Origin of the sequence: Serratia sp. BW106 (genome assembly GCF_002607755.1) — a bacterium.
GTDB classification, from domain to species: Bacteria; Pseudomonadota; Gammaproteobacteria; order Enterobacterales; family Enterobacteriaceae; genus Serratia; species Serratia proteamaculans.
The window spans coordinates 173,014-230,684 of sequence record NZ_MCGS01000010.1 but is presented as its reverse complement, the minus strand read 5'-3'; the positions used below and the strand labels follow the sequence as shown (position 1 = coordinate 230,684).

General features: G+C 55.7%; 49 protein-coding genes, 1 pseudogene and 1 riboswitch (2 of these 51 only partly in view). Of the genes and pseudogenes, 18 read left to right on the top strand and 32 right to left on the bottom strand.

The features are described from left to right. The 5 genes in view from BEI65_RS08820 to BEI65_RS08800 are tightly spaced (at most 40 nt apart) and all read left to right on the top strand, a layout consistent with a single transcriptional unit that may run on beyond the window. On the top strand, positions 1-975 hold the 3' portion of the coding sequence (locus BEI65_RS08820) for a mechanosensitive ion channel family protein (RefSeq protein WP_099063004.1). Its footprint begins 639 nt before the window's first position; only the last 975 of its 1,614 coding nucleotides appear in the window; its start codon lies beyond the left edge, outside the window; its stop codon occupies positions 973-975. After that, positions 972-2,114 (top strand): BamA/TamA family outer membrane protein, encoded by a 1,143-nt coding sequence (locus tag BEI65_RS08815; RefSeq protein ID WP_232519035.1) that lies wholly within the window; start codon positions 972-974, stop codon positions 2,112-2,114. The genes BEI65_RS08820 and BEI65_RS08815 overlap by 4 nt, the downstream gene beginning before the upstream one ends. Positions 2,115-2,154: 40 nt before the next feature. Next, positions 2,155-3,156 carry a hypothetical protein gene (locus BEI65_RS08810; protein WP_232519044.1) on the top strand — a complete coding sequence of 334 codons (1,002 nt, stop codon included), beginning with the start codon at positions 2,155-2,157 and terminating at the stop codon, positions 3,154-3,156. Next, positions 3,156-4,286, top strand: coding sequence for a BamA/TamA family outer membrane protein (locus BEI65_RS08805; RefSeq protein WP_099063003.1), 1,131 nt, complete (start codon positions 3,156-3,158; stop codon positions 4,284-4,286). Before BEI65_RS08810 ends, BEI65_RS08805 begins: the two co-directional genes overlap by 1 nt. Beyond that, positions 4,286-5,404, top strand: coding sequence for a DUF4056 domain-containing protein (locus BEI65_RS08800; RefSeq protein WP_099063002.1), 1,119 nt, complete (start codon positions 4,286-4,288; stop codon positions 5,402-5,404). Before BEI65_RS08805 ends, BEI65_RS08800 begins: the two co-directional genes overlap by 1 nt. A gap of 2 nt (positions 5,405-5,406) precedes the next feature. On the opposite strand, the gene BEI65_RS08795 is transcribed toward BEI65_RS08800, so the two are convergent. Then, positions 5,407-6,768 carry an MFS transporter gene (locus tag BEI65_RS08795; RefSeq protein ID WP_369804754.1) on the bottom strand — a complete coding sequence of 454 codons (1,362 nt, stop codon included), beginning with the start codon at positions 6,766-6,768 and terminating at the stop codon, positions 5,407-5,409. A 414-nt stretch (positions 6,769-7,182) separates the two neighbouring features. Here BEI65_RS08795 and BEI65_RS08790 point away from each other — a divergent pair, with 414 nt between their 5' ends. Beyond that, positions 7,183-7,839 (top strand): TetR family transcriptional regulator, encoded by a 657-nt coding sequence (locus tag BEI65_RS08790; RefSeq protein WP_369804753.1) that lies wholly within the window; start codon positions 7,183-7,185, stop codon positions 7,837-7,839. A gap of 22 nt (positions 7,840-7,861) precedes the next feature. After that, positions 7,862-8,695, top strand: coding sequence for an IclR family transcriptional regulator C-terminal domain-containing protein (locus tag BEI65_RS08785; RefSeq protein WP_099062999.1), 834 nt, complete (start codon positions 7,862-7,864; stop codon positions 8,693-8,695). On the opposite strand, the gene BEI65_RS08780 is transcribed toward BEI65_RS08785, so the two are convergent. From BEI65_RS08780 to BEI65_RS08725, 12 genes are all read right to left on the bottom strand, one after another. After that, complete coding sequence (locus BEI65_RS08780) at positions 8,692-10,029, bottom strand: D-serine ammonia-lyase (protein ID WP_099062998.1); 1,338 nt, start codon at positions 10,027-10,029, stop codon at positions 8,692-8,694. The two genes, BEI65_RS08785 and BEI65_RS08780, sit on opposite strands and share 4 nt — an antisense overlap. Before the next feature lie 212 nt (positions 10,030-10,241). Further along, positions 10,242-10,712 (bottom strand): VOC family protein, encoded by a 471-nt coding sequence (locus tag BEI65_RS08775; protein ID WP_099062997.1) that lies wholly within the window; start codon positions 10,710-10,712, stop codon positions 10,242-10,244. Positions 10,713-10,724: 12 nt separating this feature from the next. After that, positions 10,725-11,078, bottom strand: a complete 354-nt coding sequence (locus tag BEI65_RS08770; protein WP_099062996.1) for a DUF1428 domain-containing protein — start codon at positions 11,076-11,078, stop codon at positions 10,725-10,727. A 113-nt stretch (positions 11,079-11,191) separates the two neighbouring features. After that, positions 11,192-12,634, bottom strand: coding sequence for a sensor domain-containing diguanylate cyclase (locus tag BEI65_RS08765; protein ID WP_099062995.1), 1,443 nt, complete (start codon positions 12,632-12,634; stop codon positions 11,192-11,194). Positions 12,635-12,996: 362 nt separating this feature from the next. Beyond that, complete coding sequence (locus BEI65_RS08760) at positions 12,997-13,875, bottom strand: ATP-grasp fold amidoligase family protein (RefSeq protein WP_099062994.1); 879 nt, start codon at positions 13,873-13,875, stop codon at positions 12,997-12,999. 77 nt (positions 13,876-13,952) lie between these two features. Beyond that, the gene (locus BEI65_RS08755) at positions 13,953-15,230 is read right to left on the bottom strand and encodes a lysine N(6)-hydroxylase/L-ornithine N(5)-oxygenase family protein (RefSeq protein ID WP_099062993.1); all 1,278 of its coding nucleotides are present in this window, start codon (positions 15,228-15,230) and stop codon (positions 13,953-13,955) included. A gap of 816 nt (positions 15,231-16,046) precedes the next feature. Further along, positions 16,047-17,717, bottom strand: coding sequence for an alpha-glucosidase (locus BEI65_RS08750; RefSeq protein ID WP_099062992.1), 1,671 nt, complete (start codon positions 17,715-17,717; stop codon positions 16,047-16,049). A gap of 21 nt (positions 17,718-17,738) precedes the next feature. Further along, positions 17,739-18,854, bottom strand: a complete 1,116-nt coding sequence (locus BEI65_RS08745) for an ABC transporter ATP-binding protein (RefSeq protein ID WP_085116895.1) — start codon at positions 18,852-18,854, stop codon at positions 17,739-17,741. A gap of 64 nt (positions 18,855-18,918) precedes the next feature. Next, a complete protein-coding gene (locus tag BEI65_RS08740) occupies positions 18,919-20,280 on the bottom strand; it encodes an alpha-glucosidase (protein ID WP_099062991.1) in 1,362 nt (453 codons plus the stop codon). Positions 20,281-20,311: 31 nt separating this feature from the next. Next, complete coding sequence (locus tag BEI65_RS08735) at positions 20,312-21,157, bottom strand: carbohydrate ABC transporter permease (RefSeq protein ID WP_085116897.1); 846 nt, start codon at positions 21,155-21,157, stop codon at positions 20,312-20,314. Next, positions 21,154-22,146: a carbohydrate ABC transporter permease gene (locus tag BEI65_RS08730; RefSeq protein ID WP_099062990.1), complete on the bottom strand. Its 993-nt coding sequence runs from the start codon at positions 22,144-22,146 to the stop codon at positions 21,154-21,156. The genes BEI65_RS08735 and BEI65_RS08730 overlap by 4 nt, the downstream gene beginning before the upstream one ends. Positions 22,147-22,185: 39 nt before the next feature. Further along, entirely contained in the window at positions 22,186-23,451 is a 1,266-nt protein-coding gene (locus BEI65_RS08725) for an ABC transporter substrate-binding protein (protein ID WP_099062989.1), read from the bottom strand. A 123-nt stretch (positions 23,452-23,574) separates the two neighbouring features. Here BEI65_RS08725 and BEI65_RS08720 point away from each other — a divergent pair, with 123 nt between their 5' ends. Next, positions 23,575-24,507 carry a LysR family transcriptional regulator gene (locus BEI65_RS08720; protein WP_099062988.1) on the top strand — a complete coding sequence of 311 codons (933 nt, stop codon included), beginning with the start codon at positions 23,575-23,577 and terminating at the stop codon, positions 24,505-24,507. On the opposite strand, the gene BEI65_RS08715 is transcribed toward BEI65_RS08720, so the two are convergent. Further along, on the bottom strand, positions 24,508-24,777 hold the full coding sequence (locus BEI65_RS08715; RefSeq protein WP_099062987.1) for a PTS transporter subunit EIIB: 270 nt from the start codon (positions 24,775-24,777) through the stop codon (positions 24,508-24,510). Positions 24,778-24,952: 175 nt separating this feature from the next. Between BEI65_RS08715 and BEI65_RS26970 the strand changes: the two genes are divergently transcribed. Then, positions 24,953-25,126, top strand: a complete 174-nt coding sequence (locus tag BEI65_RS26970; RefSeq protein ID WP_165366349.1) for a hypothetical protein — start codon at positions 24,953-24,955, stop codon at positions 25,124-25,126. Between the two features lie 49 nt (positions 25,127-25,175). On the opposite strand, the gene BEI65_RS08710 is transcribed toward BEI65_RS26970, so the two are convergent. Then, positions 25,176-27,602, bottom strand: coding sequence for a DUF3772 domain-containing protein (locus tag BEI65_RS08710; RefSeq protein WP_198404418.1), 2,427 nt, complete (start codon positions 27,600-27,602; stop codon positions 25,176-25,178). A 491-nt stretch (positions 27,603-28,093) separates the two neighbouring features. On the opposite strand from BEI65_RS08710, the gene BEI65_RS08705 reads away from it, so the two are divergent. Next, a complete protein-coding gene (locus BEI65_RS08705) occupies positions 28,094-29,821 on the top strand; it encodes an ABC-F family ATP-binding cassette domain-containing protein (protein WP_099062985.1) in 1,728 nt (575 codons plus the stop codon). Between the two features lie 26 nt (positions 29,822-29,847). On the opposite strand, the gene BEI65_RS08700 is transcribed toward BEI65_RS08705, so the two are convergent. The 9 genes and pseudogenes from BEI65_RS08700 to BEI65_RS08665 form a co-directional block, all read right to left on the bottom strand. Further along, positions 29,848-30,480, bottom strand: a complete 633-nt coding sequence (locus BEI65_RS08700) for a TetR/AcrR family transcriptional regulator (protein ID WP_099062984.1) — start codon at positions 30,478-30,480, stop codon at positions 29,848-29,850. 41 nt (positions 30,481-30,521) lie between these two features. Further along, complete coding sequence (locus tag BEI65_RS08695; RefSeq protein ID WP_099062983.1) at positions 30,522-33,626, bottom strand: efflux RND transporter permease subunit; 3,105 nt, start codon at positions 33,624-33,626, stop codon at positions 30,522-30,524. Positions 33,627-33,838: 212 nt separating this feature from the next. Continuing rightward, on the bottom strand, positions 33,839-35,221 hold the full coding sequence (locus BEI65_RS08690) for a cation diffusion facilitator family transporter (protein ID WP_099062982.1): 1,383 nt from the start codon (positions 35,219-35,221) through the stop codon (positions 33,839-33,841). 27 nt (positions 35,222-35,248) lie between these two features. Beyond that, a complete protein-coding gene (locus tag BEI65_RS08685) occupies positions 35,249-35,428 on the bottom strand; it encodes a hypothetical protein (protein ID WP_099062981.1) in 180 nt (59 codons plus the stop codon). 111 nt (positions 35,429-35,539) lie between these two features. Next, a complete protein-coding gene (gene mgtS / locus BEI65_RS26765; RefSeq protein ID WP_013813036.1) occupies positions 35,540-35,632 on the bottom strand; it encodes a protein MgtS in 93 nt (30 codons plus the stop codon). Between the two features lie 142 nt (positions 35,633-35,774). Further along, positions 35,775-36,794, bottom strand: coding sequence for a magnesium transporter (locus tag BEI65_RS08680; RefSeq protein WP_198404417.1), 1,020 nt, complete (start codon positions 36,792-36,794; stop codon positions 35,775-35,777). A 75-nt stretch (positions 36,795-36,869) separates the two neighbouring features. Then, positions 36,870-37,044: riboswitch (M-box (ykoK) riboswitch) on the bottom strand. A gap of 128 nt (positions 37,045-37,172) precedes the next feature. Next, positions 37,173-37,358, bottom strand: a pseudogene (locus tag BEI65_RS08675) (transposase); the annotation flags it as partial. A gap of 122 nt (positions 37,359-37,480) precedes the next feature. Next, positions 37,481-39,145: an ABC transporter substrate-binding protein gene (locus BEI65_RS08670; protein WP_099062979.1), complete on the bottom strand. Its 1,665-nt coding sequence runs from the start codon at positions 39,143-39,145 to the stop codon at positions 37,481-37,483. A 121-nt stretch (positions 39,146-39,266) separates the two neighbouring features. Continuing rightward, complete coding sequence (locus tag BEI65_RS08665; protein ID WP_099062978.1) at positions 39,267-39,662, bottom strand: VOC family protein; 396 nt, start codon at positions 39,660-39,662, stop codon at positions 39,267-39,269. Positions 39,663-39,783: 121 nt separating this feature from the next. Between BEI65_RS08665 and BEI65_RS08660 the strand changes: the two genes are divergently transcribed. The 5 genes from BEI65_RS08660 (at position 39,784) to fusA (ending at position 46,947) form a co-directional block, all read left to right on the top strand. Beyond that, on the top strand, positions 39,784-40,668 hold the full coding sequence (locus tag BEI65_RS08660; protein ID WP_099062977.1) for a LysR substrate-binding domain-containing protein: 885 nt from the start codon (positions 39,784-39,786) through the stop codon (positions 40,666-40,668). Positions 40,669-40,916: 248 nt separating this feature from the next. After that, positions 40,917-41,933 carry an iron ABC transporter substrate-binding protein gene (locus BEI65_RS08655; protein WP_099062976.1) on the top strand — a complete coding sequence of 339 codons (1,017 nt, stop codon included), beginning with the start codon at positions 40,917-40,919 and terminating at the stop codon, positions 41,931-41,933. A gap of 33 nt (positions 41,934-41,966) precedes the next feature. After that, a complete protein-coding gene (locus BEI65_RS08650) occupies positions 41,967-43,550 on the top strand; it encodes an iron ABC transporter permease (protein WP_099062975.1) in 1,584 nt (527 codons plus the stop codon). Then, positions 43,547-44,584, top strand: a complete 1,038-nt coding sequence (locus tag BEI65_RS08645; protein ID WP_099062974.1) for an ABC transporter ATP-binding protein — start codon at positions 43,547-43,549, stop codon at positions 44,582-44,584. Before BEI65_RS08650 ends, BEI65_RS08645 begins: the two co-directional genes overlap by 4 nt. A gap of 257 nt (positions 44,585-44,841) precedes the next feature. Further along, positions 44,842-46,947: an elongation factor G gene (gene fusA / locus BEI65_RS08640; RefSeq protein WP_099062973.1), complete on the top strand. Its 2,106-nt coding sequence runs from the start codon at positions 44,842-44,844 to the stop codon at positions 46,945-46,947. Between the two features lie 31 nt (positions 46,948-46,978). Here the strand turns inward: fusA and BEI65_RS08635 are convergent, their stop codons facing one another. Continuing rightward, a complete protein-coding gene (locus BEI65_RS08635; protein ID WP_099062972.1) occupies positions 46,979-47,944 on the bottom strand; it encodes a DMT family transporter in 966 nt (321 codons plus the stop codon). A gap of 83 nt (positions 47,945-48,027) precedes the next feature. Further along, positions 48,028-48,855: an AraC family transcriptional regulator gene (locus tag BEI65_RS08630; RefSeq protein WP_099062971.1), complete on the bottom strand. Its 828-nt coding sequence runs from the start codon at positions 48,853-48,855 to the stop codon at positions 48,028-48,030. 214 nt (positions 48,856-49,069) lie between these two features. On the opposite strand from BEI65_RS08630, the gene BEI65_RS08625 reads away from it, so the two are divergent. Then, complete coding sequence (locus tag BEI65_RS08625) at positions 49,070-50,503, top strand: NAD-dependent succinate-semialdehyde dehydrogenase (RefSeq protein ID WP_099062970.1); 1,434 nt, start codon at positions 49,070-49,072, stop codon at positions 50,501-50,503. A 47-nt stretch (positions 50,504-50,550) separates the two neighbouring features. Here the strand turns inward: BEI65_RS08625 and BEI65_RS08620 are convergent, their stop codons facing one another. The 3 genes from BEI65_RS08620 to BEI65_RS08610 are packed head-to-tail and all read right to left on the bottom strand — an operon-like array spanning position 50,551 to position 53,430. After that, positions 50,551-51,459, bottom strand: coding sequence for an alpha/beta hydrolase (locus BEI65_RS08620; RefSeq protein WP_099062969.1), 909 nt, complete (start codon positions 51,457-51,459; stop codon positions 50,551-50,553). Continuing rightward, complete coding sequence (locus BEI65_RS08615) at positions 51,449-52,345, bottom strand: alpha/beta fold hydrolase (RefSeq protein ID WP_099062968.1); 897 nt, start codon at positions 52,343-52,345, stop codon at positions 51,449-51,451. The genes BEI65_RS08620 and BEI65_RS08615 overlap by 11 nt, the downstream gene beginning before the upstream one ends. A 29-nt stretch (positions 52,346-52,374) precedes the next feature. Further along, entirely contained in the window at positions 52,375-53,430 is a 1,056-nt protein-coding gene (locus BEI65_RS08610) for a sugar phosphate isomerase/epimerase (protein WP_099062967.1), read from the bottom strand. A 141-nt stretch (positions 53,431-53,571) separates the two neighbouring features. Between BEI65_RS08610 and BEI65_RS08605 the strand changes: the two genes are divergently transcribed. Further along, on the top strand, positions 53,572-54,165 hold the full coding sequence (locus BEI65_RS08605; protein WP_099062966.1) for a TetR/AcrR family transcriptional regulator: 594 nt from the start codon (positions 53,572-53,574) through the stop codon (positions 54,163-54,165). Here BEI65_RS08605 and BEI65_RS08600 read toward each other — a convergent pair whose 3' ends face one another. The 3 genes from BEI65_RS08600 to BEI65_RS08590 all read right to left on the bottom strand — a co-directional run bounded on the left by BEI65_RS08600 (position 54,166) and on the right by BEI65_RS08590 (position 57,443). Then, positions 54,166-54,468 (bottom strand): cupin domain-containing protein, encoded by a 303-nt coding sequence (locus BEI65_RS08600; RefSeq protein ID WP_099062965.1) that lies wholly within the window; start codon positions 54,466-54,468, stop codon positions 54,166-54,168. A gap of 100 nt (positions 54,469-54,568) precedes the next feature. After that, positions 54,569-56,449, bottom strand: coding sequence for a potassium transporter Kup (locus BEI65_RS08595; protein ID WP_099062964.1), 1,881 nt, complete (start codon positions 56,447-56,449; stop codon positions 54,569-54,571). Positions 56,450-56,534: 85 nt separating this feature from the next. After that, positions 56,535-57,443 carry a LysR substrate-binding domain-containing protein gene (locus BEI65_RS08590; protein WP_369804752.1) on the bottom strand — a complete coding sequence of 303 codons (909 nt, stop codon included), beginning with the start codon at positions 57,441-57,443 and terminating at the stop codon, positions 56,535-56,537. A 171-nt stretch (positions 57,444-57,614) separates the two neighbouring features. On the opposite strand from BEI65_RS08590, the gene BEI65_RS08585 reads away from it, so the two are divergent. Beyond that, positions 57,615-57,671, top strand: partial view of a branched-chain amino acid ABC transporter permease gene (locus tag BEI65_RS08585; protein WP_085116918.1) — the start only. Its footprint extends 894 nt past the window's final position; the window shows 57 of its 951 coding nt (coding positions 1-57); the start codon lies at positions 57,615-57,617; its stop codon lies off the right edge, out of view.

The window sequence follows — 57,671 nt, the reverse complement described above, 5'->3', positions numbered from 1 at the left end:
AGCGCCTTTTATATCTGGCTGAGTTGGCTCTTCCGGTTATTTCCCTGGACGCGTGTTTGGGGCGAGTCTCTGGGGGACTGGTCTATCAGCGTTATCCAGAAAGTCACCCTATCCATTGTTTCCGCCTTCCCTGGGCTGGCGATTGTCGCCATTATCTTTTTGCTGACGGGTTTTATTCTCAAACTGCTCAAGGTGCTGTTAAAACGCGTCGAGAGCGGAAGACTGGTTGTGCCAGGTTTACATCCCGAAACGGTTGGCGCCACACGTAAACTGATTTCGGTGATGGTCTGGCTGTTTGCCTTGTCGGCCGCCTATCCTTTTCTACCCGGTGCCGACTCTTTGGCCTTTAAAGGCGTCAGCGTGTTCTTTGGCTTGATGTTAACGCTCGGCTCGGCGGGATTAATGAATCACGCCATGAGTGGATTGGTACTGACTTATTCGCGCGCGCTGCGCAAAGGCGACGTGATCAGGATAGGCGACAACGAAGGGCTGGTCAGCGAAGTCGGGATGCTGGCCACCAAAATCCTCACCCGCGAAAATTATGTTGTCACCGTCCCCAATGCGGTGGTGGTCAGCGGTAAAATCACCAATCTCAGCGCACTGAACCCCGGCGAGGGTGTGAATCTCACCACCAGCGTGACGATTGGTTACGACACCCCATGGCGGCAGGTTCACGCAATGCTGGAACTGGCGGCAAAAAGAACCCGGGGCATCGACAGTCAGGTCCCCCCGCTGGTTCGCCAGCTCAATTTAATGGACTGGTACATCGCCTATGAACTGCAGGTCAGGCTCGGTGCAGGCGAATCACTGGCAACCGTCAAAAGTGAATTACATAGCCACATTCAGGACGTGTTCAATGAATTTAACGTCCAGATCATGTCACCGAATTTCGTGCTGCAACCCGAAAATGCCGTGATGGTCACCCGAGAAAATTGGTATACCGCCCCTGCGGTGCGACCGGATCAGCAGCCATGACAAAATTGAGTGTCCTGCTGGCTCTGCTTCCCGGCTTAGCCTTCCCCGCAGCCCTTCAGGCGGCAGGACTGATTGATGCGGAAGATGGCATGCTGGATATGGGCGAGTACATGAGCGATAGCCGCTACGGTTTTCTGCCGGTGCCGGTGGTAATCACCGAACCGGCCGTGGGGTATGGCGGCGGCCTGTTTGGGCTTTTTTTACATGACACCGGCCAACCCAATGAAACACCTCGCTCAGGCAGGCGCAGCGCGCCACCCGCAATCAGCGCCTTTGGCGGCGGGGCTACGCAAAATGGCACCTGGTTTGTCGGTGGCGGGCATCGACACACCTGGAATAATGACAGCATTCGCTATCTTGTGGCCGTAGGTTACGCAGATATCAATCTGGATATTTACACCGGCGATGTTGCCGGCTTTGGCGGCGGTCATGGGGTCAGCACCCAAACGAAAGGCTACGGCGGAACGCAGAAACTGTTGTTCCGCCTTGCCGAAACGCCTTTTTTTGTCGGCGGTTCGCAGTTTTACGCCAATACCCAAATTTCTGCTGATAAACCCTTTATCAGCCAGGCACTGCAACAGGTGCTGGGGGGTTCCAGTACCAGTTCCGGACTGGGCCTGGTGATGGAATATGACACTACGGACAACCTTTTCTACCCGCGCCATGGGCTATCGGCCTCCGCTGAATATCAGTTTTACACCGGCTTCCTGGGTGGCGATTACCGCTATGACACGCTGACCCTGGACGGGAAATATTTCCATCCGCTTGGCCGAAACTTCACCCTGGCGCTCGCCGGTAACTACCAGTCACTGTCAGATCACGAAAGCCATTTACCCCCCATGGCGCGCCCCTATATCAAACTCCGTGGCATCCCGAGCTATCGCTATCAGGGTGATTACGTTGCGGTGGGCCAAAGCCAATTAGAGTGGCAGGTGACACCGCGTTGGGTGGTGCAAGGGTTTGTCGGGGCCGGTAGCGCCAGTCGTGACAGCCAAACGTTGTTCGATAAGACTGAAGTGGCCTGGGGCGGCGGATTCCGCTACCTGATCGCGCGAAAATTTGGATTGCATACCGGGATCGATGTCGCCTTCAGCAACAGCGATCAGGCGCTCTATTTCAATGTCGGCTCTGGGCTTTAAGCCGGTCTTCTCTCGCTTGCCTAACGTGGAGGATCCAATAATGACAAATCACAGGGATTGCCAAACCAGCATCAAAAACATCTCACTCCGATATGCGAAACGAGTGGTTTTTCCTTTGCTGTTTTTATCGGGTACCGCATGGGGGGCAGCAGCCCCCGCCCCGGCCCAGAGTGACAGTACCTTTCCTATTTGGGGAGATGAAGCCCGCGCCCGCGGCTATAACATCCCGCTGCCGTTCGGCGTCAATCTCAGTTATATGAATATGCGCCAGAATATTGATGTCGACAGCATTACCTTTTCCGGTCTGAAACTGGGCAATCACCCGATTCCCAGCGATCTGTTCAATATTGATGTCGGACACACTCGCGAACGCAGCAAAAGCGAGAACCTGCGGCTGGATATGTGGGTCTTCCCCTTTTTGAATATTTATGGCCTGGTCGGGCACACCCGGGGATCATCGGTTTCTAACGTTTCTGTCGATGCCGACCCATCACAATACACCGGTGTCGACCGAATTATCGCCTCGGCGGTTCATCGCCTTAACCAAAATGGCGATCTCAGGGACATCGAGTTTGCCCTGGATTTTAAAGGCACTACCTGGGGCACCGGGTTTACTCTGGCGGGCGGCTATGAGAAATGGTTCGCACTGGTGGATACCAACTATACCCGCACGGATTTTGACATTCTCGATGGCAAAATTTCAGCCATCACGGTCTCGCCGCGCGTGGGTTATCGCTTTGATATGCCCGCCATCTCTGGTCCTTCCCACCTGAGCCTGTGGATAGGCAGCATGTATCAGGATGTGGATCAGGAGTTTAAAGGCAACCTCTCGGATTTACATATGCCGGCAGAACTTCAGCCGCTTATTGACACCGTGAATAAAGACAACGCCGGACGCTTTGATGTCAAACAGCATCTCACATCGCCGTGGAATACGCTGATTGGGGCGCAGTACGAACTCACGCAGAACTTTAACCTACTGGCCGAAGTCGGTTTCAATGAGCGAAACAGTTTTTTCCTGGCGGGTGAATATCGATTCTAATGAAGCGACCTGTGCTGTGGTTAGGCGGACTCTGTAGCCTGTTGACCTTATCCGTTAATGCGGAGTTGCTGACGCGTGAGTCCATCGATCAGTTTCTTGGCACCATGGGGGCAGACGATCAATACCACGCCGCTAAAGGGGTGAACTGGACGGTGCTGCCAGGGCCCTTTTATACGCCCGAGTTAAAGCTGGGATTGGGAACGGCGGTGGCCGGGCTTTATCGCGTCGATCCTAACGATAAGGTGACACAAAACTCCTCCATTTCATTCACCGGTTTTATCAGTACCAGCGGTGCACTGGGGCTTGGGCTAAATAACTACACTTTTTTTAGTGACGACCTGTGGCGGCTGTTTGTTGAAGGCTCGGTGGCAAAGATCCCTACGGAGTTCTGGGGCGTGGGCTACGATGCCGCGCAGGGATCGGGCCAGAAATATACCCAGGATTCGTTTAGCGTTCATCCGCAGGTTTTTTATCGTCTGGTAGATAATCTTTATGCCGGTGTTGGCTGGGACTTTTCTACCCTGGAGGCCAAAGTTGATGATCCGCAGCCTGGTGATAGCTTCTCTCGTTATACCGAGTCAACGTCACCGCTGAGTTCCGGCGCGACTTTCGCCCTTAATTACGACTCCCGCGACGCTATCACGCAGCCGAAAAACGGGCAGTATGCCAGCGTCCAATACAGCCTGTTTGATCCGTCGCTGGGCTCGGATACGCATTTCACCGCCCTGCAGCTGCAATACAATTACTATTTTCCGCTTAACGAGAATGACGTATTGGCGTTCGATGCCTGGGGACGTTTTGCCCGAGGAGAAGTTCCCTGGGATCGGCTTTCACAAGCCGGTGATGATCGTCGGTTACGCGGCTACTACCAGGGGCGTTACCGGGATAAAGATGTGGTGAGCACCCAGATTGAATACCGCAAAAAGCTCAACTGGCGGCACGGTTACGTGCTCTGGCTAGGCGCAGGTTCACTGGGTGCCAGCCCGGATAAAATGGGACAACACCCTATTCTTCCAACCCTTGGCGCAGGGTATCGTTTTGAAATTAAACCAGATATGAATTTGCGTCTCGATCTCGGCGTTGGCCGGGACAGCGCAGGGTTTTATTTCCAGGTCGCGGAGGCCTTTTAATGCGTGGTTATTTTCTCGCAGTGCTGCTGGGTATTACCTGTTTTGCCCATGCGCAACCGGGTGAGGCCGACATTTTACCTTTTGAGCAGGCAACTCGCGTTTGGCCCGTCGCGCAGAACCTTTCGCCGCCAGAATCGCTGCGCCCTTGCTGTGCATTTGGCTATAACCTTCAGGTGCGCGCGGCAGGCATTCCCATTCCGGTTTACCAGATTGGTAACGTGCTGTCGCTCAGCACTCTGGGTCACCATCATTACAATGACACTGCGCTGGGTGCAGTGAAGAATATCGTGGGTCTGAGCGATGAAGCCAACGGCCTGATCTATACGCGGCGCGGCGGCTTTATTGATATCGCCCACGTTCGTGATACTGCCGATAACACCTTTTATCTGTTCACCCGACTGTACCCACGGCTGGGTCGGGAATGGCGGTTGTTTTACAGTGAGGAATTGGGGCTCAGACGCGTTCAGTTTTACCCCTTTACCCCGCCGGCATCGAAGGTGGACCGCTATAATCTGGCGGCGTGGCTGGCCGGGCATCTGGCTTTTCAACTGGCACAGTGGCATGAGATCGCACAGTGGTATGGCTTCCAGTCTGTCCCCGGGTTTTCTGAGGAAATCTCTGCATTTTCACCGGAAGATCTCTACGCCAATCTGCTGGGGGCCAGGCTGGCCATCAATGTGATTTTGCAGGGGCATGCCGGTTCGGTAGAGAACTACAATCTGGCGATGGATAAGGCGCTTTCTCAGGCTTTAATTGGCCTTGAGGCGGTGAATCAGGCCGAAACCGAACGTCAGTTCCGCGAAGTCGACGGCGACTGGTGGAATAGCCAACGTCGGGTACCGGATAAATTTTTAGTGCTTAAACGCAATTACCATCTTGGCGAAAACCGAATGCCCACCGCGGTACCTTTCGAACAAGCCCTGCCGTACCGCCTGGCTATGCCGGCGAAAATAGCAGGGATGACGTTGAGCCGCCTTGGTGAGCTGCAAATCCACAAAGGAAACGATATGCGTGGCCTGCCTGCACCCACCACATTCTATCGCCCTGCACAGTTTGCCGCACTGGCAGAGCAAGCGCGTCTAGCCGACCAGGTTCAATTGCAGCGACTCAGCCAGTGAGGTCAAAGGCTTTTGGCGGTAACCTGGCCGGCCAACTTCGCCTGACGGTTAAAGCCCTTGGCACCCTTGATAAAAATGGCGCAGGCGGTGATCAGCGCCGGAATGGCGATAAGGGTAAAAATGCGATCGAACCCCCAGCCCAGCGCCAGCATTTCCGCTCCGGCGAAGGCGCTCAGAATGGCGCCGATACGCCCAACGCCGTGCATCCAACTGGAGCCGGTGGCCCGCGCCTCAGTCGGGTAATAATGAGCCGACAGCGCATTCATGCCGGTATTGGCGCCGTTCAGGCAAAAGCCGCAGGCTAATGCCAACACACCGAGCATCAAACTGCTGTGGGACGCCAGGCCGATCGACAACGTAAACGCGGCACCCAACAGGTAAATCACGCCCAGCGCCCGGTGAGGATTGACCCTATCCATCAACCAACCGGCAAACAGTGAGCCGAAGGTGCCGCCAGCCTGATACAACGCGGTAATCACCGCCGCCTGCGCCACGCTCATGCCAATACCTTTTACCAGCGTCGGTAACCAACTGCCCAACAGATAGACCAGAAACAGCGCCATGAAATAGCCCAGCCACAACATCAGGCTGCCAAATCGGTACTGCCGGGAGATCACAATCTGCATCGAGCCTTTGCCGGGTGCCACCCGCGGCGGCAGTGTGTAGTGGGTATTGGCGTCGGTACTGCCCGGGGCCAGCTTTTCCACTATCTTGCCAATGCGTTGCTTGCTGGCACGTTTGGTGACCAAAAATCGTACCGACTCCGGCAGTTTGGCGATCAACAACGGTACGCTCAACAGCGGCAGTATGCCCCCCAGCAACAACAATGCATGCCAACCCATCTGCGGAATGATCCACGAGGCAGCGAACCCGCCCAGCGCGGCACCGAAAGTAAAACCGCAAAACACCACGGTGATAATAAAAGAACGTTTCTTTTCCGGCGCATATTCAGAGATCAGCGTGCCGACGTTCGGCATCGCCGCCCCCAGCCCCAGCCCGGTCATAAATCGGAAGAAAATCATTTGATCAATAGTGTGCGAAAACGCAGTGACCAGCGTCCAGACACCAAAAAAGAACACGCTGTTGATGATGATCACTTTACGGCCCAGCCAGTCCGCCAGTGGCCCGGAAAACAGTGCGCCGAGGGTCAGGCCGACCAGCGCGGCGCTCATCACCATACCCAGTTGCTGATTGCTGACGCTCCACTCGCTTTTCAGCTCCGGCGCGATAAATCCCATCAGGGTAATGTCGAAGCCGTCGAGCGCAACCACGATAAAACCCAGCAAAATAATCAGTTTTTGGTAACCACACAGCGGACGATCGTTGATCAGCGTACGAACATCAATTTCGTTTGAAGCCACAATTTTTCCTTGGACAGACGCCAATAAGTGCAGATGTTCGATAATCGAACTGACAGTAAATTTCCCGCTTCTAATGTATGAACTCCGGTGCGGGTCGGCAACGGGGATTATCGATAATCTGGCGCCTATCGAACCTGACGGTACATTTACCCTCAATTAAAAAAACTGCCGCATCCGATCAACTCAAAACAATATGCTAACAAGCAAACCCGTAAAGCCCTTTATCACCCGGCCGGCAGTCCGTTGCCGGTGGGAAATAATGTTGTCGAATTGTGAGAAGGATCGTCTCGCCCCTCAGGTTATCGCCGCACAGGTTTACCGGTGAGCAATATGACGTCGTTCACAAAAGCCCGGCTATGGCGGATTGTATTGCCGTGTGACCCCGGTTACTCTTAACCGGTGTTCCCCTAAAGATAAGTGACTGATGTTTTGAAGAATGATGAGATCACTGCCACCAAACGCAAAAACGACCCCGTTGGCCTGAAGCAGCGTATTTTCGCTGCGGCGCTGACCGAGTTCGCCGAGGCCGGCCTGAAAGGCGCCCGCATGGAAAACATTGCCGAGCACGCGGCCACCACCAAACGCATGGTGGTTTATCACTTCAAGACCAAGGAATCACTCTACCTGGAGGTACTGGAACACGTATATCAGCACATCCGAGCGCACGAAATGGGGTTGGATCTGCAGGCATTACCGCCGGTGGCGGCCATGACCAGGCTGGTCGAGGAAAGCTTTAACTACCATGCGGAGCACCCCGACTTCATCCGGGTTATTTGCATGGAAAACATGATGCGCGGTCAGTATATCCGCCAGTCGCCACGTATTAAGGCATTGAATCAGAGCGCCCTGACCCTGCTGGAAGATATTTTGCAGCGCGGCAAGCAAGGGCGAGAGTTCACCCCGGACGCCAGCGCCACAGATGTGCATCGTTTGATCAGCAGCCTGTGTTTCCACTACGTCGCCAACCAGTACACCTTTAATACGCTGTTTGAAAACCATGAGCCGCAGGAAGATCAGGCTCGTCACATCCGTCGGTTAGCCGTCGTGGCAACCCTGCGTTATTTGGCTCTGTAAGCACGGCCCCTGGGAGACTGTGATGACCAAGACCTCATCCGGCGAAGAGATCGCCGCGCCTGATAGTTCACTGTCCGCCGCCAGCGGCGATCCGTTCAAGGGCGATCCCAATTTTATGGCGTCTCTGGCCCGGGGGCTAGAGGTGATCCAGGCTTTTACCCCGCAACGCCGGTTGATGTCGATTTCGCAAATCAGCCAGAAAACCGGCATTCCGCGTGCTGCGGTACGCCGCTGCCTGTATACGCTGAACAAGCTGGGATTTGTCTACGCCCAGGACGGTAAGAATTTTGAGCTGCGCCCACGCATTCTGACGCTGGCCCATGCCTATCTTGGTGCCACGCCATTGGCGAAAGCCACCCAGCCGGTGCTGAAACACATCAGCCAGTTATTGAATGAATCCTGCTCTATCGCCACGCTGGACGGCGACAATATACTGTATATCGCCCGCGCCTCTGCCGAACGCATTATGACCATTGACCTGAACATTGGCAGCCGCCTGCCGGCATTCGCCACCTCGATGGGCCGGGTGTTATTGAGCCATTTGCCGCTAGATAAGCGTGAGGATTACCTGCAACGCATCACTCTGATGCGCTATACGCAATACACCATTGGGTCAGTCGACAAACTGCGTGACGAACTGGATAGGGTTCGTACGCAGGGTTATGCGATTAACGATCAGGAGTTGGAAATCGGCCTGCGCTCCATCGCAGTGCCGATTACCTCGGTCAACGGCGGCGTCACGGCCGCGTTAAACGTGGGGGTGCAGGCCGGTCATGTCCCGTTGAACGAACTGACCGAGCGTATCCTGCCGATCCTGCTGGAAGGTGCCGAGGAGCTTTCGCTACTCACTCATTAAATCGACTGGTGCGCGGTGGCCAAATACTTGGTCATCTCCACCTCAGGCACCATACCGCCGCCGGTGGCCCACACCAGGTGGGTGGCATTGTTCATCTGTTCCGCATTCAGCCCCTGGCTCGCCAACCATTCGACATCAGCCGTGACGCGCCATGGCCCCGGCATGCCTGCCAGCGCCGAAGGTTCTAGCTGAATGTGCTCATGGCTGTCCAGCAGCCCCAGCAGTGCAAACATCTCGCGGTCACTGAGAGTGTAAAAACCGGAAAGCAGCCGCTCCATGGCACGGCCGACAAAGCCGGATGCGCGCCCTACCGCCAGCCCATCCGCCGCGGTCTGATTATCGATACCCAGATCCTGCACCGCGATGCCATCGTGCAGGCCGGTATGCACCCCCAACAGCATGCAAGGTGAATGCGTCGGTTCGGCAAAGATGCAATGTATATGATCGCCAAAGGCCAGTTTCAGGCCAAACGCCACTCCGCCAGGGCCACCGCCGACGCCGCAAGGCAGGTAAACGAACAACGGGTGCTGAGCATCCACCTTGACGCCGCTGTCGGCAAACTGCCGCTTCAGACGGCCACCGGCCACGGCATAGCCCAGGAACAGCGTCTGCGAATTCTCGTCATCGATAAAGAAACAGCGCGGATCGCTCGCCGCCTGCAAGCGGCCCTGTTCCACGGCAACGCCATAATCTTGCGCGTACTCCACCACGTTGACGCCATTCTCACGCAGCTTTTGCTTTTTCCATTCGCGGGCGTCGGCCGACATGTGCACGCTGACGCTGAAACCCAACCGGGCGCTGATAATACCGATCGACATCCCCAGATTACCGGTCGACCCCACGGCAATGCGGTAGCCGCTGAAGAATTCGCGGAACTCCTCCGAGAACAAGCTGGCGTAGTTATCCGTCAGTTGCAGCAGGCCCGCGGCCAGCGCCAATTTTTCTGCATGCGCCAACACCTCGTAGATGCCGCCACGTGCCTTGATCGAGCCGGAAATCGGCAGATGGCTGTCTTTTTTCAGCAGTAAGCGGCCAGCCAGCGTCAGGCCATAGCGCTGATCGAGCGCAGTTTGCATGGCGTGAAGGGCGACCACTTCGGACTCGATCACTCCGTGGGTGACACGGGTTTCCGGGAAGGCGGCACTCAGATAAGGGGCAAAACGCGCCAGCCGTTGCTCTGCATCGCTCACGTCGCTGGCGTCGAGCCCTACAAACGGTAACCCGACCTGCAAAGTAGTCGCTCGCGGATTGAACCAGGTCACTGGTTTAAGCTCGATCAGTTCCTGCACCAGTGGGAATTGCGTAACCAACTGCTGAATCTGTGTCTTTTCCATGATTGTTCTCTGCGCTGCATAAAGGTTAGCCCTAGGGTGCAGCGATTTTCTCAGGCTGACAAATGATAAAATCTCAGCCTTGGGTGAGCAGTATTGATGCAAAAAGATGATTTGCGTCAATTTATCGCTCACATTGATTCCTTGAGTGACAGACAATCACCTTAATTACCCCGCAACGAAAAAGAGGCTGCGGGGCATTAACGCACCGACTCTTACCCGCGAGCCGCGGCTTCCAGTCCGGCGATATCCAGTTTGACCATCTGTAACATCGCTTCGGTGACCCTGCGCACCTTGACGCTGTCAGGATCACTCATCAGCTCTGACAGGCGTTTCGGGACAATCTGCCAGCTCAGTCCCCAGCGATCGCGCAGCCAACCACACTGCTCAACCCGGCCACCGTCACTCAATGCTTCCCATAAGCGGTCCACTTCGGCCTGATCGGCACATTCGACCATAATGGAAAAGCTGTGATTGAAAGGATCCAAAGGACCGGCTTCAATCGCCGCATAGCGCTGATCGCCAAGGGTAAATGACGCCAGCTTGACACTGCCGGCCGGCCCGCTGGGGGTATCGGCAGGCAAGGTGGACTGCCAGGTCAGGGAGGAACCGGGGATTAAAGCCACGTAGCAACGCAACGCCGCTTCCATGTCTTTCTCAAACCACAGGTGTTGGGTGATTTTCACGATACCCCTCCGCTACTGGTCCAGAATAGTTTCGAAGCCGCCGAAAATCATGCGTTTACCGTCAAACGGCATTTGGTCGCCGAATGCCTTCATCCTCGGGTCGGTCATCATTTTCTGACTTGCGGCATCGCGGACCTCTTTTGACGGATATTCGATCCAACTGAACACCACCACCTCGTCGGCTTCGGCCTTAACCGCGCCGCGAAAATCGGTGACTTTTCCATCGGGAACATCATTGCCCCAGCATTCGACGATCCGCGTAGCACCGAACTCTTTAAACAGCGGTGCCGTCGCGGCGGCCAGTTTTTTGTACGCCTCCTTATTGGCGGCCGGCACCGCCACAACAAAACCTTCTACATATTTCATCGGAGTGTCCTCTTGTCGGTTCGACAGTCGGGTTGGCGCCGGCGGAGCTGCCCGCGCCCTCTTCCATTTTAGACCCCATTAGCGGGGTCAACCATTAAGCACAGCGACGGGTTTCAAAGCTCGGAGTCAATACGTTGCAGCAGTTCTGGCGTAGCGACCCGGTTGCGACCGCTATTTTTGGCTTTGTAGACCGCCAGATCGGCGATTTTCAGCAGGTTGTCCAGATTTTGCCCGGCACCGCCGATGCAGGTAACCATGCCGATACTGACGGTGATCTGCAGCGGTGTACCGGCTGGCATGGTGATAGATTCGATTTCAACCCGGCGACGCAGACGCTCGGCCAACAACAGCGCGTCCTGTAGCTGTGCGATCGGTGAAACGATCGCAAACTCTTCCCCGCCCATGCGGCCAAACAGGTCGTTATCACGCAGATCGGCAGTAATGGCACGGGTAAAAGACAGTAAAGCCGTGTCGCCGCCAGCATGGCCAAAGCGATCATTGATCGATTTAAAGTAGTCGATGTCCAGCATCATGATGCAGATCCGCTCGCCCTTTTGGCTCACCAGCCTGGCACCGCGCTGCATAAAGGCGCTGCGAGTCAATACGTGGGTCAGCGCATCATGGTTCGCCACGTGCTCAAGTTTGCGCAGCAGTGCATTGCGGGCAAAGTTCATGCTGGCAACGGCAATCGGACCCAGTGCCAATAGCGCCACACCAAGACGCATCGACACCGTATTTTGCAGCATTTTCATGTCGAGGTTAGTGGTGATCAGGCCCAGATCGATCGCCAAATGGCACCATATCACATAGGCCAACACGGTGATCATGGTGGTGAACAGGGAGAAAGACATCGCCAACCACAGCAAGATTGGCATCGGGAAGATCACCGCGCCGGGGCCGCCAATCAGGATGCTACAGATGCAGGCCAACAGCAGCAGGATTAACACCGCCATTTTTCTGCAGGTGTTATACCACTGGCTACGCAGGGTGATCGCCTGGACGATACTGCGCAGATAGCTTTTCCCGTCTGTCGGGAAGGCCAGAATAAACGGCATCAGCGTGATGTAATTAGTGAATTCTGACGACAGCCACAACGCCAATGAGGGTAAGTACTGGCGATCAAACAGCAGCACTGAAGCCCCGGCCCCGAGGATCCCGGTAGCCATCGCGCTCACCAGGCAGATGGCGAACAGAAAAATACTGGATGAGGTGCGTTCCAGAGATCTTACCTGCGGCGATAAACGCATAAACAGATAAAACCCGACCGCCACGCCGGCGATATTGGCACCATTGAGCAATATGGCTTTGCCGGGGGGGCTGCCGGTGATCAAATCCGCCGCCAAATAGCCCAGCATCGCCATCACCCACCCCACACGGCTGGCAAGCACCGGATAACGCACCAATATCGCCAGCAATACCGCATTGGTTGGCCAGAATGCCGACAACAGGCCAGTCGGGCGGCTTTCAATGCCAAAGATGCAGGTGGCAAACACCAGCAGAAAGACGATCAGCGCAGGCTGTAATTTTGTGGCGACAGGTAACTCAGTGGTGTGCATCTTGCTTCCAGGGGCTTACGAAGAATACGGATAAAATCCTGCCTGCATGACGGTGGCCATGAGCCTGCCGGTCATGTCTGACCACGGGTGTAAATTGAGCAGCCAGCCTGACATTATTGCTACTTTTCTCAGACCTGGCATCCGTTAATTGATAATTTTAAAATATGATTATGTATCAATCTGTAGCCTCAGGCTTTGGGATGATTTACAGGCGGTGCTGCTCTGCTGAGCGGGAGTCGGCGGGATTATCTGCAAGCAAATTAAAAACACCCTGGAGGGTTCACAGGGTGTCGAGAGGTCAACTGTCATGCCAGAGTGAACCAGCAGGAAAGACAGTTACAAGCGTTGTCTGCGGCGTGCCACTATTTCAGTTTCAGCATCTTCCCGAGCAGAATATCGGTTGATTCGAGCATGTCCGTATCGATGCCGGCGGAAGGCGTGAAGGTCAATTCGCCAAAAATGGGTTTGCCGTTGTCGATATAAAAATCAACGCGGACAAATTCAAAGGGCTCAGACAATTTTTTGGCGTACTCAAACAGCGCGTCATAACCTTCGGGTTTCACAAAGGCCTCGATCTCTTGCTGGCTGAGCGCCAGACAATCCTGGCTGTAGCAAAGAAATTTAAAGTCTTTATCAAAAAAGTAATATTTCGGCATCCCGGTTTCTCTACCGACACAAAGTAATGTGCAGTAAGGAACACCATGGAAGCAGTATATTTTATAGTCATCAGGGCCATGACCACCCGGTGAGGCTATAAACTTCTCGCCTATTATTTTTTTAGTGATCTTCTTGTAGTTTAACTCTGCATAGACCTTCCAATAGTCCTCTTTCATCCAGCTTTCAATGGTTTTAGAGGCTTGTACGGTATCCAGTGACTTTTTATCCTGGCAAATCAGGTTGTAACCAGAACCGTGGTTGCCCTTAATCACAAACTTGTCAGGTAACGACTCCCACGGGATCTCATGAGCCGAATCACAGGCAAAGTAAAGCTCATTGAGTATTTCGTCACAGCCTTTCGCCTTCAAATACTCCCTGACGGCATATTTGTCTGCACATTGCGTCACCAGCGCATTGTTACTGTAATCGTTAAGCTTGAGATAATTTATCTTCTCGTTCCAGGTCATCGGCGGGTTTAGATTTAATTTTTTTCCGAATGCTTTTTGGTAGATAAATTTGGTCTTGAAGGTCGGCGCGAATGTAGCCAACTGATTCATGATAAATTTGTTAATGTGTTTTCTCATACAACCTGTCTTATCATTTGATAAAAGTAGTAAAACGGCTCCTGGCAGGAACCCAAGAAGGTTAAAGCGATTGGCTGTTATTGCTCACTGCGCCATTGAATCATCGCCGGGGCCGTACTCAGATCAAATTGGCTATTACCTAAAACCCGGTTGAGAATGCGGGCCGATCGCCAGGCCATCAGGCTGAGTTGAGGGTCAGCAATACCGTGGTGGTGCATGCTGGCGTTGACGGCAAACAAAGCATTCTCATGGACCCCTTCCCGTTCAAGGGTAAAATCCGAGGCAATGCGATATTGTCCATCCGCGTCGGTTAACACTCGGTCAGCCAGGGATTCAAGAAATGCCGGGCGGGCTTGCTCATAACCGGTAGCAAAGATCACCACGTCGGCATCAAGAGTCTCACGCCCTTGATCAAGATGATGCAGTGTCTCTAGCTGATATGAATTGTCTTTGGCATTAAGGGCCGTAACGGAACGGCTGGGCAGCAGTCGTACCCATCGTTTATCCCGAAGGACATCGAAGCGGTGATACATGGCGCGATAAATGGCCAAAAGCGACTCGCTGGTGATCCCATCCGAGGTCATTTTTTGTTCGCGCAGCATCTGCTGTTTGGCCGTGTTGCCAAGCGTGTAGAAGTCCTCGACATAATCGGGGGTGAAATACTCGTTGGCAAATGCAGCTTCATCAAGGGCGTTGTAGTTGTTACGCCGGGAGATCCAACCCAGCTGTTCCGGCTGGCCCCATTCCCCCTGGAAAACATTAAGGAACAGATCGGCCCCGCTTTGACCGCCGCCCACAATGGCCACACGTTTCCCGCTAAGGTTTGGCTGGCGAAACATCATTTCGCTGGCGTGAAAGCATCGATCGTTTTGTTCGGTCACACAGTCAGGCAGTTTGACTTGCTTGCCAATCCCCACGCAGACATGTTTGGCGCGAAACACCTCATTCTGGGTGGTGACAACAAACTGCCGCTGTTGGTCATCAAACTCCACGCGCTGAACGTCCTGGTTAAAAACCAGTGAATCCAGGCCCGTTGCCGCCCAGCCAAGATAATCGGCAAACTCTTCACGTGACACGGTGCGTTGTTCTGTCGTCAGGAAGCGGTAGAATTTTTTTCTTTTCACCAGATAGTTGAGAAAACTATAAGGGTTGGTTGGCGAGACGGCCGTCACCAGATCTTTCAAAAAGTTGGTCTGCATACTGCAATCTGCCAGGATCATGCCTGGGTGCCAGGAAAAATGCGGTTTGCGCTCGAGGAATTTACAATTAAAACCTTCGATTTCGCTACCAAGCGCAGCAATACTGAGGTTGGACGGACCGATGCCAATACCGATAAAGTCCAAACACTGGTTCATTGTGTGTGCTCCTGAATGTATATACTTACAGATATGTATTCTGTGTTTTGGAAAGTGACGACCAAAATTTAAAAGATCAAAATGGCCCCAACATCCCGTCATTTTATTTTCACAAAATTCCGAACATATCTTGCCTTTGAAAACTCATTTTTATTTAAATGAAAACTTCGCGGAGCCATAAACAAGGAGCGCTTTGGAAGCGAACCTCCAGGAAATGAAAATCAATGGGCAACAGATAAATGGGTAGCATATCCCTATGTTAATCTGCCTATTCCGCCCGACATCATCCTTGATTAGACACAGCCAAATCAGAGTAGCGCTAAAGCTGCAAGCTGGCATGTGAAAAAAAATAATATTAAAGGAATAGACCGATTTGTTAATATGAAATTAAAAGTGAAATCGTAAAAAATCATAAAATTTCACTTCGGTTTAGCTAGCGTTGTAGTCAGGGCACCACCAGAGAAATGCTTTCACCAAAACAAACTTAAAATAAAAATGTTAAATATCAATAAATTGAATTAAATGCATGGCTACAGAGTAAAAATCAAACAGAAGTCTGTATGGTTTTTGGTCATTTATGCCATCGCATACGCCAGTGTGTGAGATTTTAAATCCAGGGCGGGATTTTTCAGATATTTTTCTTATCGCAGTGCCTGTGTGGGGAATGTTCACCCTCACTCCCCAGCATTAAAACGGGGAAAGTCGTCTATTTAATGATTCGTAAGGGAAGTCATTAATGGGGAAAGCTGGAGAATTAAAATAGCTTTCCCACTAAATTAATTTAGGGTGGATATTAATCCATTCCGATATAAATCCCTACTGATAGATCTGCGCCTCATAAGGGCGAAGTGTTTGTCGCTCACCTTCTTGGGGATAATTACTCAGTAACAACGCTCTTTTTTCCAACGATAAATCCTGAGCGTCAATTTGCTGAGTTTCAGCGCTCAGGTTGCACAGTACCAATACTTGTCGCTCATCCTGGCTACGGGAATAGGCGTAAATATGCGGATGTGCTGCCAGTTGTAATTGGTAACGCCCGTAAACCCACAGCGGATCCTGCTGGCGCAGATGGATTAACGCCCGGTAAAAATTCAGTACCGAGTCGGGTTCTTCACGCTGGCGCGCCACGTTAATTTGCTGATAATTGGCATTCACCGCAAACCACGGCTTGGCAAGACTAAAACCGGCGTTGGGGCTGTCGTCCCACTGCATCGGCGTGCGTGAGTTATCGCGGCCGCTGCGACTGAGGAACGCCAGGATCTGCGCTTCCTCCATACCCTGCTCCTGCAGTTTGGCGAAGCGGTTTCTGGCAGCGATATCGTTAAAATCGGCCAGACAGTTGAAGCGGGTGTTGGTCATCCCCAGTTCCTGCCCCTGGTAGATAAACGGCGTTCCCTGCATCAGGAAATACATCGCCGCGATGGCGGTGGCACTTTCGCGCCAGTACCGCTTGTCGTCACCCCATTTCGATACCACACGCGGAATATCGTGGTTTTCAACATACAGCGCGTTCCAGCCTTTTCCCTCCAGCAAGGTCTGCCAGCAGGTAAAGATGTTTTTCAGGCCCAGAACGTCGACCCCGGCGTCTGGCGACTGCTGATGGCTGGTTTCCCACAGTTTGACGTGTTCAAACTGGAAGATCATATTCAGGCGGCCATGCTGTTCGCCCACCCAGTCTTCGCCCTGCTCTGCCGAGGCTCCGTTCATTTCCCCCACCGTCATGATGTCATAACGGTTAAACACCTGTTCGCACAGGTCATCGACGTAATCCAGCAGCCCTTCGTAGTTAAGGTGTCGTTCGAACGACGGCACGTAGCGCAGCCCCTGCGGGTTGGGCATGTCGGTCAGGCCCGGCTGTTTTTTCATATGGCAGATGGCGTCGATGCGAAAACCGTCAATGCCCTTATCCAGCCACCAGCGCATCATGTCGTACAGCGCCGCCCGCACCTGCGGGTTTTCCCAGTTCAGATCCGGCTGACGCTCAGAGAACAGGTGCAAAAAGTATTGCTCACTGCCGGCGTCATATTTCCAGGCCGAACCGTTAAAAATGCTTTCCCAGTTGTTGGGCTCTGCGCCGTTTTTCCCCTCGCGCCAGATATACCAGTCGCGCTTGGCGCTGGATTGAGATGACCGGGATTCAATAAACCACGGGTGCTCGTCCGAGGTATGATTAACCACCAGCTCCAGTATCAGCCGCATACCGCGGGCATGCACCTCGGCCAACAGGCGGTCAAAGTCCGCCATGGTACCGAACTCCGTCATAATGGCCTGATAATCACTGATATCGTAACCATTGTCGTCGTTCGGCGAGCGGTACATCGGACAGATCCAAAGCACGTCAATGCCCAGCCACTGCAAATAATCCAGCCGGGCGGTGATACCGTTCAAATCACCAATACCGTCGCCGTTAGAATCCATAAAGCTGCGCGGATAGATCTGATAAACCACCGCCTGTTTCCACCAACGCACCGTTTCTCCACCGCTCATGTCCCTGCTCCCTTAAATTGATTAATGCGCCTGATCCGACGCCAGAATGCGCTGGAATGCCCGTCCCTGACGGTCAAACAGGTAACAGCACTCAACCGGCAGGCGCACGCCCACCCTATCCCCGGCCTTGATGGTCGAACGTTCGGGATTGCGCAGCACCCAGGGTTCACCGGCATTACCGTTATCCAGATAGAGATAGGTTTCATTGCCCATGTGCTCCACGAACATCACTTCGCCCTGAAACTCACACTGTGCCTGTTCCCCTCCGCGAATATGCTCCGGGCGAATGCCGACGTTAACGCTTTGGCCTTCCGCCGCCGTCGGCGTGGCGATCGGCAGCACCAGCGCCTTGCCGTTGTCCAGCTCTACCACGCTTTGACGCTCACCGGCACGCCGCAAAATTGCCGGGATCAGGTTCATTTTGGGTGAGCCGATAAACTGAGCGACAAACTCATTGGCCGGCTGGTCATACAACTCCAGCGGTGTGCCTACCTGTTCAACATGCCCCTGGTTCAACACCACAATGCGGTCGGCCAGCGTCATGGCTTCAACCTGATCGTGGGTCACATATATAATGGTCGACCCCAGTCGCTTATGCAGCGACGCCACCTCCATGCGCATCTGCACCCGCAGCGATGCATCAAGGTTGGACAAGGGCTCATCGAACAAAAACAGCTTCGGTTCGCGCACGATGGCGCGACCAATCGCCACCCGTTGCCGCTGCCCGCCGGAAAGGTCCTTCGGCCGTCGTTCCAGTAACGGCTCAAGCTGCAAAATGCGCGCACTTTCACGCACCCGGCTGTCGATCTCCGCCGCCGAATGCCCCGCCAACTCCAGCGCAAACGCCATATTTTTGTACACGCTCATGTGCGGATAAAGTGCGTAAGACTGGAACACCATGCCGATGCCGCGTTCGGCCGGCGTATCGTCATTGACGTAGTTGCCATCGATATACATGCCGCCGCTGCTGATCTCCTCCAGCCCGGCGATCATCCGTAACAGGGTAGATTTGCCGCAGCCGGAGGGGCCGACAATCACCACAAACTCTCCGCTGTTGATCTGCAGATCCAGCGATTTGATTACCTCTGCGTTAGCGCCATAGCGTTTTTGCAGTTTTTCCAGCGTTAGTTGCGCCATATTCCTCCCGTTCGCACCACAGTGGGCAATTAGCGGGACGCCGATCCGCGCCCCGCCATCCGGCTTATTTCAGGTAGTCGAGCCACGGGCCCTGGCGTGAAATCATCACGTCCACCAGTTCGGGGATCGCCCGGCATTTGTCGTTAACCGAATCCACCAGTAACGCCTGGATCACCAGATCGCGCGAGCCTTCAATCACCGCGTCAGCCGTCAGGTCATGGATGGCGATCTGATTGCTCAGCAAGCCACCGATACCGGCGGGCATATTGACCTTGATGCCGTGCACGCCCTTGCTATCGATAATTGCCGGCACTTCAACCGCAATAAACGCCGGCAGCTGTTTGATAAAGCCCTGGTTCGGGATATTGACCGCCGACTCTTCATAACCTGAATCGGTCAGGATCCCTTCCATGATCGGCACCACGCGCTCCTTCAGCTTGAGTTCGATTTTTGGCTGCACATGGCCCAGGTAATTGCGATAGAAGGTGTAAAAATCGAGGATGCCGCGGTGGTCGCTGACCTCGCTGGCCCAGCGGATGTACTCACCAAAATGGCTGTCGCCGGTGATCGGCAAGTGGTGGAATTTCTCCAGGATCTCTTTGAACAGCGTGCGGTCAGCCCAGGGATAAGCGCTGTCTTTACCGCCCAGCGCATCGCGCTCGGTGCTGCCCTCGGTCTGTACCAGTTTGCCGTGGGTGCGGGTGTAAGCCAGAATGTCGCTGTAGCCCGGCAGGCGGGAGAAGTAATCCGGTGCCTTGGCACGCACGTCGGCATAAGCATCTTTGCCGCTGTCTTTATAACTGGCTTCCAGCAATACGCTAAAGTGATTAAGCCCGGCGGCCCGCAGGGTGAGATTGTCGAACGACGTACCCAGCATTTCCGGCAGATAGCGTTCCAGTGAGGCGATTTCGTGGCACATGCCGACAAAGTTGAGCTGCGGGAAGCGACGATGCACGGTAGTGCAGATGCGGCTCATCGGGTTGGAATAGTTAAATATCCAGGCGTTCGGGCAAATATCGGCAACGTCGGCGCAGATGTCGAGGATCGGTGGAATAATCCGCAGTGAATGGAACAGGCCGCCGGGGCCACCGTTTTCGCCATACACCTGTTGAATGCCATACTGCTGCGGGATTTGCCAGTCGAGATCCCACAGCGCAAAGCGGTCACCCACTTCGATGGAGATAATCACAAATGCCGCCCCGTTCAGTGCCGTTTTGCGATCGGTGGTGGCGCTGACGGTAAACGGCAGATCTTCCGCTGCCAAAAAGTCCCGGGCCGTTTTCTCGGTCACCGCCAGGGCGGCAGGATTGATGTCATGCAGCACAATTTCACTGCCGTACAGCGTCTTGCTCTGGAAGATATCCCCCAGCGTGCCGTAGCCGAATTGCGCGCTGCCTGCACCCACTAAAACGATTTTTGTAGCCATTGGTTTGCTCCTGCTTAGGGTTAATCGAAAATCAGCCTTTTACTGCGCCGTTGGTTAATCCGCTGACGATGCGGCGCTGGAAAATCAGCACCAGTGCGATGATCGGCAGTGTGACGATGACCGAGGCCGCCATGATGGTGCCCCAGGGAAGTTCGTACTGAGAGGCGCCCTGCAGCATGCCAATCGCCACCGGCACGGTGCGTTTGCCGCTGGAGATAACAAAGGTCAGGGCGAACATGAATTCATTCCAGGCACCGATAAAGGCCAATAGCCCGGTGGTCACCAGCGACGGCCCCATAATGGGCGCAAAGATGCGGGTGATGATGGTCCAGGTACCGGCGCCGTCGACGATTGCCGCCTCCTCCAGTTCCGCCGGGATCGCCTTCATAAAGGTGGTCAGCACCCAGACGGTAAACGGCAGTGAGAACGTGGTATAGGACAGCACCAGCGCGCCCAGCGAGTCATACAGCCCCATAAAGCGCACCAGTTCGAACATGCCGGACAGCACTGCCACCTGCGGGAACATCGACACGCAAAGAATGGTGAACAGCAGGTATTTGCGGCCACGAAAGCGGATGCGTGCCAGGGCGAAGGCAGCGGTAATCGACACCAGCAGGCAGATGCCTACCGTCAGCGTCGCCACCACGATGGAATTCAGCAGGCTGCGGGCAATGCCGTTATCCATCAGCGCGGTCAGGTAATTGCCCCAGTGCAGGTTGCTCGGCAAATAGGCAACCTGGAACAGATCCTGCCCGGAACGTAACGAGGTGATCAGCGCGTAATAGAATGGAAACAGGCAGATCACGCTGGCCAAGGCGGCACTGGCAAAGATCAGCGTCTTATGGCCGTATTTTTGTTGTTGGCGGCTCAGTTTCATGCTTGTTTCTCCTTGTCATTCAGGCGGCCCAGCGTGAGGAAACAGGCGGCAATGCCCGCCACCATCATAAACACCAGCACCGAAGCGGCAGAGCCGGCACCCATTTCCTGATAACTGACCATGCGATCGCGGGCATAGCCGGATACCGATACCGTGGCCTCGCTGTTGGAGGTCAGCACGTAGATCAGATCAAACACCCGCAGCGCATCCATCACCCGGAAAATCAGCGCGACAATCATCGCCGGCATAATCAGTGGCAGGGTAATGCGGCGAAAGCGCTGCCAGGCGTTGGCCCCGTCGACCCGGGCGGCCTCATACAGATCGCCGGGGATCAGTTGCAGCGCGGCCAGCAGCATCAAGGCCATAAACGGCGTGGTTTTCCAGACGTCGGCAATCACCACCGCCCACATCGACAGCCCCGGCTCCGCCACCCAGGCCAGCGGCGTGGCGATGATGCCGGTCTTGAGCAACAGGTCATTCACCACCCCGTACTGGTCGTGGAACATCCAGCCCCACATCTTGGCGGAAACAATGGTCGGAATGGCCCAGGGCACCAGAATGGCGGTGCGTACCAACCCCTGACCGCGGAACTTCTGATTCATCAACAGCGCCAGCAGCATGCCGAACACCAGCTCCAGCGACACCGACAGCAGGCTAAAGCGCAGCGTATTGCCGACTGCCAGCCACCACAGCGGATCTGCCAGCACGCCGTAATGGTGGCCGCCCTCGGTCAGGTCCAGGTAATTGGCAAAACCGACAAAGCGGTAATCGTCCGGTGCGTCCAGCATGGCATCGGTAAAGCTGTAAAACAGGGTGCGCAGCAACGGCCAGCCCGCCACCGCCGCCAGCAACAGCATCGCCGGGGCCACCAGCAACCAGGCGATACGGCTGCGACGCTGCTGGTGATTAAGCTTGCTGCGTCTGGCCGGCCGTGCCTGCGCGGAAGCGGGCGTGACCGTCAGGGATAAAGCCTCAGTATTGCGTTTCATGCATCAGACTCCGGCGGTTAATGGATGATTGCCCTGCTTTCAACGCCATCCTCTGGCTTTGATCCGCTCCAGTCGCTGCTGTAAATCCGCCACCGCCGTGACACCGTCACTATCACCGCGTAATACGTTAAAGGTGGCGTTGTAGATCGCTCTGGAGACCTGCGCATACTGCCGTTTGGTTTGGGTGGCCGGGCGCGGCATCGCCTGGGCGAAAATGCCCTTGAAGTCCGCCAGATAAGGCGCCTGCGCCAATACCTGTGGATCGTCGTATAACGCGGTGCGTGAAGGTGCCTGGCCCATCAGTGCCAGCGCCCGTTTTTGTGATTCGGCGTCGCTGACGATTTTCAGCAACGCGATTGCCGCCTGCGGGTGCCTGGTGTAACCGTTGATCGCCCACTGCCAGCCGCCCAGTGCACTGACCGAGTGCCCGTCGGCCCCCTTCGGCAACGGCATCACGCCCACCTTGCCGCGGATCGCACTGCTGCTGTCCTGTGCCAGGACGTAGGCGTATGGCCAGTTGCGCATAAACATCGCATCGCCGTTCTGGAATAGCGCCCGCGACTCTTCTTCCATGTAACCCAGCGTGCCCTTCGGGGTGATTTTGCCGATCCAGCCGGCGGCCATATCCAGCGCCTGTGCCGCTTGGGGATTATTGATGGTGATATTGCCCTGGGCGTCGATAAAACTGCCGCCGTTCTGCGAAGCCACCCACTCCAGGGCGTTGCAGGTCAACCCCTCATAGGATTTGCCCTGGAACACCAGTCCCCAAAAGTTTTTATGACCGGCTGCACGTTCACCCTGCTGAATGCGGGTGGCAATACGGGTCAGATCGGCCCAGGTTACCGGCGGTTGCTCAGCGTATTTTTCCAGCAGATCCTTACGGTAGTAGAGCGCGCCGCTGTCCAGGTAAGCCGGTACCGCTTTCACACGGCCGTTTACCACATTGTTTTGCCAGGCGGCGGGGAAGAAATCCTGTTTGATGTCGGCCACGCTGTCGGTCAGATCCAACAGGTGTTTGTTCAGCACGCCAATCCATACGGTATCTGCCTGAAACAGATCGATGGCGCTGGCGTCTTTGGCGGCAAACAGTTGCTGGAACAACGACAGCTTTTCATCAGAGGCCGGGGGAAGATCGATAAACTCCAGGGTATAGCCGGTCTGAGCCTCAAAACGCTGTTTAATCTCATTGCAGTATTGGCGCCCTTCTTTGCTGGGCGCGCACTGCATGCGCAGCGTCTCGGCCACAACCTGACCGGACATCAGCGCCAGGGCGACGGCAACCATACTCGGTATCAATCTTCTCATTGCATCCTCTCTGGTGGCGGCTGGAAATACCGGCATGAGAGCAAGCTATCGAAGGCGGGTCATTGGCGGAAATCGTTTTTCGCCGCTACGATATAGAAACTTTCTATACCACCAGTGGAAAATATGATCGTGGACAAAATTCTGCGGCAGTTTATCGAAGTAGCGATGTTCAAAAATGTGAGTCATGCAGCAAACAAGCTTTGCCTGAGCCAGCCGACGCTGACCCACAACATGAAGAAGCTGGAGGAGAATCTGGGGGTGCAGTTGCTGGAGCGCACCTCCACCGGGGTGAAAACCACCGAGTACGGCGATTTGCTGCTGGAACAGGCGCAGATGATGCAGCGAATTTATGACAATACGCTGATCAAACTGGCGTTTATCAAGGCGCGTCAGGAGCAGAGCCTGCGCATGGGCACCGGCCATGCCTGGTGGTACATGTTTGTACGTGACAGCTTCAATGCCTACCGCCAACTCCACCCGATGGTGAATATCCATATCGATCTGGGTAACCACCTGCGCCTGATGGACCTGTTATTGGGCGGGGATATCGATTTGTTTATCGGCCACGAAATTCAGGGGTTGAACCCCAAGGCAGGCATCAGCTTTCTGCCGCTGTTCGGTACCCGCGACACCATGTTCGTGCGGCGCGGACACCCACTGCTGGGCCAACCGGTGGGGCCGGATGCGCTGCTGGACTACTCTTGCGTTGAGCTGACGCCGGATGAAAGCCGCTATCATCATATGGTGGAGGATATGCAGCCGAAAAAACTGGCACGCAACCGCCTGCACCTGGCGGAACGGGTGATTTGTTCGACCAATTCGATGATGTCGGCGGTGGATATGATCAACGATTCCGATGCGGTGCTGCTGGCCTATCCTTCTTGTATGGCCGGGTATTTTGCCGAATACGGCATTGAGCCGCTGCAGCTGACGCAGCCAGGCCAACGCTGCACCGTCGGTATTTACCTGATGCGCGAAAAGGCGGATGCGCCCCACGTGGTGCAGATGCAAAGCTTAATGCAGCAACACCTGGAACAGATCCGCCCGCTGCTGTAGCTACTTCTCACCGCCCAGCGCGATCAGCGCCTGATACAAGGGTTTGGCATTCCCCGGCCCGACCACCAACTGATACTCGGTGGTCGACTGGGGCGTTTCCACCTCCAGCAAGGCTTTAACGCCCGGCAGGTTATCGATGCTCTGCCGATCCAGTCGCCCGCCGTCGTGCAGTTCCGCCCTGATACGGCTGGCGCAGTAGCGCAGTTTGACCAAATTTTCTTCACCGCCGAACGCGGCCAGCAGTGATGCCGCCAATTGATGTGTTTCCATGATGCCCCCTGAATGAGATTGCCCTATGCAACAACAGCATAGAGCCGGCGGCAGGCCAAAGTGAAATTGGTTTCATCCACGCGGATATAGACGCCATCTATAGCGCATCATTGGGCGGTGGGAGTGCCTTTCAGGGCATATACTTAATGGAATGATGAGTTCGGAGGTAAGTGAAATGAAAGCGATGATCCCCCTGTTTTTGCTGCTGATGCTTTCCGGCTGTATGGGCCGGGGCGGCCCGCAGGATGTACCGCCACCGCCGGTGCATAATGATCCACAGACCTGTAATAACTCTTCCGCCAGTGCCAACAGCGACTGTTCGCAGTCCGTGGTACCGGCGATGCACTGAGTTTACTCCTACGTCCGGCCCCTCAGGACCGGCCGTAGAAGTCAGCAGATTACGAGGATTGCTCTTCGTCGTTGGTCAGGTTTTTCGCCTGCTGTTTCATAAACACCACTTCCTGTGGGCTGGACATATTGACCCGCTCAGCCCGCAGCAGTTTGAGAATATTGAACAGCAGCTCACTTTTGGTGGCACCCACCATACGCGGGCTGGCTACATAGCCGGTCACGCTGAGGATAATGCCTTCCGGGCCGAGCTGGCTAAAGCGAACATAAGGCGCCGGGGTATCCTGGATGGCTTCATACTCCTGGTAGGCACTCAGCAGAATATTGCGCACCTGCTCCGGGTCGATATCTGTCGGGAAGGTCAGCGCGATAGTCACCACACCCTGGGCATTACCCATGGTGGCGTTACGCACGTTTTGCGAGATGAGCTGCGAGTTGGGTACGATCATCGTCGAACGGTCGCTGAGCTGGATCTCGGTGGCGCGCACGTTAATGCGACGCACATCCCCTTCCACGCCACCGATCCCGATCATATCGCCCACTTTTACCGGCCGTTCGGTCAGCAGGATCAGTCCGGAAATAAAGTTCTTCACGATTTCCTGCAGACCAAAACCGATACCGACCGACAACGCACTGACGATCCACGCCAAATTGTTCCACTGGATGCCCAACGCCGCCAGGGTGATCAGGATCAGCAGCACATAACCCACATTACTGAACAGAGTAACCAGCGATGCGCGAATACCAATGTCTGAAATGGTTTTCGGCAGCAGTTCCTGGCTAAGCCAGCGCTGAGTAACCCGCAGAATATAGATGCCAATCACCAGGCAAATCACCGAGTTGATCAGGTTGCCCGGCACGATATTCAATCGCTGCAACCCTTCACCGCTCAGGATGGCGATGATCTTGTCCAGCAAGGAATTGGGCGTGGTGGTGCCGAACGAGCCGTTAAACAGCGAGACAATCATCAATAACAGCAGCGAACACTTGGCAATGGCGGTGAAGATAATCGCCATCTGCTCCAGATGACGATCCTTAAAGTTAAACGACTTTTTCAGCGTTTTGCCGCTGGCGGTCTGCGGCGAAAAGATCGCCCCGCACAGGTCGGTAGCGAACATCAGCAGGAAATAGAATGCCATCAACACCAGGGCAATCCAGATCACCTGATAGGTCAGGAATCGGGCGAAGGCGATATACCCCACCAGCAGTGAGAACAGGATAACCACTGAACACACCAGGGTGCTCATGTGCAACAAACCACTGATGGTGGAGCGTTTCTCTACGTGTTCGCCCTGCTGTTCCAACTGGCGACGGATGCGCTGGGAACGCAGCGGCATCGCCAACAGCACCATACCGATTAATCCGGCAACCAAACCATTGCCGAAAATAGTGGTGGCCAGGCTGGTACTCACCACGTTGTTGACCAGTTCTATCGAGCCAAATGCCAAGGTTAGCCCCGCCAACAGCGGCGAAAAATAGCGCAAACCGGCGGCAACGGCATCATCCATCGAGCCCAGACGCCATGACGGGCGGTTGAGGGACAACGTCGCGCGGCCCAGCCCGGCGATCAACGCACAGAAAATCCCCAGTCGATTAAAGCCCTCGGCGAAATCCTCCAGCATCCCCGGCAAAGGCTGCGCACGGGTAAAAGTAAGATACAGCAGATTCAGCGCAATACTGGTGGTGATCACCGTAACGCTGACGGTGACCATGGCCATAAAGCTGCGGCGTAAACGCCCGTCCGGCAGAAAGCGGATGCTCACCCAGGCCAGAAAGCGTTCGGAGAAATAGCGCCCCCATGACCAGATAACCACCGCCAACACCAGCAGACTCAGGGTGCCGTAGCGCCACTCTTCCTGCCAACTGGCATCCCAGGCCTGTTTCATCGCAGTATTGAACTCATTCAATCGCTGCACGTCACTGTCCGCAGGTTGCACTACCGGTGACCAAAACTTGCCACCCAGTACGCTGCCGGTGTTCAACGCCAATTGGGTTTTGAACGCCACACGGCGCAAGTCGCTGATTTGCTGGCCCAGGTCGATCGCGCTGGCTTTCATGGCCTGCGCGCGTTTTACCGCATCGTCCAGCTGCTTTTTGCTGTTATTCAAGGCATTACGCTGCTGTACCACGGCGGCAGTTTCAGCCATCGAACCGGCCACCGGCTGTGGGCCCAGGACGTCCAACTGCCCCTGCAGTTTTTCCTGCGCCGGTTGCAGATCGGTCGCCAGTTTGTCCAGTCCCGCGGCCAGATCGTCGTTAGCCAACTTCAGCTTGCTGAGCTGGTTATCATTGTCAGCTTTGGAGACCTGCTGCTTGATGCTGTCCAACTGTTTTTGGTAGTTCTTCAGCGCGGTGGCAGTATCCGGCGTACTTTCGGCAACCGGGGCATCATCCTGCGCAGCGACGCTGGTGAGCGGCGCTAACTGCAAGCCAAACAGCAGGAACAGAAAAAGAATAATCTGGCGGGGCTTTAACATAAATTCGGTGCTCAGCGTTTGCATGATAGACAGACGAAACAGGCGGGTCGGTATTTACCGACCCGCCTGGCTAATCATAAACTGTGATTATGATAACTGCTTAATCTGCGCTTAAATATCAGTATTACTCCCATTCAGCACGATTATTTACACCATCGCATTTCTCTGCGTGACACCAACAGATTTTTCCGTTTACCACACTGATAACTAAAGTCATTCACAGTGGCGTAACCGACCAAAGCGCCCTATACTCAGCTCACTCATTAACCAACGTTATAAAAGGAGGATTACTATGTCGATGTGTGAATTATTTTTTTACTCACACTTCTATAGTAATCACGGCTGCTCAAGCATTACCGGTATCGTGCTGCGATAACCCAGGCTTGAGCGAAGTTTACTAAAATCTGAAGTCCCTTCCCTCCGGCTTACCGGGTTGTCGTCAGCGATGTTTGACGATAGGCATCTGCATGCCTGTAACTCTTGAGTAAGCAATGAGCACATTACTTTCTGCACAATCTGTCGGTTACGACAACAATTTCGGCCCTCTGCTGGTTGAGGTTTCTTTTAGCCTGAAGAAAGGCGACCGCATTGGTTTAATCGGCCACAACGGCTGTGGCAAAAGCACCCTGCTTAAAATTCTCAGCGGCGATCTGCCTACCGGCAGCGGCAGCGTGACCCCGGCTCATCAGTGTTTGATGGCGCGGGTAGAACAACACCTGCCCGAAACCCTGCACGGCTGTACCCTGCTGGAGGCGGTACTGGCCCGGCTGCCAGAAAATCAACGCGTCAGTGAAAGCTGGCAAGGCGAAGTGCTGCTGGCCCGTCTGGGTTTCGCGCCAGCGTCATGGACGCTGACCGCCGGTACCCTGAGCGGTGGCCAGCACACCCGCCTGCTGCTGGCGCGCGCGTTAATCCGTCAACCCGACCTGCTGCTGCTGGATGAGCCCAGCAACCATCTGGACTTGCCCACGCTGCTGTGGCTGGAGCGGTTCTTGCAAAACTGGTCCGGCAGCTTTGTGCTGGTCTCCCACGATCGTTACCTGTTGGATCAGGTGACTAACTGCACCTGGATCCTGCGTGACAAAACCCTGCAGTTCTTCCGTTTGCCCTGTACTGCGGCGCGTCAGGCGCTGGAGGAACAGGATGCCGCAGATGCCCATCGCCGTCAGGCGGAGCAGAAAGAGATCGATCGGGTGGCAAAAAGCGCCCAGCGGCTGGCCATCTGGGGCAAGGTTTACGATAACGAAGATCTGGCCCGCAAGGCCAAGCAAATGGAAAAGCGCGTTGATCGGCTGAAGGAGGAGCAAACCACGCTCAGCGCGGGCAGCCAGTGGCGCCTCAGGCTGAAGGGGGAAGCCGTGGATGCCGATCGTCTATTGGCTCTGCCACCACTGGCAGTGCGCCCGGCGGTCGATGCACCGGTGCTGTTCCGTCTCGATCCATTGCGGGTCAAAAGCGGGGACCGCATCGCTATCGTCGGGCGTAACGGCTGCGGTAAATCATCGCTGCTGCAGCATCTGTGGCGGGAATACCAGGACGCGTCCCTGCGGGAAACGGTTTTCCATCCGCGGGTACGCATTGGGTATTACGATCAAAGTCTGCAACAGTTGCATGATGACGACACGCTAAGCGAAGCATTAACCCACTTCGCAGCGCTGACCGAAGACCAGCGGAAAATGGCGTTGATTGGCGCCGGTTTCCCTTATCTGCGTCATCAGCAACGCATCAGTACCCTGAGCGGCGGCGAGCGTTCACGCCTGCTGTTTGTTGGTCTGACGCTGGCTAACCATTCGCTGCTGTTACTCGACGAACCGACCAACCATCTGGATATGGAAGGCAAGGAAGAGTTGGCGGAGACGCTGCGTCAGTTTGAAGGCGCCGTGATACTGGTTACTCATGACCGGATGCTGATCGAAAATAGCTGCAACCGTTTCTGGTTGATTGACCATCAGCGGCTGGAAGAGTGGCAGGATCTGGAACCGGTCTATACCCGACTGTCAGAAGTGCGTGATGCTGCGCCAGTAACCGCAGCGAGCCGGGATGCCGTCAGTCATCCGTTGGCGCAGGATGACGAAGAGCGGCTGCTGGCCGCGCTGTTTGAGCTGGAAAGCAAACTGCAGGAGGATCTGGCACGCAAACCCAAGCATCAAAAAACCCAGTTGCAACAGCAATGGCGCGAAGAGATTGCCACCCTCAGCGGCCGGTTGAGTCTGGACTAACCTTCACAGGCCGCCCACGGGCGGCCTCACTCCACCGGCATCTCGCCCTGATAACCCCAGGCACGTAAAAAGATCGTTACCGTGGTGATGGCCAGCCGTTGCAAGTGGGCCTTATCCGGCAGTTCGTCAGACAACAGCGCCGCAGGCAGCGAGTAACCCATCACGGCACCCAAAAATGCCTGTGCCTGCAGTTCAACGTCGCCGAGTTGCAGTTGCCCTCGCTGCTGCGCCTGCTGTAATAAACTGACTAACCCTTGCAGAACCCGCCCGGACTCTCGCTGTTGCAAAGTGGCGTATAATTCCGGCCGTTGCTGTAACAGTTGGATCAGCAAGCGCTGAAAGTGAATATTTTTGCTCTGAAAAAAGTGATCCTGCACGACGGCAGCAAAACGCATCAGCACCGGGGATAAATCCTGAGTATCTCCAGCCAAAAGGGTGTTTAACGGCGGCTGCATCAGCTCCTTCATATAACCGAAGGTCTCCAGCACCAGCGCATCTTTCCCCGGGAAATGGTTGTACAGCGTTTGTCGGGTGGTGCCGGCCTCGGTGGCAATCACATCCAGCGAAATATCCAACCCCTGCGTCAAAAACAGCTCGCTGGCAGTGGCCAATATTCGCGGTTTGGCCTTCATGGGACGCCCCGGTTGCCGGTTGTTCATGGTGTATTCACTCCTGCCATGCAGACATCGTGTCGAAAGGATTATTTTTTGCTTTTTAAGCGTGCCAGTCCTTGTTTAACCAGCACAAAAAACAGCGGGACAAATAACAATGCCAACAGTGTGCCAGAAATCATGCCGCCGATCACCGCAATCCCTATCTCGCGGCGGCTTGATGCACCGGCCCCCACCGACAGCGCCAGCGGGATCACCCCGGCGACAAACGCCAACGAGGTCATAACGATAGGTCGCAAACGCAGGCGCGCGCCCTCAAGCGTGGCCGCCAACAGTGCCTGGCCTGATTTCATCTGCGCCTCGGCAAATTCGATAATCAGGATCGCATTCTTGGCCGATAGCCCAATCGTGGTCAGCATACCCACCTGGAAATAGATGTCGTTCTCAAACCCTGCCAGCCGCGTAGCGAGCACCGCGCCGACAATCCCCAGGGGAATAATCAGCATTACCGCGATCGGAATCGACCAGCTTTCATACAGTGCCGCCAGGCACAGAAAAATAAACAGCACGGAAGCCAGATAGATCCACAGCGTTTGGCCTGCGGCCACCTGTTCCTGATAGGAAAGCCCACTCCACTCCAGCCCAAATCCTTCCACCTCCGCGATAATGCCCTGCATCTGGGCCATGGCCGTGCCCGAGCTCTCGCCTGACACCGACGAACCCTGCAATTGAGTGGCCGATAAGCCATTAAAGCGTTGCAGCATTTGCGGTCCGGAAAGCCAGCGCGTGTTGGCAAAGCTGGCGAATGACGCCATGCTGCCGCTGCTACCGCGAACAAACCACTGATTAATGTCATCCGGCGCGGAGCGCGAGGAGGACTCCCCCTGCATATAAACGCGTTTCACCCGCCCACGATCGATAAAATCATTGATATAGGCGCCCCCCCAGGCCGCCGACAGCGTGTTGTTAATATCTGCCTGCTGCAACCCTTGTGCACTGGCCTTCTGCTGGTCGATATCCACCTGGAGCTGCGCTTTGTCCTCCAGGCCGTTCACCCGTACCGCGGTAAGCAGTGGGTTATCAGTCGCGGCGGCAATCACCTTTTGCTGCGCCTGTTGCAGTTCGTCGTGGCCGGCATTGCTCTGATCCTGCAGCCATAATTCAAAGCCGCTGGACTGCCCCAAACCGCGTACCGCCGGAGGTGACAGCACGTTGACCTGCATGTCACGGGCGCTTTTAAAATGCTGGTTGGCGCGAGCAATGATCGCCTGCGCGGTATTCTCGCTGCCGTCGCGCAAATCCCAGTTTTTTAACTCCGCAAACGCCATGCCGACATTCTGCGCGCTGCCGGCATTGTTTCGCCCGACCACCATAAAAATAACGCTAAGGTTGTCTTTTTCTTCGGTCATGAAATAGTCGGCAATGGCGTCGGCGGCCTGCTGTGTTTTCGCCATCGGCGTACCGGAGGGCATAGTAAATTGCACCATCACCGAGCCCTGATCCTCGACCGGCAAAAAACCGGTCGGCATGCGCAAGTATTGCCACACCATCAGGCCGGTAATCAGCAATGCCACCAGGCTATATAACCCCTTGCGCGCCAGAATGTGCGCCAAACCACGGCCGTAAGCCTGTTGACTATGGTCGACCACGCGGTTAAATCGGCTGAAAAACCAACCGCGTTGGCCATGGGATGACGGACGCAGCAAACCGGCGCACAGGGCCGGCGTTAACGTCAGTGCCACCAGCACTGACAGCACCATGGATGAAACGATGGTAATCGAGAATTGACGGTAGATAATCCCGGTGGAGCCACCGAGGAACGCCATTGGAATAAACACCGCAGACAGCACCAGCGCAATACCGATCAGCGCACTGTTGATCTCGCTCATCGAGCGCAGCGTCGCCTCCTGTGGTGGCAAGTCCTCCTCATCCATGACGCGTTCGACGTTTTCGACCACCACTATCGCATCATCCACCAACAAGCCAATTGCCAGCACCATGGCGAACAAGGTCAGGGTATTTATGCTGTAACCCAACAGCGCCAGAATGCCAAAGGTGCCCAACAGCACTACCGGCACGGTGATCGCCGGGATCAAGGTGGCACGCCAGTTCTGTAAAAACAGATACATCACCACCACCACCAGAATAATCGCCTCGATCAGCGTCTGCACCACGCCTTCAATTGAAACCGTGACAAAGGGCGTGCTGTCGCGTGGATAGGCCACTTTTAAGCCGGCGGGAAACTGCGGGGTCATACGTTCAACCTCGGCACGCACGCTTTCGGCCACCGCCAATGCATTGGCACCGGAGGCCAACTGTATGGAGATGCCGGCAGCCGGATAACCGTTCAGCCGGGTTTGGTTCTGATAATTCTCCGCCCCTATCTCAACCCGGGCAACGTCGCGAAGATAAACCGCTGAGCCGTCGGTGTTGGTTCGTAAAATAATATTGCTGAACTGTTCCGGCGTTTGCAGCCGTGATTGGGCCGTCACGGTGGCATTCATCGCCTGGCCGGGCTCGGTCGGCAGTGATCCCAGCTCACCGCTGGTGACCTGCGCATTCTGCGCCTCTACCGCCGCCTGAACGTCTGATGGCATCAGGCCGTAGCTGGTTAAACGCAGCGGATCCAACCAAATGCGCATGGCGAATTGCGCGCCAAACACCGTCGTCTCGCCAACTCCGTCCACCCGGCTGAGCGAGTCCTGCAGTGAGCTGACAAGGTAGTCATTGATATCGACGTTATCCATTTGCCCGCTGGTATCGTACAGCGCCACTACCATCAGGCTGTCGCCCTGCGATTTGGTGACGGTAATGCCCTGCTGCTGCACTTCCTGCGGCAGTCGTGAGTTGGCCTGGTTAACCGCATTCTGTACCTGCACCTGAGCAATGTCCGGATCGGTCTGCTGCTCAAAGCTCAGGCTGATACGTGCCTGACCGGCTGAACTGCTGGTCGATGAGAAATACAGCAGGCCATCAATCCCTTTGATTTGCTGCTCAATCACCTGCGTGATGCTGTCTTCCACCGTTTTTGCCGCCGCCCCCGGATAGTTGGCGGTGACGGTGACACCGGGCGGCGCGATATCCGGGTATTGTTCCACCGGCAAAGTCAGTAAAGCCAGAATACCCGCCGCCATAATGCAAATAGCCAGTACGGCGGCGAACACCGGTCGAAAAACAAAGAAATGCGCCAGCATGGTTGAACCCTCACTCAGGACAAGGACAATTAACATCCGTTAATTTACTTTACAGTAAAGTAAATAAACTAAACAAACAAGAGACCGACTCATCTCATCGAGGGCAGACCTTTGCTCGCTTATTGTGACATTGTCACTTAAGGAGTTTACATCGAGGATTGCCGCCAGCGCACTGCCTGGCGGCGATTAATACAGATCAATAACGGCGGGATTCAGATGCTGGATTTGGGTTTGATCGGCTCGACGTGCCCTACTGCCCGGGAAATACTTGGGTAAAGCGCGCGCAGTTGGCGCTCTATGCTGTCCACCGCCGCGTGCGCTGACACAATGGAAGCCGCCGGGGAAACCCGACAATGGAAATTGACGATAATGCCGTCGGCAGTTTTACGTGCGCGGATGTTATGGACGTCCTGCACCATCTCGCCGTTCTCCACCACCGTCTGCAGGATTTGGCGAATGCTTGCCAGTTGGTCCGGCGCAACATCCTCGCTGGCAATCCAGTGGTGCATCTGCGGTTCCAGGTGCGTTTCAATCTCCGTATCTTCACCTATCGCCTGCCGCAGCAGGGTTTCAATCTCACTGGCAATATCGTGGGCCTGCGCGACGCTGGCATTGGCCGGCACCGCCAGATCCATGCTGATCGACATCCGTTCCGGCAGTTGCTGTAACGCCACATTTTGCACCACTGCACCGTGATTGGCGGCGATCACCCGGATACGGGTTGCCATGTCTTCATCGCTGCGGGTTTGTGGATTGGCAATCACCGTGGCCTCGGCGTGGGCATACTGCTGTTCCAGACGCTCGGCGATAGACTGTTTCAACGCGTTGATACGCTCCAGCGGCAAGGTACGGCAAACGGCGACGGTGACTTCAATAAACACAATGGCACCGGCGTTACGAATACGGATACTCTCGGTGGCCAAAATCGCCGGGAAGCTGTCGAGCAAGGCGCTGATTTCTTCTTTGGCGCCGGCCGGCGCCGTGTCCATCAGGGAATCGAACGAGCGTTTCCCCAGTTTTATCGCTGCCACCACAATAAAACAGGCCACGATCAGCGCGGCAATAGCATCTGCACGGTTGAAGCCCAGCAGAACAAACACCATGCCCAGCAACACCACGGCGGAAGCCAGCATATCGGAGAAGAAGTGCAGCGCATCGGCTTCCAAAGCCGCACTGTCGGTGGCCTTGGCCACGCGATTCAGCGCCTTGACGCGGAAAAAGTCGACCACAATCGAGATCAACAGCACGGCGATCACCACCGGTGCCGCGACAATCTGATGGGCTTCGCCGAGCAGGCTTTTGCCTGCCTCATAAACTATCCAGCCCGCGGCGCCCAACAGCAGCAGCACTTCAAACAGCGCCGCCAGGTTTTCAACCTTGCCGTGGCCAAAATGGTGGTCATCATCGGCTGGTTTGTCGCTGATACGCACCGCCAGCCAGGTAATGCTGGTGGCAACAAAATCGGTAAGCGAGTGGATCCCTTCGGAAATAAGGCCAATACTGCCGGTAAAAATACCGGCAATAAATTTACCGGTCGCCAATAGCCCGCTGGCTATCATGGAATTTCTGGCAACGGATTCTTTTTCGTTTTGCATATTACGGCTCACATTCAAATAGGTAATTCATTTTTTTATTTTAGTCGACCATTGCCAGACAAAAGCAACCAGCAGCATAGTACCCGAGAATGTCAGCAGTAAACTAGAAAGGAATTCTGATTTTCCGGTTGAATAAAAATAAATCTCATTCACACCGACGGAGATCATCAAAATGGCATAAAGCAGGCCAAGAATAAAAATAGTCATGGTGGTAATACTCCCTGAAATTCGCTCCAGGCGGTCAGTATTTAATCGCATCCTCCCCGACGTAAATAAAACCTACAGGGAGGATGCATCCAGGCGGATCTTTAGCGTTCATTAATCATCCCATTTGGTGCTCATATAGGCGGCCAACAGGCCCAGCGAGCTGATAATGCTCAGGAATCCTACAAAAATTGTCATGTTTCCCATTATTTTGTCCTCGGTTAACTAATATCGATAGATGCCCCTTTAATTAAAAAGCGGGGATTGTCATTACTCATGGATATTTACCTTCCTCCTGTTCAGTGAGATAAAATGCCCGCTCCGGCTGCGACACGGAGCGGATCGCGGTTTAAATCTCCAGAATGTACTGGGCGATTTTGAAGTAAATAATCAGGCCGGTGCCATCAATAAAGGTGGCGATAAAGGGTGCCGAAACCACGGCCGGGTCGATCCCCAATCGCTTGAGCAGCATCGGGATAATCGAGGAAACAATGGCGCTCCAGACGGTGATCGCCACCAGCGACAGGCTGACCACCAGCGTCACATCCATCCCCACGCCCATGATCCAGGCCCGCACCCAGGCGGCGATGCCGATGGTGACCGCAATCAACAGTGACGTGGACACCTCTTTACGGATCACCGCGCCCAGATTACGCAGGCTAACCTCGCCCAGGGCCATGGCCCGTACCAGGGTAGAGGTAATCTGGGTGCCACTGTTGCCGCCGGTACCGATCAGCAGCGGAATAAAGAATGCCAGCGCGATCGCCGCTTCCAGCTGTTCTTCAAACGCCTTAAGCACATTGCCGGTGTAAGCTTCGGCAACAAACAGCATCAGTAACCATACCGACCGCTTGCGCCATAATGCCCAGGGGCTGGTCTCCAGATAAGGCTTATCCAGCGGCAGGCTGGCGCCCTGACGTTGTGCATCTTCGGTATTTTCGTCTTCAATCAGCCGGGCAATTTCTTTTTCGCCCAGCACGCCGACCAGGGTTTTATTCACCACTACCGGCACCACGTCCAGCCCACCCTTACCCAATAAATGGGCGACGTCATTACGATCGTCATCCGGGGAAACCTGAAAATAGCTGTGGTTGATCATGACGCCAACGGCTTTATCGTGATCTTCACACTGTAATAATTTTTTAACCGACAGCGTGCCACGCAAATGATAATCGTCGGCGGTGACAAACAGCTGTGTCGGAATTTCGTCGGTTTTAAGCTGCGAAAGAAAATACGCTTTGGCTTTATTGACCGTCATATTGCCTGGGATCGTAATAAAATCGGCATTCATATAGCCCGCTACCGAAGACTCATCAAGAGTTTCAGTTGCGGCCAGCGCCGAACAGGGGGAGTTGTGATGTGACTTCATTATGTTAGTCCCTATTTCTGTTTAAACTTCAACAGCGAATCGCATAGGGGCGTTAACCACAGAGGGAGTGCAGACAGCCTATCTCCGCGTCCAGGTTTTAGCACTATACAACGTATCTGATGGTATGCATCAGAAGTTACTTTGGGCTGAACCTTAATCCGATAAAGCCTGTCTTAACCTTGGGCATCTCTCGATGTCGTCAGATCAGTAACCTGTGTTTGTATAGGAGCCTCGCCAAACGAGATACTGCATATAAACTACGGGAGGCAGTATAGGCGCGGTTTTTTATTTTCGGGTGAAAATCTGGCTGACCGTTTATGAAACATTTAGCATTTGCCCCGTAAATCCTCGCCCAATCGGGCGGGGATATAAGGGGTGCTAATCAGGGGTTTTCTGCGATTGTACATACGCTTTCAGCGTTTCAATTGTTGCTCCGCCAGCGCTACAAGCAAAGTAGGAGCGTGACCAGAGCACTCCGGTATTACTTTGCTTACGAAGATGGGTATTCAAAATCCTGACATAACGGCTACTGGTTGATTTCAGGTTATTAACCAGCACGCTGATGAATCCGTCATATCGACGGTTGCGGCCTGAGAAGTGGGAAGCCTCGCCGTTTACGGCGGGGAGCAGTCACAAAAAGTAATTAACAGCGGACCAGAATCCTCCCAATCCGCATTATTAAAAGCTTAATGTGCGATGATATACACGTTTTTATCGTACAGCGGCCCCTGCCGGGTAAAGTCGATGCCCTTCACATAGGGTTTGACCAGGGTCGCATTGGCTTCGTAGTAAACCGGGGCCACCGGCGTCTCTGCCGACAACAGGTCTTCGGCCTGCTGGAAGTATTGCTGCACCTGCTGTGGCGTCTGGGCGGCAGTGGCCTGATGCAACACGCGGTCGTAATTCTGATTGGCGTATTTGGCCGAGTTCTCACTGCTGGTGGAGCGGAACACGTTCAGGAAAGTCGAGGGATCGTTGTAGTCCGCCAGCCAACGGCTGAAGGCCACGCTGTATTGCCCGTTGTTGATGTTGTCCAGCACCACCTTACGCTCCTGATTTTGCAAGGTGACCTCCACACCGAGGTTCTTTTTCCACATCGCACTGGCGGCGATCACAATCTTCTTGATGGTCGCGTCGTTGCTGTACAGCAGGGTAAAGCGTAATGGATGTTCCGCGTTAAAACCGGCTGCGGCCAGCTGTTTTTTCGCCTGTGCAATGCGTTGTTCACGTGACCACCCCGCCGCTTCACCGGCCCGCAGGGTATAGCCGCCAGCCCCGGTTGGGGTAAAAGTCCAGGCCGGCTGTTGGCCATAGCCCAGCACTTTGGTGGCAATAATCTCTTTATCCAGCGCCAGATTTAACGCCTGACGCACCCGTACATCGTTAAACGGCGCCTGCCGGTTGTTAAAGGCAAAGTAGCTGGTCGACAACAGCGGATAAGTCACCAATTGCTCATCACCCAGGCTGCTTTTCAGCTGTTGGTACAATTCCGACGGCGCACTGTAGCCCAGTTCAATCTCACCGGCCCGGAAACGTGCCACCTCCGGGAACCCTTGCAGCGGCAGGAAAGTCACCTTATTAAGCACCGTGTGGGCGTTATCCCAATACTGAGTGTTGCGCTCTACCACCACCTTTTCATTCACCACCCACTGTGCCAACCGGAAGGCGCCGTTGCCGACAAAGTTTTTCGGCTGCGTCCAGTCTTTGCCGTATTTCTCCACCACTTTCTGATTCACCGGCAGCACAGGGAAATGCACCAACTGCTTGAGCAAATACGAGTTGGGTTCAGTCAGTGTGACTTGCAGGGTATGCGCATCCAGCGCCTTCACGCCCAGTTCGCTCGGCGGCTTGCTGCCGGCGTTGATCTCTGCAGCGTTCAGTACGTAGGCCGATGCCAGATAACTGCCGTAGGGGGAAGCCGTTTTCGGGTCGGTCAGCCGTCGCCAGCTAAAAACAAAATCCTCAGCGGTCAGCGGATCGCCGTTCGACCATTTGGCCTCCGGACGCAGATGGAAGGTCCAGACATTGCCCTGATTTTCCCATTGGGTCGCCAGTGCGGGGATCACCTCACCGTTTTTCCCCACCCGCAACAACCCTTCAAACAGGTCATTGAAGATATAAAACTCCACGTTGCTTTCCGCCAGGTTCGGATCCAGTGTTGCAGGTTCATAACCATTGGCCCGTACCAGTTCCTGCGTGGTGGCCAGTTGAGTCCCTGCCGGTACCTCGGCGGCGTTAACCGCAATGCCAGCCTGTAAAGACAAGAGGATTAGACCAGTCAATCCTTTAAGCTTGAATGAATACTTCACGTCGATATCCCTTATTGGTGTTTTGTCGACGTATATATACATTGAAGCAGTTGAATAAATTAAATGATTAAACGCTATGACTCATAACCAAAACCGCACCCATGCAACAACATGAATTTCTTTCATAATCAAATGAATACCCGCCATTACGGCGGGTCTTTATTTACAAGGGTTGGAACAACGTTAACTGTAATCCGGCCGGTGCTTCCAGCCGGTTATTGAGTGAGTTAAACGGCGTCACACGGGGTTCAGACAGCACCTGTGCTCCCCCCTGTGCCAGGCTGGCGGTAGTTGCGGCAATATCGGTCACCTCAAAGGCCACCCGCACCCAACCGGAGACACGTTCACCCACTTCAATATTGTCGATGTAGGCCGCCGTGGCCGGCTCAACCAGTTCCAGCGTGGCCTTGCCCGCTTCGAGGATCGCCACCCTGCCGCTGTCCGGCGGCACGGCGTCAACCTGAGTCAGCCCAAGCCGATCGCGATAAAAGGACAAAGCGTTATCAAAATCTTCGGTGGTGATCACCAGACGAAGCTGTTTTACCGATGATGCAGACATGGTTATCTCCTGGTTATTTGGCTGAGTAATTTTCATCTGCTAAGCTGCTTCAAGAAGATAACTTGCCGTCATGCGGTAATTCAAAGTCATAGTTTTCAGCCAAAGATGAAAATAACTCACCATGAAAAGAAAACTGCCGCCGCTGGGTGCACTGCGGGCTTTTGATGCGGTCGCCAGGCTGCAAAGCTTTAAGCTGGCCGCCGAAGAAATCGGGGTATCACCCACGGCCATCAGCCACCAAATCCGGCTGCTGGAAGGCCTGCTGGAGGTCAGTGTGTTTGAAAGAACGCCACGCAAAGTGGAACTGACCGCTGACGGAAAGGTTTTGCAGCAGGCGACCGCTCAGGCTTTCGCCCTGTTGCAAGCCGCGGCGGAAAAGATTGGAGAGAGGCAGCGGCCCAGAGTCCTGACGCTAACCGCCACCACCGCGATGATCAGCCACTGGCTGGTCCCCCGGCTGCCGGCGCTGATGCGTCAGTTCCCCAATATTGACCTGCGGCTGCATGCCGATGACGGCATCGTGGATCTGCGTAGCAGACAGATAGATGTTGCCCTGCGTTATGGTGCCGAGCCTGGCGCGCAGTTGACACCGCGCTTGCTGTATCAGGACAGTTTTGTGCTGGTCGCCAGTCCGCAGCTAACCCTGAAAACGCCGGAGGATCTGCTGCAGGCCACGCTGATCCATACCGATGGCCGTCGGGTTCCCCAACCGGCGCCAGACTGGCAGCATTGGCGCAGCGAGTTTGGTCCGGCGGCATTGCAGATTGACGCCGGGCCCCGTTTCACCGACGAAGCACACGCCATTCAGGCCGCGATTGCCGGTCAGGGAGTAGCGATCGTCAGTCAGTTAATGGTTCAACACGCGCTGAACACTGGACTATTGGTCGCCCCGTTCAATATGGCGTTGCCGGGTGCCGCACACTATTTCGTCAGTAATCCTGATGGCCAGCACCCGCAAACCGTGGCACAACTGGCCGACTGGGTGGCGGCAGAAATGAAGCGTTAAGGGTCCGCAGACATGACTTTTAAACAATACAAACAGTTATGAAATAGGTTATCGGACTCCGTAATAATGGCGAAACTTAATTTTTCCTTAAGACAAGATAATTAGTGAGCGAAATCTAAAAATAAATTAATACGAATCGTTTTCACTATCATTATTAATGTTCTTATATACAATCAGGGCAGCCCGACGCCCGTCAGGCCTTGTTGACTGTACTTCTCTGCACTCCCTCAATAAAAAAGGATGACTGTATGAAGCTGCGTTTTTCTTCTCTCGGCCCGATTGCCCTGTTGGCGTCGTCCATGATGCTGGCGTTGTCGGCCAATGCGGCATCCCAGGATGAAGGCATTGTTATTTATAACGCCCAGCACGAAAACCTGGTGAAATCCTGGGTGGATGGCTTTACCAAAGACACCGGCATTAAAGTGACCCTGCGTAACGGCGGCGACAGCGAGTTGGGCAACCAACTGGTGCAGGAAGGCAGCGCGTCCCCTGCCGACGTGTTTCTGACGGAAAACTCCCCGGCGATGGTGTTGGTGGATAACGCCAAACTGTTTGCCCCGTTGGATGCCACCACGCTGGCGCAGGTTGAACCGCAATACCGTCCGCAGCACGGCCGCTGGATCGGCATAGCCGCCCGCTCAACGGTGTTCGTCTACAACCCGGCGAAACTGACCGAAGCGCAGTTGCCCAAATCGCTGCTGGATCTGGCCAAGCCAGAATGGAAAGGCCGCTGGGCTGCCTCGCCTTCCGGGGCGGATTTCCAGGCAATTGTCAGTGCTTTGCTTGAACTGAAAGGCGAAAAAGCCACGCTGGAATGGCTGAAAGCGATGAAAACCAACTTCACCGCCTATAAAGGCAACAGCACCGTGATGAAAGCGGTCAATGCCGGCCAAATCGACAGCGGCGTTATCTACCACTATTATCCGTTCGTCGACGGTGCCAAAACCGGCGAGAACAGTAAAAATATCAAGCTTTATTACTTCAAACACCAGGGTCCGGGCGCGTTCGTCAGCATCTCCGGTGGCGGTGTGCTGGCCTCCAGCAAGCACCAACAGCAGGCACAAGAGTTCGTTAAGTGGATCACTGGTAAAAACGGTCAGGAGATCCTGCGCACCAACAACGCCTTCGAATATGCGGTTGGCGTCAACGCGGCTTCTAACCCGAAACTGGTTCCGCTGAAAGAGCTGGACGCGCCAAAAGTTGACGCTTCCGCGCTGAATGGCAAAAAAGTGGTCGAATTGATGACCGAAGCCGGGTTGATGTAAGCCGGTTGATCAGTACAGAGAGCTTTTAACCCTATGTCCAATATCGGTTTCAACGCCGCAGGCACGGCGCCACGCTATGCTTCGGCCCGCCGCCATCAACGGCCAGGGCTGTTTATCGTCGCGGCCGCCATTTTATTTTCCCTGTTGGCGTTGTTGCCGTTGGGTTTTGTCATTAGCGTGGCGTTTGAAACCGGTTGGTCAACGGTGAAAGCGCTGGTATTCCGCCCCCGGGTGGCCGAACTGCTGTTGAATACCCTGCTGTTGGTGGTGTTCACGTTGCCGATTTGCGCCATTCTGGGGGTAACGCTGGCCTGGTTGACCGAACGCACTTCGCTGCCGGGCCGTCGCATTTGGTCACTGCTGGCGACCGCGCCGCTGGCGGTTCCGGCGTTCGTGCAAAGCTACGCCTGGATCAGCCTGGTCCCCTCAATGCATGGGCTCGGTGCCGGAGTCTTCATTTCGGTCATCGCCTACTTCCCGTTTATTTACCTGCCGGCCGCTGCGGTGTTACGCCGGTTGGATCCCGGAATTGAAGACGTTGCCACTTCGCTCGGCACGCGACCGCTGGCGGTATTTTTCCGCGTGGTGTTGCCGCAGCTCAAACTGGCGATTTGGGGCGGTTCGCTACTGATCGCGCTGCATTTGCTGGCCGAATATGGCCTGTATGCGATGATCCGCTTTGACACCTTCACCACCGCCATTTTCGATCAGTTCCAGTCCACCTTTAACGGCCCGGCGGCCAATATGCTGGCCGGGGTACTGGTGCTGTGCTGTCTGGGGTTACTGATGCTGGAGGCTGCCAGCCGCGGCCGGGCGCGTTATGCCCGCGTCGGTTCCGGCAGTGCGCGCAGTCAAACGGCCTATCGCCTTGGCCTCCTCGCTACCCTGTTCGGCCTGCTGTTGCCCCTGAGTCTCACCGCATTGGCGCTGGGCGTGCCCTTTATTACGCTGGCCCGCTGGCTGACCCTGGGCGGGATCGAAGTATGGCGCAACGCCGAACTGCTGCCGGCATTGCTGCAAACGCTGTCACTGGCCGCCAGCGGGGCGTTGTTGATCACCCTGTGCGCCATCCCGATGGCCTGGCTGTCGGTACGCTACCCGGCCCGACTGTATCGGGTGCTGGAAGGCTGCAATTACGTCACCAGTTCGCTGCCCGGCATTGTGGTGGCGCTGGCGCTGGTGACCATCACCATTCACAGCTTCCGGCCTATTTATCAGACTGAAATCACCCTGCTGCTGGCCTATTTGCTGATGTTTATGCCACGCGCCCTGATCAACCTGCGCGCCGGTATTGCTCAGGCCCCGGTAGAGCTGGAAAACGTGGCCCGCAGTCTTGGTCGCTCACCGGCACAGGCGCTGTGGAGCACCACGCTGCGTCTGGCCGCGCCTGGCGCCGCCGCCGGTGCGGCACTGGTATTCCTGGCAATCTCCAATGAGCTGACCGCGACGCTGCTGCTGGCCCCCAATGGCACCCGTACGTTGGCTACCGGCTTCTGGGCGCTGACCAGCGAAATTGACTATGTGGCGGCCGCGCCCTACGCCCTGATTATGGTGGCATTGTCTCTGCCACTGACCTGGCTTCTTTATTCTCAATCCAAACGTACGGCGGGATTATGAGCACGCTTGAACTGCAAGGCATCGGTAAATCCTATAATTCGGTCAAGGTGCTGGAGCATGTTGACTTGCGAGTCGAACAGGGCAGCCGCACCGCGATTGTCGGCCCTTCCGGCTCAGGGAAAACCACCCTGCTGCGTATCATTGCCGGTTTTGAAATACCGGACAGCGGCCAGGTGATGCTGCAGGGCCAACCGATGGCCAACGGCAGTGGCTGGGTACCGGCACACCTGCGTGGTATAGGTTTTGTACCGCAGGACGGCGCGTTATTCCCGCACTTTACCGTGGCCGGCAATATCGGTTTCGGCCTGAAAGGCAGCAAGCGTGACAAGCAACTGCGTATTGATGCGCTGATGGAAATGGTGGCGCTGGATCGTCGTCTGGGGGCATTGTGGCCACACGAGCTTTCCGGTGGGCAGCAACAACGAGTGGCCCTGGCTCGCGCCCTGTCTCAGCAGCCCAAGCTGATGTTGTTGGACGAACCCTTCTCCGCGCTCGATACCGGCCTGCGCGCCGCGACCCGCAAAGCCGTGGCGGAGTTGCTGGCCGAAGCCAAAGTTGCCTCGATTCTGGTGACCCACGATCAGACCGAAGCCCTGTCGTTTGCCGATCAGGTGGCGGTGATGCGCAATGGTCGATTGGCGCAGGTTGGACCGCCGCAGGATCTCTATCTGCGCCCGGTGGACGAGCCGACCGCCACCTTTTTAGGTGAAACGCTGGTGCTTTCCGCCGAGCTTGAGCAAGGCTGGGCCGATTGCGTGCTCGGGCGAATTGCCGTGGACGATCGTCAGCGCCGTGGCCCTGCCCGCATCATGCTGCGTCCGGAACAGATCCAAATCAGCCAGTGCGAGGCACAGCAGCAGAGCCAGGCGATGGTGACCAGTATCGATTTCGCCGGTTTTGTCTCCACCTTAAACCTGCGCATGACCGGCAGTGATACCGCAATCGAGATTAAAACCGTCAGCCGCGAAGGTATTCGCGCCGGTTCTCACGTCAGTCTGAATATCATCGGCCAGGCGCATATCTTTGCCGAGTAATACAGCAAGGGGCGCTTTGGTGCCCCAGCTATTCAGGCCAGTTGGCCAAAGCCAACTTTATTAGCCGTCTACTTCCCCGCCGTTCAGAAAGATAAAACCTATCGCAGCCATCGAATACTAAAACCCCCTTCATCAACTACGATTAGTCTGTGACCGGTGTAATCATTCGCCCGTCCGGAGATAACCCACAGAGGATTATCATAATTATTCATACTGTTTGAGCCGCTGTTCTTTAATGCGGCTAAGAAAGGTTAATTATGGCACGTACTACCCCCCTCGAACGCTACCGCAATATCGGCATCTCGGCGCACATTGATGCCGGCAAAACCACCACCACCGAGCGGATTCTGTTTTACACCGGGGTCAGTCACAAGCTGGGCGAAGTGCACGACGGCGCCGCCACCATGGACTGGATGGCACAGGAGCAGGAACGCGGGATTACCATTACCTCGGCGGCGACCACCTGTTTCTGGAACGGCATGCAGCATAATTATCCGCAGCATCGCATCAATATTATCGACACCCCGGGGCACGTGGACTTCACCATTGAGGTCGAGCGTTCCATGCGCGTCCTGGACGGTGCGGTGATGGTTTATGACTCGGTGGGCGGCGTACAACCACAGTCAGAAACCGTCTGGCGACAGGCCAATAAATACAAGGTGCCGCGGCTGGCGTTCGTCAATAAAATGGACCGCGTTGGCGCTGACTTTTTCCGCGTGCGCAAAATGATGATCGACCGCCTGAAAGCCAACCCGGTACCGATCGTCATCCCGATAGGTGCCGAAGACCATTTCACCGGCGTGGTGGATTTGGTGCGTATGAAAGCCATCCTGTGGGACGAGGCGTCCCAGGGTATGAGCTTCAGCTTTGAAGAGATCCCCGCCGAACTGCGCGATTCCGCACAGGAATGGCGGGACAAAATGATCGAAGCCGCCGCCGAAGGCTCGGAAGAGTTGATGGACAAATACCTCAATCAGGTGCCGTTGAGCGAAGAAGAGATCGTCCGCGGCCTGCGCCTGCGTACCGTGGCCGGTGAAATCCAGCCAATGCTGTGCGGCTCGGCTTTTCGTAACAAAGGCGTGCAGCGCATGCTGGATGCGGTAATCGAACTGATGCCCTCACCGCTCGACGTTCCGCCAATGGAAGGCCATGACCAGCACGACAATATCGTTATCCGCCGTGCCGCCGATGATGAAAAATTCTCGGCGCTGGCGTTCAAACTGATGACCGACCCCTTCGTCGGCCAGCTAACCTTTGTGCGGGTTTATTCCGGCGTGCTAACCAAAGGCAGCAGCGTCTACAACCCGGTAAAAGACAAGAAAGAGCGCATCGGCCGCATCGTGCAAATGCACGCTAACGATCGCAAGGATGTCGAGGAACTGCACGCCGGTGATATCGCCGCCTGCGTGGGGCTAAAAGACGTCACCACCGGCGATACGTTGTGTGATCCGGCTGCCATCATCACGTTGGAAAAAATGGTCTTCCCGGAACCAGTGATCGCACAGGCGATCGAGCCGAAAACCAAAGCCGACCAGGAGAAAATGGGCATTGCGCTGCAGCGTCTCACCTCCGAAGATCCGTCGTTCCGCGTGCGCACCGATGAGGATTCCGGCCAGACCATTATTTACGGCATGGGCGAATTGCACCTGGAGATCATCGTCGACCGCATGCGCCGCGAGTTTGGTGTGGAAACCACCACCGGCAAACCTCAGGTGTCTTACCGCGAGACTATCCGCAAGCGCGTTACCGATGTGGAAGGCAAGTTTGTGCGCCAGTCTGGCGGTAAAGGCCAGTACGGCCACGTGGTGTTGACGGTTGAACCGAATGAACCGGGCAAAGGCTTCGAGTTTTTAGATGAGATCAAAGGCGGCGTGATCCCGGGCGAGTTTATCCCGGCGGTGAAAAAAGGCCTGCTGGAGGCGCTGAGTAATGGCGTACTGGCCGGTTATCAGGTGGTGGATGTCAAGGTACACCTGACCTTCGGCTCTTACCACGACGTCGACTCTTCGGAACAGGCCTTCCGCATGGCGGCGATCTTCGGCTTCAAAGAAGCCTGCCGCCAGGCCGATCCGGCGATCCTCGAGCCGATCATGTCGGTAGAGGTAGAAACGCCCGAAGACTACGCCGGTAGCGTGATGGGCGACCTGTCGTCACGACGCGGTATGGTACAGGGGATGGAGGATATCCCGGGCGGTGGCGGCAAAGAAATTCACGCCAAGGTACCGCTGTCCGAGATGTTCGGCTATTCCACCACGCTGCGCTCAATGTCGCAGGGGCGTGCTACCTACACCATGGAATTCAGCCACTACGCCGAAGCGCCGCGCAACGTGGCTGAAGAGATCATTCACCACAGTAAAAAATAACCTCATCGCCTGCCGCCCCCAGCGGCAGGCTTCACTCTTTCGCGGCCAGAGACACCACCACCGGCTGCGGCTTAATCCGCATCGCGTACACCACCCCGATAATCAGGCAGGCAATACCGCCCAGCGTCAACAGCGGCGGCCAGGCCTGACGCAGCATAAAGGTGTAAGCCAGCCCCGCCAGAATTTCGAAGACAATCAGCGGCCCCACCAACACCGTAGGCAAGCGCTGGCTCGCCTCATTCCAGCACAGCGCACCTATCCAGGAACACAGCATGCCGATAGCGATCATCAAGGGCAAAAACACCTCCGGCCTTGGCCCAAACGGCAGCGCAAACGCCGGCTGGGTGAGCGCCAATTGGCCACAGACCAACAGATAACCAACCAGTGCCAGCGGCAAGGTGACCAGGCCCTGCGCGGTCGCCCAGGTGGCAGGCCTTTGGTTAGGGTTTTCCCGCAGCCAACGGGCATTGCGTAGGGGGAACCAGGTCCAGCATGCCACGGCGACCAGCGCCAACCCCAGCCCGCTGGTATAACGCCAGACGTCAACCGGTGCGCTATTGCCCTGCAGTTCGGCAACGTTAACCAGCGCCAGTCCACAGGCGATTAATATCAGCGCCGGCGTCAGTTTGCGCCAGGAAAGGCGTCCGTCGTGCCGGCTGTAAAACAGGTTGGCGGTCACCGAGATCACCACCGGCAACGTGCCGATAATCATGGTGGATACCGGTGCCCCGGTGCGCTGAATGGCGCTGGCCAGGCACAGGTAATACAGCAGGTTACCGATCGCCGTCAGCTTCAGCGCCTCCCGCCAGTCGTTACGCCGTAACTTTTTCAGTCGCTGACGATCCAGCCACGCCAACGGCAAAGCGATTAAGCCAAAGGCCAGGTAGCGGCCGGTGGACTGTAACGCCGCCGGATATTCCGGGATCAGCACCGGGCCAACAAAAATCAAGCCCCACATCAAGCCCGCAGACAGGGCAAATAACACGCCAGCAAACATAGTGACTCCATCAGAACCCGTGAATAAAACCTGGGGTCAGGCTAGCCGACTTTGGCGAAGGAATATTGTAGCAGGTTGCTGTTTTAGCGGGCCGTAACCTGCTTTTGATAACGCACTGGCGTGACACCGTAACGGTTGGCGAAAGCCCGGGTCAAATGGGCCTGATCGGTTAGCCCCGCCGCCACCGCCACTTGCGCCGCAGGCATACCACGCCCCAGCATCTGTTTGGCCTGTGACAGACGGATCGCCATCAGCATCTGTTGAGGGGATACATGGTATTCGGCTTTGAATTTGCGCTGGAAATGATAGGGGCTGAGGGAAACCAGTGCCGCCAACTGATCCAACGTAATGACGGTGGCGAAGTTATCTTGCAGATAGCTTTTGACGATATCAAAACGGTGCGCGGCTTCCGCCTTCAGCGGCCGGGCGGCCTGAATATGCGGGCGAAAAATGGCAATCACCTGCAGTAACAGGTGGTCAATGGTCAGTGCGTCATCGGCTTGCCACAGTGCCGCCAGCGCGGCCGACAATTGCTGCGCCGCCTGCGGATCCTGGCGTACCGCATCGGTGAACCAGAACCCCTGCTCGCCAGACAGCCGCTCCAGCGTGGCCGGCTCCAGATAAAGCATACGATAATTCCAGCCGCCAGCGGTTTCTGCCTCGCCGGTATGCAGCTCATCCGGGTTCATCAGCACCAGTGAACCCGGTGCCGCCCGATGTTGCGCCCCACGATAGCGAAAACGCTCAGCGCCAAAATCGACGGTACCTATGGCAAAGGCATTATGGGTGTGCGGCTCAAAGGCATAACGCTCAATATGGGCGTGATAAAGCTCTACGCCCGGCACCTGCGATAACTGCCGGAACTGCGCGCTGTCTTTTTCAAAGGGAAACTGCTGTGGAACACCCTGCACCCGTACCACCCTGCTTCAATGCCGCTCGTGGCTGTATGATAGTCAAAGCGACGGGCTTTGAGTAGTGGCGCACGCGGTGCTCTGGACGCTGATGCTCATTGCGCGTAGGGTATTTTATCCAGCGTCTGGTGCCTGCAAGTCAGCGCCGACCTGTTGATTATCCCGCCACAGAGTGGGAAACCGTCTTTAACCCCCCTGAAAGTAAGAGGCAACAATGTATCCAGATACTCAACTCTATATCGACGGACAATGGCGCAACGCAGTGGCCGGCAAAACCACGCCGGTCACCAACCCCGCTACCGATGAGGTGATTGGCAGCGTGGCACATGCCACCACGGCCGATCTCGATCTGGCGCTGGCTGCGACCGAACGCGGTTTTAAAGTCTGGCGTGAAACCTCCGCTTACCAGCGGGCAAACCTGATGCGTAAGGCCGCTGCACTGTTTCGTGAACGGGCAGAGCAAATCGCCGCGATCATGAGCCAGGAACAGGGCAAACCGGTGGCGCAGGCCAAGGTCGAAATTCTTAACTCGGCGGACGTGATTGACTGGTTTGCCGGTGAAGCCAGCCGTACCTACGGCCAGATCATCCCGTCCCGCAGCCGGGACGTTCAGCAGCAAACCCTGAAGTTGCCGGTAGGGCCAGTCGCGGCCTTTACTCCGTGGAACTTCCCGATTAACCAGATCGTGCGCAAGCTGTCCGCCGCGCTGGCCGCGGGTTGCTCAATCATCATCAAAGGGCCGGAAGAAACCCCGGCCTCACCGGCGGAGCTGATCAGAGCCTTTGCCGACGCAGGTGTTCCAGCCGGCGTGATCGCGCTGGTGTACGGTACCCCGGCGGAAATCTCTGAATACCTGATCCCGCATCCGACCATTCGCAAGATCTCGTTCACCGGCTCAACCCGCGTCGGCAAACATCTGGCGGCACTGGCCGGTCAGCATATGAAAAAAGCCACCATGGAGCTGGGCGGTCATGCGCCGGTATTGATTTTTGACGATGCCGACCTCGATGCGGCCGCCAAAGAACTGGCATTGGCCAAGTTCCGTAACGCCGGGCAGGTGTGCATTGCCCCGACCCGTTTCCTGATCCAGCAAGGCGTTTATGAAGCCTTTGTCGAGAAATTCACCGCCGCGGTGCGTGAAATCAAGCTGGGTAACGGTTTGCAGGAAGGCGTGACCATGGGACCCATGGTGCTACAACGCAGCGTGGACGCCATTGAGGCCTTTGTGGAAGATGCTATCGCCGAGGGTGCCAAAGCCACTACCGGCGGCAAGCGCGTAGCTGGCCCCGGTAATTTCTTTGAGCCGACGGTGTTGCGCGACGTGCCACTGAGCGCCCGGGCAATGTCGGAAGAACCCTTTGGCCCGGTCGCCCTGCTGCGTCCGTTCGCGACCTATGAGGAAGCCATCGCCGAGGCCAATCGCCTGCCTTACGGTCTGGCGGCCTATGCCTACAGCCGCAGCATCGCTACGGTAACGGCATTGGGGCGTGATGTGGAAAGCGGCATGCTGAGCATCAACCATATCGGTTTCGGCCTGCCGGAAACGCCGTTTGGCGGCGTGAAAGACTCCGGTCACGGTACCGAAGGCGGCAGCGAAGCCATCGAATCCTATCTGGAAACCCGCTTTGTTACCGTCGCCGGTCGATAATTAACACAGGCAACGACCAATGCCCCGTTCTATACGGGGCATTTTTTTCAACCAACCTTATCGAATAACACTCGCGCTGCCGGGGTTAAGCCCAGCATATGAATGCAGGCATGCACCATGCCCGGTAACCGCTCACAACGTACCGCTACCCCATCCTCCCGCAGCCGCTGTGCATAATGCTCAGCCTCATCGCGTAATGGATCGTACTCGCAGCTCAAAATGGTCGCCGGGGGTAATCGCCGCAACGTCGCGGCATGCAAGGGTTCAGCGTAGAGTTCGTGCCCCTGAACTTCTTCAGCCAGATACTGGTGCCAGCAAAATTCCATTACCTCGCGCGTCAAAAAGAAACCCTGTTCATATTGCTGATAGCTGGCCGTATCCATCGCACGGCTTAACGCCGGATACAGCAAAAGCTGATGCTCAATCGATGGGCCACCCCGGTCACGGGCCAACAGCGTAACGGCTGCCGCCAGATTACCCCCGGCGCTGTCACCCCCCACCGCAATCCGCGAGGCATCGATCCCCCACTCATCGGCCCGTTCAACCACCTCGCACAGCGCCTGATACACATCCTCCAACGGCCGTGGATAAGGGTGCTCCGGTGCCAGTCGGTAATCAACCGACAGGATCAGCCGCCCGCTAGCGTTAGCCAGCGCCTGACAAGGTCGGTCATATAACGCCAGCGAGCCCAGGCACCAACCGCCGCCGTGGGCGTATAGCATCGCAGGCATCGGTTCATCCGCTACCGCCCCCAGGGGCATATAGGCGCGAATGGCGATCTCGTGCCCGTCATTGGCGGTCACCGTCCCATCCCTGACACCGCCGCTGGCTTCACCCTCGCCCTGCAATGCCAACAGCCCGGCCTCGGCGGCGGCGCGCATCTCCGCCAGGGAAGCCGGTGCTGCGGCCCCCGCCGTTTCCGCCAGAAAACGGGCAATCTGTGGATCAAGCAGCATCAGCCTGACTCCCCAGCAAGAAAGGCACCACCAGGGCAATAAATGCCTCATGGCACTCTTCGGTAATGAAATGGCCGCAGTCGGCGACCGTCTCACCGCGCAGATTAACGGCGTTATCCCGTAAGGTAACAAAGGGCGCATCACCGGTTGCATGTTCCGCACCAATGGTCATCACCGGCATACCGAGCGGAGTTTCAGCGCGGCGCTGGTTTTGCCGAATGGTTTCCGGAATGGCACGGTAGTAATCAAATCCGGCCCGCAGGCTGCCCGGTGCCGAATAGGCGGCGATGTAAGTTTCCGCCGCCACCCTATCGCGCCGGTAGGACCAGCGGTTAAAGATATAGCTGAGATACTCCCTCTCACGCCCTAACGTCAACGCCTCCGGCAGGTCTGCCAGTTGGTTGAACATGAAGTGCCACAGGAAAATGTTTTGCTCCGCCGGCACAAAAATCGGCGGCGCCGGGGCCAACCCCGGGATCACCGCTTCCGTCAGTACCAGTCCCGTTACCGCCTGCGGAAAATCACTCGCCATCGCATAACCGATCCACATGCCAATATCATGACCAACCAGTTGATAACGCGCATGCCCAAGTTGCAGCATGGTCTGGTGTAGCGTGGCGGCCACGCTGCCGGTGTCATAGCCGCCACAAGGCTTGTCGGAATCGCCAATGCCCGGCGGATCCACCGCTATCGCCTTAAAGCCTGCCGCCGCCAGCGGCTGCATCACATGCCGCCAGGTGTACCAGGTTTGCGGCCAGCCGGGGATCAGCAATACCGGCTGCCCCTCGCCAAGCGTCACACAGTGAATACGGTTGCCATTTACCCGCGCATAGACGTGTTCGGGTTCAGGTCCATTCAGCATGGGCCCGTTATTTTGCAGTGTCATTGGTGTTCTCCGTGGTGAAATAGTCTGGCTTAACGCAGGCCAAGCAAGGCATTGATTTGTTGTTGGTCAACCGGCGCACCGGCAAAATCATCAAACACTTTATCGGTGACGTTGATGATGTGGTCACGAATAAAGGCGGCACCTTCACGTGCGCCATCCTGCGGATGTTTCAGGCAACACTCCCACTCCAGCGTCGCCCATCCGGCGTATCCATGCTGGGTCAGCCGCGAGAAAATCCCTTTGAAATCCACCTGACCGTCCCCCAACGAGCGAAAACGCCCGGCACGATCGGCCCATGACTGATAGCCGCCGTAAATACCCTGCCGTCCGGTCGGGTTGAACTCGGCGTCCTTGACGTGGAACATGCGGATGAAGTCCTTATAAATATCGATGTAATCCAGATAGTTCAGCTGTTGCAGCACGAAGTGACTCGGGTCGAACAGGATCTGGCAGCGCGGGTGGCCCCCGACGCGCTGATGGAACATTTCGAAGGTCACACCGTCGTGCAGGTCTTCACTGGGGTGAATTTCATAACACAGATTTACCCCCTGCTCGTCGCAGGCATTGAGCACCGGCAGCCAACGTTTGGCCAGTTCATCGAATGCCGTTTCGATCAGCCCCGCCGGACGCTGCGGAAATGGGAACAAATAGGGCCAGGCCAACGAACCGGAAAAGGTGCCCATCTCACTCAGCCCCAGCCGTGCAGAGGCTTTGGCGGCCAACAGCAGTTGCTGGTGCGCCCACTCGCCACGAGCCTGCGGGTTGCCATGCAGTTCCGGCGGCGCAAAGCTGTCGCACAGTGGGTCATAGGCCGGATGCACCGCCATCAACTGGCCAAAAATATGGGTCGTCAGTTCACTGACCACCAGCCCGTGCTCTGCCAGCATGCCGACCAGATCGTCGCAATAGGTTTGGCTTTCTGCGGCGGTGGCCAAATCAAACAGGCGACGGTCCCACGCTGGGATTTGCAGCGCTTTAAAACCGGTTTTTTCCGCCCAGTGGGCGATAGCCGGCAGACTGTTAAAGGGGGCGGCATCGTCACTGAACTGTGCCAGATGCAGGCTTGGACCTTTCATGGTTTTCATCCTAAACTCCTATTGGTTGTTGATTGACAAACAATAGGCTTAAATGAATATATCAGCAAGCGAATTTTAAAAACTCGTTGGTATTACAGTGGATTTAAGCGATCCTGTTTCACAGAGCAACAGGTTAACAGGAGCAGAGGAATGGCAGGCAGACCGCGCGAATTCGACCGCGAACAGGCGTTACTGAAAGCACGCGACCTATTCTGGCGTCAGGGATATGAAGGCACTTCACTGTCGGATTTGGTCGCCGAACTGGGCATTGCCTCCGCACGTATCTATAAGGCGTTTGGCTCGAAAGAGTTACTGTTCCGCGAAGCGGTGGCCAGCTACGAAAGTCATGAGGGCGGCTTTGCCGATCGCGCATTCAGCGAGGAAAGCAGCATTCGCGTGGCGATAAAACGCTTGTTGAACGACGCGGTGATGCTCTACAGCCGCACGGACCTGCCGCAAGGCTGCATGGTGGTTTCTTCCGCCGCCAGCGTCAGTGACGAAAACAGCAGCATCAAAGACTGGTTGGCAGAGCACCGCCTGCTGCGCACCCAGGGGATTATTGACCAACTGCGTGCCGCTGTAGCCACAGGAGAATTACCGCCACAGACCGATGCTGATGCCCTCGGTGACTATTTTGCCGCCTTCCTGCACGGTCTGTCGGTGCAGGCGCGCGATGGCGTCAGCCGCGCCCGGTTAGAAGCCGCGGTCAGGATTGCACTATTGGCGTTGGAAAGCGGCGGTTAATCATTCCGGCAAATCAAATATCACCAGGGTGCCGTGACTACCTGCAAGCACCCGGTGAGGCACACCGGCCGCGGCCTGATACAGTTGCCCGGCATTCACCCTAATCTCTTCGCCCTGCACTTCAATCCGTAGTTGCCCGGAGATCACCAGTAATCCTTCGTGATAGTCATGAACTTCATCGGCAATCTCACGCTGATCCATCCGCAATACTTTGATATTGGCTGGGCCGACGCGCCCAAGCACGCTGGATCGCCAGGCCTGCGGTAAATCGGCGGCCAACGCAGTAAGATCGAATAATGACATAAGGCTTCATCCGTAAGCAGCACCATCGCTGCCACGGCAATTTACCTTTTCATTCGCCGACGGCTAAATAACCATTGATTTTAACCTATAGCCAAACGGCTCACACCGGCACCCGGCGGCTGATTTCCACCACCTGGTCGCTCGGCAAATAGTAGTAATCCGTCACGTGCATACCGTTACGCACCATCAGCGAAAAAATGTTGCGTTGCCAGGCCGGCAATCTGTCATTGGCTTCACGGCGCACCACGCTTTCATGCCCCAGATAATAGGTGGCATCACCAAAGTTCAACCCGGTCTTTTGCGCCTCGGCATGCTGCAACAAGCGGGGAATATGGGGGCGCTCCATAAAGCCATAGCTCGCCACGCCACACCAAAATCCTGGCGACTGTTGTCGCATTACCAACCGTTCAGCGTTTGCCACCCGGGGCTCGTTAACAATCATGATATGCAGCGCCAGCACATTGGCATGCAGCGACCCGTTACGCTTGACGTGCCATTTCATCACCGGCGGCGTGCCGCTCAGGGTTCGGGTAAGAAAGATTGCGGTGCCCGGAACCCGGGGGATATTCTGCTGCTCGAGCTGGGCCAAAAAATCCGCCAGCGGCAGACTCTTTTCGCCCAGCGTACGGGAAGCCGCGATCACCCCGCGATGCCAGATCAACATCACGCCATACACCAGGGTGGCCAGCAGCAGCGGAACATACCCGCCCTGCATCACTTTACTGAGGTTGGCCAGCAAGAAGCTGAGATCGACGATAAAGAAACTACCGGCCACCAGCAGGCTGGCAATCGTTCCCCAGCGCCACACCTCACGCATCGCCACAAACAGCAACCCGGTCGTCATGATCATGGTGAGCGAAACCGCAATGCCGTAAGCGGCGGCCAAGTTATCGGAGGATTTGAAGAACACGGTCAGAAATACCGTCACCGCCATCAGCAACCAGTTGATGGCACCGATGTAAATTTGCCCATAACTCTCTTCGGTGGTCTGTTTGACTCGCAGGCGTGGCAACCAACCCAGTTGGATCGCCTGGCGGGTCATGGAAAAGGCCCCGCTGATGATCGCCTGACTGGCGATGATGGTGGCCAGGGTCGCCAAAATCACCAGCGGAATTTGCAGCACCGGCGGACACAGGCGGAAAAAGATATTTTGGGTGACGTCAGCACCGGAGAGGATCAGTGCGGCCTGCCCGGCATAGTTCAGTAACAGACTGGGAAAAACAATGCCAAACCAGGCGAGCCAAATCGGTTTTTTACCGAAATGCCCCATGTCAGCGTACAGCGCTTCTGCCCCGGTCACGCAGAGGAAAACGCCGCCCAACACCAGGAAGCTGGTTAGCCCGTTAGAGAAGAGGAATCGGATGCCGTACAGCGGGTTCAACGCCATCAAGACGGCCGGATGCTGAATAATGCCCCAGATGCCCAGAGCGGCGATAGAAAAGAACCACAGTGCCATGATCGGCCCGAAAACCCTGCCGATGCGCGCGGTGCCCAACGGCTGAATGGCGAACAGGCTGATCAGGATCACCACCGCCGCCGGCAAGATATAAGGCTGCGATTCGGGCAACACGATGTTCAACCCTTCCAGTGCCGACAGCACCGAGATCGCCGGGGTGATGGCCCCATCGCCGTAGATCAGCGCCGCACCGAACAGACCGGCAAACACTACCATTGGCCGGATTTTTTTCTTGCTGACCAACAGTGACATCAGCGCCATGATGCCACCTTCGCCACGGTTATCGATACGCATGGCGAACATGGCGTATTTGAGCGAGGTGACAATCACCAGCGTCCAGAAAATCAGCGACAGCAGGCCGAGGATCACCGGCGGGGACGGCGCATCACCGGAAAGAAACAGCACGGTTTTCAGGGTATACAGCGGGCTGGTGCCAATATCGCCAAACACCACCCCCAGTGCGCCGCCGGCCAGCAGCGGCAGGCTCATTTTGGGCGTCTTTTCCGGTTCGTTCCCTGTGCTCATTGAGAGCTCCTGACCAAGCCATTAGGATAAAACCAGCATAGTCAATTCAGGCAGTTAGCGTGAGTCCTTTATTGGCCCATTGCACTCAGGCCCCGGCCTCTTTGAGTAACCAGCGTTGCAGGTTCAGTCCCTCCGGCGACAGTTCAGTGTCCTGCCTTACGCACAGGTAATAATCTCGGCCGTCATCAATCGCCAGATCAAACAGTTTAATCAATTCGCCACTGCTGAGATAAGGCGCGATCAACGGCTCACGCATCAGGGCGCAGCCCAAACCCGCCTGTACCGCCGCCAACGTCAGCAAGCCATCTTCAAACATCGGGCCGGTACTGCGCAGCGGCCGCCGGACTCCGGCCAACTGAAACCATTGCATCCAGGTGGTGCGTTCTTCGTCATGCAGCAGCGGCAGTGGCGAAAGCTGATCCGGCGTGTCCAACAACCCGTGCAACTTGATAAACCCCCGGCTGCATACCGGTACCATTTTGCCGGACATCAGTTTTTCGCTGCGATAACCGGTCCATTGCCCGGCGCCAAAACGAATCGAAATATCGGCGGCGTCACTGAGGTAATTACGGTGGTTGGCGTACACCACATTGATGTCGATATCCGGGTTCTCGCGCAAAAATCCGTGCAAACGCGGAATAAACCAGCCCATGCCGAACAGCGGGATCAGGCTGATTGTGACCTGCCGGGAAGCCGATTGCTCGCGCACCTGCTCGGTCGCCTGACGCAATACGTTAAACGCCGAGCGGATCGAGCGGTAATAATCCCGTCCTTCGTTACGCAAGATCAGGTTACGGCCCTGCCGCTCGGTCAGCGGCATTTGCAGAAAGGCCTCCAGCGTTTTGAGCTGATGACTGACCGCCGACGGGGATATCGCCAGCTCTTTGGCAGCAGCGGTAATGCTGCCCAGACGGGCGATAGCCTCAAACGCCCGCACTGCACGCAGCGGTGGATCGTTAGGCAACGATGTGACGCATTGTTCTGTTTTTTTCATATGTTGACTATTTTGGCTAAATATCGGTGACGGTTTAAAATTAATATACAAATAAATCAATAAATTAAAAACACACATTTTTTGTATAAGAAATTATATTTCCGTATTTTACAATTTTCTTTAACTCTCTACTCTGAGCTTCCTGAATCATTATTTTTCGGGACTCTCCCTATGGATACGCTGGTACAGCAGACCGTCAACGGACTGATGCTCGGTAGCATTTATGCG

Bases quoted from the DNA above. Each gene is read 5' to 3' on its own strand.
- BEI65_RS08815 (WP_232519035.1), top strand. From the start codon at position 972: ATGACAAAATTGAGTGTCCTGCTGGCTCTGCTTCCCGGCTTAGCCTTC.
- BEI65_RS08810 (WP_232519044.1), top strand. From the start codon at position 2,155: ATGACAAATCACAGGGATTGCCAAACCAGCATCAAAAACATCTCACTC.
- BEI65_RS08805 (WP_099063003.1), top strand. From the start codon at position 3,156: ATGAAGCGACCTGTGCTGTGGTTAGGCGGACTCTGTAGCCTGTTGACC.
- BEI65_RS08800 (WP_099063002.1), top strand. From the start codon at position 4,286: ATGCGTGGTTATTTTCTCGCAGTGCTGCTGGGTATTACCTGTTTTGCC.
- BEI65_RS08785 (WP_099062999.1), top strand. From the start codon at position 7,862: ATGACCAAGACCTCATCCGGCGAAGAGATCGCCGCGCCTGATAGTTCA.
- BEI65_RS08780 (WP_099062998.1), bottom strand. From the start codon at position 10,029: ATGGAAAAGACACAGATTCAGCAGTTGGTTACGCAATTCCCACTGGTG.
- BEI65_RS08770 (WP_099062996.1), bottom strand. From the start codon at position 11,078: ATGAAATATGTAGAAGGTTTTGTTGTGGCGGTGCCGGCCGCCAATAAG.
- BEI65_RS08765 (WP_099062995.1), bottom strand. From the start codon at position 12,634: ATGCACACCACTGAGTTACCTGTCGCCACAAAATTACAGCCTGCGCTG.
- BEI65_RS08760 (WP_099062994.1), bottom strand. From the start codon at position 13,875: ATGAGAAAACACATTAACAAATTTATCATGAATCAGTTGGCTACATTC.
- BEI65_RS08755 (WP_099062993.1), bottom strand. From the start codon at position 15,230: ATGAACCAGTGTTTGGACTTTATCGGTATTGGCATCGGTCCGTCCAAC.
- BEI65_RS08750 (WP_099062992.1), bottom strand. From the start codon at position 17,717: ATGAGCGGTGGAGAAACGGTGCGTTGGTGGAAACAGGCGGTGGTTTAT.
- BEI65_RS08745 (WP_085116895.1), bottom strand. From the start codon at position 18,854: ATGGCGCAACTAACGCTGGAAAAACTGCAAAAACGCTATGGCGCTAAC.
- BEI65_RS08740 (WP_099062991.1), bottom strand. From the start codon at position 20,280: ATGGCTACAAAAATCGTTTTAGTGGGTGCAGGCAGCGCGCAATTCGGC.
- BEI65_RS08735 (WP_085116897.1), bottom strand. From the start codon at position 21,157: ATGAAACTGAGCCGCCAACAACAAAAATACGGCCATAAGACGCTGATC.
- BEI65_RS08730 (WP_099062990.1), bottom strand. From the start codon at position 22,146: ATGAAACGCAATACTGAGGCTTTATCCCTGACGGTCACGCCCGCTTCC.
- BEI65_RS08725 (WP_099062989.1), bottom strand. From the start codon at position 23,451: ATGAGAAGATTGATACCGAGTATGGTTGCCGTCGCCCTGGCGCTGATG.
- BEI65_RS08720 (WP_099062988.1), top strand. From the start codon at position 23,575: ATGATCGTGGACAAAATTCTGCGGCAGTTTATCGAAGTAGCGATGTTC.
- BEI65_RS08715 (WP_099062987.1), bottom strand. From the start codon at position 24,777: ATGGAAACACATCAATTGGCGGCATCACTGCTGGCCGCGTTCGGCGGT.
- BEI65_RS26970 (WP_165366349.1), top strand. From the start codon at position 24,953: ATGAAAGCGATGATCCCCCTGTTTTTGCTGCTGATGCTTTCCGGCTGT.
- BEI65_RS08710 (WP_198404418.1), bottom strand. From the start codon at position 27,602: ATGTTAAAGCCCCGCCAGATTATTCTTTTTCTGTTCCTGCTGTTTGGC.
- BEI65_RS08705 (WP_099062985.1), top strand. From the start codon at position 28,094: ATGAGCACATTACTTTCTGCACAATCTGTCGGTTACGACAACAATTTC.
- BEI65_RS08700 (WP_099062984.1), bottom strand. From the start codon at position 30,480: ATGAACAACCGGCAACCGGGGCGTCCCATGAAGGCCAAACCGCGAATA.
- BEI65_RS08695 (WP_099062983.1), bottom strand. From the start codon at position 33,626: ATGCTGGCGCATTTCTTTGTTTTTCGACCGGTGTTCGCCGCCGTACTG.
- BEI65_RS08690 (WP_099062982.1), bottom strand. From the start codon at position 35,221: ATGCAAAACGAAAAAGAATCCGTTGCCAGAAATTCCATGATAGCCAGC.
- BEI65_RS08685 (WP_099062981.1), bottom strand. From the start codon at position 35,428: ATGACTATTTTTATTCTTGGCCTGCTTTATGCCATTTTGATGATCTCC.
- mgtS (WP_013813036.1), bottom strand. From the start codon at position 35,632: ATGGGAAACATGACAATTTTTGTAGGATTCCTGAGCATTATCAGCTCG.
- BEI65_RS08680 (WP_198404417.1), bottom strand. From the start codon at position 36,794: ATGAAGTCACATCACAACTCCCCCTGTTCGGCGCTGGCCGCAACTGAA.
- BEI65_RS08670 (WP_099062979.1), bottom strand. From the start codon at position 39,145: ATGTATATATACGTCGACAAAACACCAATAAGGGATATCGACGTGAAG.
- BEI65_RS08665 (WP_099062978.1), bottom strand. From the start codon at position 39,662: ATGTCTGCATCATCGGTAAAACAGCTTCGTCTGGTGATCACCACCGAA.
- BEI65_RS08660 (WP_099062977.1), top strand. From the start codon at position 39,784: ATGAAAAGAAAACTGCCGCCGCTGGGTGCACTGCGGGCTTTTGATGCG.
- BEI65_RS08655 (WP_099062976.1), top strand. From the start codon at position 40,917: ATGAAGCTGCGTTTTTCTTCTCTCGGCCCGATTGCCCTGTTGGCGTCG.
- BEI65_RS08650 (WP_099062975.1), top strand. From the start codon at position 41,967: ATGTCCAATATCGGTTTCAACGCCGCAGGCACGGCGCCACGCTATGCT.
- BEI65_RS08645 (WP_099062974.1), top strand. From the start codon at position 43,547: ATGAGCACGCTTGAACTGCAAGGCATCGGTAAATCCTATAATTCGGTC.
- fusA (WP_099062973.1), top strand. From the start codon at position 44,842: ATGGCACGTACTACCCCCCTCGAACGCTACCGCAATATCGGCATCTCG.
- BEI65_RS08635 (WP_099062972.1), bottom strand. From the start codon at position 47,944: ATGTTTGCTGGCGTGTTATTTGCCCTGTCTGCGGGCTTGATGTGGGGC.
- BEI65_RS08625 (WP_099062970.1), top strand. From the start codon at position 49,070: ATGTATCCAGATACTCAACTCTATATCGACGGACAATGGCGCAACGCA.
- BEI65_RS08620 (WP_099062969.1), bottom strand. From the start codon at position 51,459: ATGCTGCTTGATCCACAGATTGCCCGTTTTCTGGCGGAAACGGCGGGG.
- BEI65_RS08615 (WP_099062968.1), bottom strand. From the start codon at position 52,345: ATGACACTGCAAAATAACGGGCCCATGCTGAATGGACCTGAACCCGAA.
- BEI65_RS08610 (WP_099062967.1), bottom strand. From the start codon at position 53,430: ATGAAAACCATGAAAGGTCCAAGCCTGCATCTGGCACAGTTCAGTGAC.
- BEI65_RS08605 (WP_099062966.1), top strand. From the start codon at position 53,572: ATGGCAGGCAGACCGCGCGAATTCGACCGCGAACAGGCGTTACTGAAA.
- BEI65_RS08600 (WP_099062965.1), bottom strand. From the start codon at position 54,468: ATGTCATTATTCGATCTTACTGCGTTGGCCGCCGATTTACCGCAGGCC.
- BEI65_RS08595 (WP_099062964.1), bottom strand. From the start codon at position 56,449: ATGAGCACAGGGAACGAACCGGAAAAGACGCCCAAAATGAGCCTGCCG.
- BEI65_RS08590 (WP_369804752.1), bottom strand. From the start codon at position 57,443: ATGAAAAAAACAGAACAATGCGTCACATCGTTGCCTAACGATCCACCG.